The organism is Escherichia sp. WS1368, assembly GCF_046487485.1.
Taxonomy (GTDB): domain Bacteria; phylum Pseudomonadota; class Gammaproteobacteria; order Enterobacterales; family Enterobacteriaceae; genus Escherichia; species Escherichia coli.
The window spans coordinates 346,029-403,068 of the sequence record NZ_JBJQJI010000003.1; the positions used below are offsets into that span (position 1 = coordinate 346,029).

The window sequence follows — 57,040 nt, forward strand, 5'->3', positions numbered from 1 at the left end:
GCAATCACTTCAGCAATAGCTTCTGGGTTACGGTCAGCAACCACCAGCGAGTAACCTGCTTTCAGAAGGTTTTTACTCATTGGTTTACCCATAATCCCCAGGCCAATAAAACCAACTTTCATAGTCATATCAATCATCTCTCTTGTTGCGGTGGTGGTTATTTTTTAAAGGTATCAGCCAGTTTCTGAGTGGCAGAGCGGAAGACGCCGAGATCGCTGCCGACAGCCACAAACGTCGCGCCCCATTCCAGATAACGACGCGCATCGGCTTCGACCGGTGCGAGGATACCGCTGGGTTTGCCGTGCGCACTGGCACGGTTAAAAATATGCTGGATTGCTTTTTGTACATCCGGGTGCGAGGCATTGCCGAGATGGCCTAATGCCGCAGCCAGATCGCTGGGGCCGACGAAGATACCGTCTACGCCTTCGGTAGCGGCAATGGCATCGACGTTATCTACGCCCTGCTGACTTTCTATCTGGACCAGAATGGTGATGTTCTTGTTCGACTGAGCGAAATAATCCGCCACGGTGCCAAACATATTGGCGCGGTGAGAAACGGAGACGCCGCGAATGCCTTCCGGTGGGTAACGGGTTGATGCCACCGCCTGCTCTGCTTCCTCTTTTGTTTCTACAAAAGGAATCAGGAAGTTATAAAAACCGATATCCAGAAGACGCTTAATAATTACCGGCTCGTTGGTCGGCACTCGCACTACTGGCGCGCTGGCGCTGCCTTTCAGGGCCATTAACTGCGGAATAAACGTGGAGATATCGTTTGGCGCATGTTCGCCATCCAGCACCAGCCAGTCAAACCCAGCCAAACCAAGAACTTCAGTGCTAATCGGGTTAGAGAGTGCTGACCAGCAACCAATTTGTACCTGTTTCGCAGCCAGTGCGGCTTTGAATTTATTCGGGAAAACATTGTTATTCATCGCTTATACCTTTGCTTATTTCTGCAATTCCATACGTTTAATGTCGCCAACTACGAAGAGGTAGCAGACCATCGCCATCAGCGCTGAACATCCCACGAAAACCAGTGCTGCATTGAAGGAGTGCAGTTCACTTACCAGATAGCCAATCACCAGTGGAGTGACAATGGAGGCAACATTGCCAAAGACGTTAAAGACGCCGCCGCAGAGACCAACAATCTCTTTCGGCGCGGTGTCAGAAATCACTGGCCAGCCCAGCGCACCAAATCCTTTGCCAAAGAAAGCCAGCGCCATCAGCATGACCACCAGCGTGGTGTTGTTGGTGTAGTTACATAAGATGATGGTGGAAGCCAGCAACATTCCCAGCACAATCGGTAGCTTACGTGCCAGGGTCAGGGACAAACCGCGTTTGATCAGATAATCCGAGAAGACACCTCCCAGCACGCCGCCCGCAAAGCCACACAGTGCCGGAATCGAGGCGACCAGACCCACTTTCAGAATCGACATGCCTTTTTCCTGCACCAGATAAATTGGGAACCAGGTGAGGAAGAACCAGGTGATGGTGTTGATAAAATATTGTCCGAAAAATACGCCCAGCATCATGCGGTTAGAGAGCAATTGCTTGATGTAATGCAGTTTGGGACCGCTTGCTGCCGCACTGCCCGGCTTTTTGTGGTCCATATCGACCACCGCGCCATTTTCTGAGATAAACTTCAGCTCTTCCGCAGACATACGTGGGTGATCTGTCGGGTTATGAATCAACTTGATCCACAGCGCCGTCAGCACAAAACCAATCACCCCCATAACGGTGAAGACGTGCTCCCAGCCCCAGGCGAAAGTCAGCCAGCCAAGCAGCGGCGAAAAGAGCGCCAGCGAGAAATATTGCGCCGAGTTAAAGATGGCGGAGGCAGTACCACGTTCTTTTGTCGGAAACCAGGCGGCGACAATACGGGCGTTCGCCGGGAATGATGGCGCTTCCGAGAAGCCGAGCATAAAGCGCATAAAGAACATGGAGATCCCTGCCCAGGCCAGCGGGAACATATCAACAAAGCCTTGCAGGAAAGTGAACAGCGACCAGAAAAAGAGGCTGTAGGTGTAAACTTTTTTCGAGCCAAACTTATCAAGCAACCAGCCGCCGGGGATTTGCATCAGCAGGTAGGCCCAGCCAAAAGCGGAGAAGATGTAACCCATCGAAACCGCACTTAACTGCAACTCTTTTGCCACTTCGGTACCAGCAATAGACAGCGTTGCACGATCGGCGTAGTTAACGGCGGTAACAATAAAAATAATCAGTAATATTAAATAGCGGGTATGCACGCCTTTCTTTTTTACGTCAACGGTGTCCAGAATCATTTTATTTACCTCGGGTACTTATGCTGATTTTTATTATTATGGGGAAGGTGTTATTTATGAGTTTTATTTATGCCGTTACGGCAATGAACTCGGGAATTAGTATAAGCAGCGCGAGAATAATAATCATTGTGCAAATGCTAATTTAATTAATACTATTTAAATATTATTTTGAGCATATGCACATAAGGTTGCGCGCTAAAGCACAGATTTGCGCTTTACCTTACCGTGCGGCACTGCAATCCCTGAAATGATTGACATTGATCACATTTCTGCGTTTAAACTCCTGACATTCTTATTTCACCCAATGAAGTCATTTATTTTTAAATGAGACCAGGTCCTCATTTTAATAACCCCTGGCTGGAGAATATTGCACAATGGCCAACATCGAAATCAGACAAGAAACGCCAACTGCGTTTTATATAAAAGTTCACGACACAGATAATGTGGCAATTATTGTTAATGATAATGGCCTGAAAGCAGGAACGCGTTTTCCGGATGGGCTGGAATTAATTGAACATATTCCCCAGGGGCATAAAGTCGCATTGCTGGACATTCCGGCTAATGGTGAAATTATTCGTTATGGCGAAGTGATTGGTTACGCCGTGCGCGCAATCCCACGCGGAAGCTGGATCGACGAATCAATGGTTGTACTACCGGAAGCGCCGCCGTTACACACGCTGCCACTGGCAACCAAAGTCCCGGCACCCTTACCGCCACTGGAAGGATACACCTTTGAGGGCTATCGCAATGCCGATGGCAGCGTGGGCACTAAAAACCTGCTCGGCATCACCACCAGCGTCCACTGTGTGGCAGGCGTGGTGGACTATGTAGTAAAAATCATTGAACGCGATCTGCTACCGAAATACCCGAACGTCGATGGCGTGGTGGGGCTGAATCATTTGTACGGTTGTGGCGTGGCGATTAACGCACCGGCGGCAGTTGTGCCTATTCGTACCATTCACAATATTTCGCTGAACCCTAACTTTGGCGGCGAAGTAATGGTGATTGGTCTGGGTTGTGAAAAGTTGCAGCCTGAACGCCTGCTGACTGGAACGGATGATGTGCAAGCTATTCCAGTAGAAAGCGCCAGCATTGTCAGTTTGCAGGATGAAAAGCATGTCGGTTTTCAGTCCATGGTCGAGGATATTTTGCAGGTCGCCGAACGCCATTTGCACAAACTGAATCAACGGCACCGAGAAACCTGTCCGGCTTCAGAACTGGTTGTCGGCATGCAGTGCGGCGGTAGCGATGCGTTTTCTGGCGTAACGGCAAACCCGGCGGTTGGGTATGCGTCTGATCTACTGGTGCGCTGCGGCGCAACGGTGATGTTTTCAGAAGTCACGGAAGTGCGTGACGCGATCCATCTGCTGACACCACGCGCAGTGAACGAAGAGGTCGGTAAACGGCTGCTGGAGGAGATGGAGTGGTACGATAACTATCTCAATATGGGAAAAACCGACCGCAGCGCCAACCCTTCGCCGGGCAACAAGAAAGGCGGTCTGGCAAACGTGGTGGAGAAAGCGCTCGGCTCCATTGCTAAATCGGGTAAAAGTGCAATTGTTGAAGTGCTGTCGCCTGGTCAACGCCCGACTAAACGCGGATTAATTTACGCCGCGACGCCAGCCAGCGATTTTGTCTGTGGCACGCAACAGGTGGCTTCGGGTATCACCGTGCAAGTGTTTACGACCGGTCGCGGTACGCCGTACGGCCTGATGGCGGTACCCGTCATTAAAATGGCGACCCGCACCGAGCTGGCGAACCGCTGGTTTGATTTAATGGATATTAATGCGGGCACCATCGCTACCGGCGAAGAAACTATTGAAGAGGTGGGCTGGAAGTTGTTCCACTTTATTCTCGACGTCGCCAGCGGGAAGAAGAAAACCTTCTCAGATCAATGGGGACTGCATAACCAGCTGGCGGTGTTTAACCCGGCACCGGTGACCTGATTTCTTTTGGAACGTCCCTCGCAAAACATGGCCTTAGTGCCATGTTTTTATTGTTTAAAGCCCCCACGTACATTAATAATGCATTTGCATTACCTTAGTTCAAGCTTATAATTTGAGCAGAAAACAGGCTGTAAAAGGACAGTGAATCATGCCCGCTAATGCTCGCTCTCACGCTGTACTGACCACTGAATCAAAGGTCACGATACGCGGACAAACAACTATCCCCGCGCCAGTGCGTGAGGCCTTAAAACTGAAGCCAGGCCAGGACAGCATTCATTACGAAATTCTGCCTGGTGGGCAAGTATTTATGTGCCGACTGGGAGATGAACAGGAGGATCATACTATGAATGCATTTTTGCGTTTTCTGGATGCAGATATCCAGAACAACCCGCAAAAAACTCGTCCATTCGACACTCAACAAGGAAAGAAACTTGTCGCTGGCATGGACGTCAACATTGATGATGAGATTGGCGACGACGAATAATGGATTTTCCACAAAGGGTTAATGGTTGGGCGCTATATGCTCATCCCTGTTTTCAGGAAACCTACGACGCTTTAGTTGCCGAAGTCGAGACATTAAAGGGAAAAGATCCTGAAAATTATCAGAGAAAAGCCGCCACAAAGTTATTGGCGGTAGTCCATAAAGTGATTGAGGAGCATATCACGGTCAATCCATCATCACCGGCATTCCGTCATGGCAAGTCGTTAGGCTCTGGGAAAAATAAAGACTGGTCACGGGTAAAATTTGGTGCTGGTCGTTATCGTCTCTTCTTTCGTTACAGCGAAAAAGAGAAAGTCATCATTCTGGGATGGATGAACGATGAAAACACGCTGCGCACCTACGGTAAAAAAACAGATGCCTATACCGTATTCAGCAAAATGTTAAAAAGAGGACATCCTCCTGCCGACTGGGAAACCCTCACCCGAGAGACAGAAGAAGCCCATTGATGGTGTTCACAATGCCCGCCGAACGCATTCGTGTTGACCAGCGGGCACCCTTTCTCACTCCCCGACCAGAATCACTTCAACCCCAGCCTTTCGCAGGCCTTCCAGACTATCCGCAGGAATGCCTTCATCAACAATGATCATGTCGATACGTTGAGTATCAATGATCTTATGTAAACTGGAACGGTTGAACTTACTGGAATCGGTGACCACGATGATCCGTTCCGCAACTTCGCACATCCGACGGTTTAAACGGGCTTCATCTTCATTATGCGTGCTGACGCCGCGCTCCAGATCGATCGCATCTACGCCAAGAAACAGCATATCGAAGTGGTAATTTTGCAGCGATTGTTCAGCCTGATCGCCGTAAAAAGATTGCGACTGACGGCGCAAATGCCCGCCGGTCATCAGCAGCTCAACGCCTTCCGCTTCCAGCAACGCATTAGCCACGTTCATACCGTTGGTCATCGCAATTACGTCAGTGTGCTTGCGCATCAGACGAGCAATCTCAAAAGTGGTGGTCCCGGAATCGAGGATCACCCGATGACCTGGCTGAATCAACTCAACGGCAGCTTTCGCAACGCTGCGTTTCATTGCGGTGTTCAGCGCGCTTTTATCTTCCACTGATGGCTCGACTGACGGCGTCGTGCTATCGCAGATCAACGCGCCGCCATAGGCACGCACAGCGATCCCCTGCTTTTCCAGAAACGCCAGATCGTTGCGGATCGTCACAGTAGATACGCCATACAATGCCGACAGATCGTTAACCTGCACACTTCCTTGCTGGCGCAGGCGTTGAATGATCTGCTCTCGTCGCTCACTGGTGCCTGTCACTCGCTTCTCGCCTGAAGCGTCGGTATTACTCATAGTAAGTCCTTTCGTAAAACTTTCGTTTCATTTCGTTTTGCCTATTAACGCCTTTCTATTAAGCAAATGCAAGCCCACCTTACCCATTGGCGCAAGCTACTCTCGTTTCAGTGGCTTTCATTATGTTTCTTTTGTGAATCAGATCAGAAAACCATTATCTTTCGTTTTATTTTTATCTCACCATGGCGCAGTATCAACTGAAACAAAACGAAAGATTAATATCGCAGTAATCTGAACTGGAGAGGAAAGTGAAACATCTGACAGAAATGGTGAGACAGCACAAAGCGGGCAAAACAAATGGAATTTATGCCGTTTGTTCCGCACATCCGCTGGTGCTGGAGGCTGCAATCCGCTACGCCAGTGCAAACCAAACGCCGTTACTGATTGAAGCAACCTCCAATCAGGTAGACCAGTTCGGCGGCTATACCGGAATGACGCCCGCCGATTTTCGCGGCTTTGTTTGTCAGCTCGCCGACTCGTTGAATTTCCCGCAGGATGCGTTGATTCTGGGTGGTGACCATCTGGGTCCAAACCGCTGGCAAAACCTGCCAGCCGCTCAGGCAATGGCCAATGCCGATGATTTGATTAAAAGCTACGTTGCGGCAGGATTCAAAAAAATCCACCTTGATTGCAGCATGTCCTGTCAGGACGATCCAATTCCCTTAACTGATGACATCGTGGCTGAACGCGCCGCCCGTCTGGCGAAAGTGGCGGAAGAAACCTGTCGCGAACACTTTGGCGAAGCCGATCTGGAGTATGTCATTGGTACCGAAGTGCCGGTACCTGGCGGCGCGCATGAAACCTTAAGCGAGCTGGCGGTCACCACGCCGGATGCCGCCCGCGCCACGCTGGAAGCCCATCGTCACGCCTTTGAAAAGCAGGGTCTGAGTGCCATCTGGCCACGCATCATTGCTCTGGTGGTTCAACCCGGCGTCGAATTCGATCACACCAACGTTATTGATTATCAGCCCGTCAAAGCGACCGCCTTAAGCCAGATGGTCGAAAACTACGAAACGCTGATTTTCGAAGCGCACTCTACCGATTATCAAACGCCACAATCGTTGCGCCAGCTGGTGATTGACCACTTTGCCATCCTGAAAGTTGGCCCGGCGCTGACCTTCGCCCTGCGTGAAGCTCTGTTCTCTCTGGCGGCGATTGAAGAAGAACTGGTACCAGCAAAAGCCTGTTCTGGTCTGCGTCAGGTGCTGGAAAACGTGATGCTCGACCGCCCGGAATACTGGCAAAGCCACTACCACGGTGACGGCAACGCACGTCGCCTGGCGCGTGGTTACAGCTACTCAGATCGCGTGCGCTATTACTGGCCGGACAGCCAGATTGATGACGCTTTCGCTCATCTGGTTCGTAATCTGGCGGATTCACCAATTCCGCTACCGCTCATCAGCCAGTATTTGCCGCTGCAATACGTGAAAGTTCGCTCCGGCGAGCTGCAGCCAACACCACGGGAACTCATTATCAACCATATTCAGGACATCCTGGCGCAGTACCACACAGCCTGTGAAGGCCAATAAGCAAAACAAAGAGGAACACGCTATGCCAAATATTGTTTTAAGCCGGATTGATGAGCGTTTGATTCACGGTCAGGTCGGCGTTCAGTGGGTCGGATTTGCGGGGGCAAATCTGGTGCTGGTAGCCAACGATGAGGTTGCCGAAGATCCGGTACAACAAAACCTGATGGAAATGGTACTGGCAGAAGGGATCGCCGTACGTTTCTGGACGCTGCAAAAAGTTATCGACAACATCCACCGCGCCGCCGATCGACAGAAAATCCTGCTGGTTTGTAAAACACCTGCCGATTTCCTGACGCTGGTGAAAGGTGGCGTTCCGGTGAATCGCATTAACGTTGGCAATATGCACTACGCCAATGGCAAGCAACAAATCGCCAAAACGGTTTCTGTGGATGCGGGCGATATCGCAGCATTTAACGACCTGAAAGCCGCTGGGGTGGAATGCTTCGTTCAGGGCGTCCCGACAGAGCCTGCTGTGGACCTCTTTAAATTACTTTGAGGGATTCATCATGGAAATCAGTCTGTTGCAGGCATTCGCGTTGGGCATTATCGCCTTTATCGCTGGCCTGGATATGTTTAACGGCTTAACCCATATGCACCGCCCGGTGGTCCTCGGCCCGTTAGTCGGGCTGGTACTTGGCGATCTGCATACCGGTATTTTAACCGGCGGTACGCTGGAACTGGTGTGGATGGGGCTGGCCCCGCTGGCAGGCGCACAACCGCCTAACGTGATTATCGGTACTATCGTCGGCACGGCGTTTGCCATTACTACTGGCGTGAAACCCGATGTCGCGGTCGGTGTCGCCGTACCTTTCGCTGTCGCAGTACAGATGGGGATTACCTTCCTGTTCTCGGTGATGTCTGGCGTAATGTCCCGCTGCGACCGGATGGCGGAGAACGCCGATACTCGCGGCATTGAACGCGTGAACTATCTGGCACTGCTGGCACTCGGCACTTTCTATTTTCTCTGCGCTTTCCTGCCTATCTACTTCGGCGCGGAACATGCAAAAACCATCATTGATGTCCTGCCGCAACGATTAATCGACGGCCTCGGCGTCGCGGGCGGCATCATGCCAGCAATCGGTTTTGCCGTGCTGCTGAAAATCATGATGAAAAACGTCTACATCCCCTACTTCATCCTGGGCTTTGTTGCCGCAGCCTGGCTCAAGTTACCGGTGCTGGCTATTGCTGCCGCCGCGCTGGCGATGGCGCTGATCGACCTGCTGCGTAAATCTCCTGAACCGACTCAACCTGCGGCACAGAAAGAGGAATTTGAAGATGGCATCTAATCAAACCACCCTGCCGAACGTCAGTGAAAACGAAGAAACACTGCTGACTGGCGTCAATGAAAACGTGTATGAAGATCAGAGCATTGGCGCAGAGCTGACAAAAAAAGATATCAACCGCGTCGCCTGGCGTTCCATGCTGTTACAAGCGTCTTTTAACTACGAACGTATGCAGGCTTCCGGCTGGTTGTACGGTCTGCTGCCTGCTCTGAAAAAGATCCACACTAATAAACGCGACCTGGCGCGCGCCATGAAGGGGCATATGGGTTTCTTCAATACCCATCCGTTTCTGGTGACGTTTGTTATCGGCATTATCCTTGCGATGGAGCGTTCTAAGCAGGACGTTAACAGTATTCAGAGCACCAAAATTGCCGTCGGTGCGCCGCTCGGCGGGATTGGCGATGCAATGTTCTGGCTGACGCTACTGCCGATTTGTGGCGGGATTGGTGCAAGCCTCGCGCTACAAGGCTCTATTCTTGGCGCTGTCGTCTTTATTGTGCTGTTCAACGTGGTACACCTGGGGCTGCGTTTTGGTCTGGCGCATTATGCTTATCGCATGGGCGTGGCGGCGATTCCACTCATTAAAGCGAATACCAAAAAAGTCGGCCATGCTGCGTCAATCGTTGGGATGACGGTAATCGGCGCGCTGGTAGCAACCTATGTTCGTTTAAGCACCACGCTGGAAATCACCGCTGGCGATGCAGTGGTTAAGTTACAGGCTGATGTTATCGACAAACTGATGCCTGCCTTCTTACCGCTGGTCTACACCCTGACCATGTTCTGGCTGGTACGCCGCGGCTGGAGTCCGCTGCGCCTGATTGCAGTTACCGTGGTTCTCGGTATCGTCGGTAAATTCTGTCATTTCCTTTAAATACAATGAGGTATTAGATGTTAAGTATTATTTTGACAGGGCATGGCGGATTTGCCAGCGGCATGGAAAAAGCAATGAAGCAAATCCTCGGCGAGCAATCGCAGTTTATTGCCATCGATTTTCCCGAAACCTCAAGCACCGCGCAGCTTACATCGCAGCTTGAAGAGGCCATCGCCCAACTCGATTGTGAAGACGGCATTGTTTTTCTGACGGATTTGCTGGGCGGCACGCCGTTTCGCGTAGCTTCAACGCTGGCGATGCAAAAACCGGGCTGTGAAGTGATCACCGGCACCAATTTGCAACTGCTACTGGAGATGGTGCTGGAGCGCGAAGGGTTAAGCGGTGAAGAGTTCCGTGTGCAGGCGCTGGAGTGTGGACACCGTGGGCTGACCAGTTTGGTGGACGAGTTAGGCCGCTGCCATGAAGAATGTCCGGTCGAGGAAGGAATATGACACACGTTCTGCGCGCCAGAAGGCTGCTGACTGAAGAGGGATGGCTCGATGACCATCAGTTGCGTATTGCTGACGGTGTAATCGCAGCAATCGAACCGATTCCAGTGGGCGTGACTGAACGCGATGCGGAACTGCTCTGCCCCGCTTACATCGACACCCATGTACACGGTGGTGCGGGCGTTGATGTAATGGATGACGCGCCGGATGTGCTCGACAAGCTGGCAATGCACAAAGCACGCGAAGGTGTCGGCAGTTGGTTACCGACCACCGTAACCGCGCCGCTTAATACCATTCATGCGGCGCTGAAACGTATTGCTCAACGTTGCCAACGCGACGGACCTGGTGCGCAAGTGCTGGGGAGTTATCTCGAAGGACCATACTTCACGCCGCAGAATAAAGGCGCGCATCCGCCGGAGCTGTTTCGCGAGCTGGAAATTGCCGAGCTGGATCAATTGATTGCCGTTTCTCAGCACACCTTGCGCGTGGTAGCGCTGGCACCGGAAAAAGAAGGGGCATTGCAGGCCATCCGCCATCTTAAACAGCAAAACGTACGGGTGATGCTGGGGCATAGCGCGGCGACCTGGCAACAAACCCGTGCCGCGTTTGACGCTGGTGCCGACGGCCTGGTGCATTGCTATAACGGGATGACAGGTTTACATCACCGCGAACCGGGAATGGTTGGCGCGGGATTAACGGACAAGCGCGCCTGGCTGGAACTGATAGCCGATGGTCATCATGTGCATCCGGCGGCGATGTCGCTGTGTTGTTGCTGTGCGAAAGAGAGAATCGTGCTCATCACCGACGCGATGCAGGCAGCCGGGATGCCGGATGGTCGCTATACGTTATGTGGCGAAGAAGTGCAGATGCACGGTGGCGTTGTCCGTACCGCGTCCGGTGGACTGGCGGGCAGTACGCTGTCTGTTGATGCGGCAGTGCGCAATATGGTCGAGTTGACGGACGTAACGCCTGCGGAAGCCATCCATATGGCGTCGCTGCATCCGGCGCGTATGCTGGGTGTTGATGATGTTCTGGGATCGCTTAAACCGGGCAAACGCGCCAGCGTCGTTGCGCTGGATAGCGGGCTGCATGTGCAACAAATCTGGATTCAGGGTCAATTAGCTTCGTTTTGATGGTTTGCTCCTTTATTGGGCCTTCACTTCCCCCGTAAGGCCTTTCTTTTTCTTTCTTTTTGATCTGTACAGCGGTGTCGGATGCGACGCTGACGCGTCTTATGCGACCTACGGTACGCCGCATCCGGCAATCGGTGCACATAGCAACGTCATCATGCAATTCTTTAATCTTCCCTTGTCTTTTCTTTCAACGATCACAAATTTCGTTTTATTTCTTTTTTCTCCATTGAACTTTCAGTTTCTTTTCTATAGATTTTAATCAACGAAAGACATCACCAAGTGAAATGAAACGAAAGGTAAGCGAAAGCGACAACGCCCGACGTCAAGTTCATCAGACTAAGGATTGAGTTATGCCAGAAAATTACACCCCTGCTGCTGCCGCAACCGGTACATGGACTGAAGAAGAGATCCGCCATCAGCCTCGCGCATGGATCCGTTCACTCACCAACATCGACGCGCTACGTTCCGCGCTCAATAACTTCCTTGAACCGTTACTGCGCAAAGAGAATCTGCGGGTAATCCTGACCGGAGCCGGAACCTCGGCATTTATCGGTGACATCATCGCGCCGTGGCTCGCCAGCCATACAGGTAAAAACTTCAGCGCCGTACCGACCACCGATCTGGTCACCAATCCGATGGACTACCTGAATCCAGCTCATCCACTGCTGTTGATCTCCTTCGGTCGATCCGGCAACAGCCCGGAAAGCGTCGCCGCCGTGGAACTGGCAAATCAATTTGTACCCGAGTGCTATCACCTGCCGATCACCTGCAACGAAGCGGGCGCTCTTTACCAAAACGCGATCAACAGCGACAACGCGTTTGCCCTGCTGATGCCCGCAGAAACGCACGACCGCGGCTTTGCGATGACCAGCAGCATTACCACCATGATGGTCAGCTGCCTCGCGGTTTTCGCACCTGAGACGATCAACAGCCAGAGCTTCCGCGACGTGGCGGATCGTTGCCAGGCGATCCTGACCTCACTGGGCGATTTCAGCGAAGGTGTGTTTGGTTACGCACCGTGGAAACGGATCGTTTATCTCGGCAGCGGTGGCTTACAGGGCGCAGCACGCGAGTCGGCGCTGAAAGTACTGGAACTGACGGCGGGTAAACTGGCGGCCTTTTATGATTCCCCGACCGGATTCCGTCATGGCCCGAAATCGCTGGTCGATAACGAAACGCTGGTGGTGGTATTTGTCTCCAGCCACCCTTACACCCGTCAGTATGATCTTGATCTGCTGGCTGAACTTCGCCGCGATAACCAGGCGATGCGCGTAATCGCTATCGCCGCGGAAAGCAACGACGTTATTACCGCCGGTCCACATATCATCCTGCCGCCGTCCCGTCACTTTATCGACGTTGAGCAGGCATTTTGCTTCCTGATGTACGCCCAGACGTTTGCACTGATGCAGTCGCTGCACATGGGCAATACGCCGGATACCCCATCAGCCAGCGGCACCGTTAACCGCGTGGTGCAAGGCGTAATCATTCATCCGTGGCAGGCATAAGAGGATCGCATTATGAGCATTATCTCCACCAAATATCTGTTACAGGACGCCCAGGCCAATGGCTACGCGGTGCCTGCTTTTAACATTCATAACGCCGAGACGATCCAGGCGATCCTCGAAGTGTGCAGTGAAATGCGATCGCCGCTGATCCTCGCCGGGACGCCGGGGACCTTTAAACATATCGCGCTGGAAGAGATCTACGCCCTGTGTAGTGCCTATTCCACAACCTACAACATGCCACTGGCGCTGCATCTCGACCACCACGAATCGCTGGATGATATTCGCCGTAAAGTCCACGCAGGCGTGCGCAGTGCGATGATCGACGGCAGCCACTTCCCGTTTGCCGAGAACGTAAAGCTGGTGAAATCGGTTGTCGACTTCTGCCACTCACAGGATTGCAGCGTGGAAGCAGAACTGGGCCGCCTGGGCGGTGTTGAAGATGACATGAGCGTTGACGCCGAAAGTGCATTCCTGACCGATCCACAAGAAGCTAAACGCTTTGTCGAACTGACTGGCGTCGACAGCCTGGCGGTAGCGATTGGTACGGCGCACGGCTTATACAGCAAAACGCCGAAGATTGATTTCCAGCGGCTGGCGGAAATTCGTGAAGTGGTGGATGTTCCTCTGGTGCTGCATGGTGCCAGCGATGTCCCGGATGAATTTGTCCGTCGCACTATTGAACTTGGCGTCACAAAAGTGAACGTTGCCACAGAATTAAAAATAGCCTTCGCTGGCGCGGTTAAAGCCTGGTTTGCGGAAAATCCGCAGGGTAATGATCCTCGTTATTATATGCGCGTCGGTATGGATGCGATGAAAGAAGTTGTCAGAAATAAAATTAATGTCTGTGGTTCAGCGAATCGAATTTCAGCATAATCATTATTTTTTTATGATTTATCCCAATGTACTTCCCGATTAATATCGGGGAGTGCCTTAATGGTAAAGGAGATAACTAAACCTTAATAAATACATCAGTAAAATATCGCAATAATAATATATTTAAAAAAATTATATTATTCAACTTTATGGTGAGGATTACACAATGAGCAGTCCAAATATTCTCTTAACCCGTATTGATAACCGTCTGGTTCACGGTCAGGTTGGCGTGACCTGGACATCCACCATCGGTGCAAATCTGCTGGTAGTCGTGGATGATGTTGTCGCTAACGATGATATTCAACAGAAATTAATGGGTATTACCGCGGAAACCTACGGCTTTGGCATTCGTTTCTTTACTATCGAAAAAACCATTAACGTCATCGGCAAAGCTGCACCGCATCAGAAGATCTTCCTGATTTGCCGTACGCCACAAACGGTACGTAAATTGGTAGAAGGTGGTATTGACCTGAAAGATGTCAACGTCGGCAATATGCATTTCTCGGAAGGGAAAAAGCAAATCAGCAGTAAAGTTTATGTCGATGACCAGGATCTCACGGACTTACGTTTTATTAAACAACGTGGCGTGAATGTTTTCATTCAGGACGTCCCTGGCGATCAAAAAGAACAAATCCCTGACTAAATCTAAAATCGCCTTAATATTGGTTTGAGGTAATAAAAATGCATGAAATAACCCTACTTCAGGGATTATCCCTGGCGGCGTTAGTTTTCTTTCTGGGGATTGATTTTTGGCTGGAAGCCTTATTTTTATTCCGCCCGATAATCGTTTGTACCCTAACTGGCGCTATTCTCGGTGATATTCAGACTGGCTTAATTACCGGTGGCCTGACAGAGTTGGCTTTCGCCGGATTAACCCCTGCAGGTGGTGTTCAGCCGCCCAACCCGATTATGGCGGGTCTGATGACCACTGTCATTGCATGGTCTACGGGCGTTGATGCCAAAACGGCAATTGGTCTTGGCCTGCCGTTTAGTTTGTTAATGCAGTACGTCATTCTGTTCTTCTATTCCGCTTTCTCATTATTTATGACCAAAGCCGATAAATGCGCAAAAGAGGCGGATACGGCAGCGTTTTCCCGACTTAACTGGACAACGATGCTCATCGTCGCTTCAGCGTATGCGGTGATTGCTTTCCTCTGTACTTACCTGGCACAAGGGGCGATGCAGGCGCTGGTGAAAGCGATGCCCGCCTGGCTGACCCACGGCTTTGAAGTGGCTGGCGGTATTCTGCCTGCCGTTGGTTTTGGCTTGCTGCTGCGCGTGATGTTCAAAGCGCAATATATCCCTTACCTGATCGCCGGTTTCCTGTTTGTTTGCTACATCCAGGTCAGCAACCTGTTGCCGGTTGCCGTACTGGGCGCAGGCTTTGCGGTGTATGAGTTTTTCAATGCGAAATCCCGGCAGCAAGCGCAACCGCAGCCCGTTGCCAGTAAAAATGAAGAAGAGGACTACAGCAATGGGATCTGAAATCAGTAAAAAAGATATCACCCGTCTGGGCTTTCGTTCGTCACTGCTGCAAGCGAGCTTTAATTACGAAAGGATGCAGGCGGGCGGTTTTACCTGGGCGATGTTGCCGATCCTGAAAAAGATTTATAAGGATGACAAACCGGGCCTAAGCGCAGCGATGAAAGATAACCTCGAATTTATTAATACCCACCCGAATCTGGTCGGATTCCTGATGGGGTTATTAATTTCGATGGAAGAAAAAGGAGAAAACCGCGACACCATTAAAGGCCTCAAAGTGGCACTGTTTGGCCCAATCGCCGGGATTGGCGATGCGATTTTCTGGTTCACTTTGTTGCCGATTATGGCGGGGATTTGCTCATCGTTTGCCAGTCAGGGAAACCTGCTGGGGCCGATTCTATTTTTCGCCGTTTACCTGCTTATCTTTTTCCTGCGCGTCGGCTGGACCCACGTCGGTTATTCAGTCGGCGTGAAGGCGATCGATAAAGTGCGAGAGAACTCGCAGATGATTGCCCGTTCGGCAACCATCCTCGGGATCACGGTAATCGGCGGGCTGATCGCTTCGTATGTGCATATTAACGTGGTGACATCGTTTGCCATCGACAGTACCCACAGCGTCGCACTGCAGCAGGATTTCTTCGATAAAGTCTTCCCGAACATTTTACCGATGGCCTACACCCTGTTGATGTATTACTTCCTGCGGGTGAAAAAAGCGCATCCGGTGCTGTTAATCGGCGTGACTTTTGTGCTCTCTATTGTTTGTTCTGCATTCGGCATTTTGTAAATGGAACGAGGCACTGCGTCTGGTGGTGCCTCTTTACTAAAGGAATTTCATCCTGTGCAAACCCTTCAACAAGTTGAAAACTATACGGCGTTAAGTGAACGTGCCAGCGAATATTTATTGGCCGTGATCCGTAGCAAACCGGATGCCGTGATTTGCCTGGCGACCGGAGCCACGCCATTACTGACGTATCATTATCTGGTAGAAAAAATCCACCAGCAGCAGGTTGATGTCAGCCATCTCACCTTCGTGAAGCTCGACGAATGGGTGGATCTGCCATTAACTATGCCTGGCACCTGCGAAACTTTCCTACAACAGCATATCGTGCAGCCGCTGGGGCTACGTGAAGACCAGCTCATCAGCTTTCGCTCCGAAGAGATAAATGAGACAGAGTGCGAACGGGTAACGAACCTGATTGCGCGCAAAGGCGGCCTGGATTTATGCGTTCTCGGATTGGGGAAAAACGGTCATCTTGGGCTGAACGAACCGGGAGAAAACCTGCAACCGGCCTGCCATATCAGTCAACTTGATGCCAGAACACAGCAACATGAGATGTTAAAAACCGCGGGCCGTCCCGTGACTCGTGGGATCACCTTAGGCCTGAAGGATATTCTCAATGCCCGCGAAGTTTTGTTACTGGTGACTGGCGAAGGAAAGCAGGATGCGACAGATCGTTTTCTCACGGCTAAAGTCTCTACCGCTATCCCGGCTTCATTTTTATGGCTGCATAACTATTTCACATGCATGATTGATGAGATGTGTCGTCGTTAACTCGCCTGCTACAGGCGTTGCAACGCTATTCCTGCTGCGACGCCTGTAATCACTCTCCCTGCTGCTCCAGTGCATACTTATACAGCGCATTTTTCTTCACGCCGTGAATTTCTGCTGCCAGCGCCGCCGCTTTTTTCAGTGGCAGTTCTGCCTGTAGCAGCGCCAGCGTGCGCAGGGCATCGGCGGGTAAGTCTTCTTCCTGTGCTTTATGGCCTTCGACAATCAGTACCATTTCGCCTTTGCGACGGTTTTCATCTTCTTTGACCCACGCCAGCAGCTCGCCAACGGGCGCGCCGTGAATGGTTTCCCAGGTTTTGGTCAGCTCACGCGCCAGAACGACGTAGCGGGATTCGCCTAATACCGCAACGATATCTTCCAGGCTATCTAACAGACGGTGGGTAGATTCATAAAAAATCAGCGTGCGCGGCTCCGCTTCAATGGCTTTTAGCGCATCACGGCGGCCTTTTGATTTGGCAGGTAAAAAGCCTTCATAACAAAAACGATCGGATGGTAAACCCGCGGCGCTTAACGCAGTGATAGCAGCACACGGCCCGGGTAGCGGCACCACGCGAATCCCCGCTTCACGGCAGGTACGCACCAGATGGTAGCCAGGATCGTTAATTAGCGGCGTTCCGGCATCGGAAACCAGCGCAATGTTTTGCCCCTCTTGCAGCTTCGCCAGCAGCGTTTCGGCTTTTTGTTGTTCGTTATGGTCGTGCAGCGCAAACAACCGAGCATTAATCCCAAAATGTTGCAGCAATAAACCGGTGTGACGCGTATCCTCGGCGGCAATCAGATCAACGGCCTGTAATACCTCCAACGCACGCTGGGTGATATCCGCCAGATTGCCGATTGGCGTCGGTACAATGTAAAGCTGGCCCTGAGAATTATCCGCCGATTGGTGTTGTTTCATTGTGTCGTCCGTATTGCCGATTTAATATTGAGCATTGCGTAAAAAAAATATCACTGGATACATTATGGTACCCTCAACATTTTCTCGTTTGAAAGCCGCGCGTTGTCTGCCTGTTGTTCTGGCAGCCCTGATTTTCGCCGGTTGTGGCACCCATACTCCCGATCAGTCCACTGCTTATATGCAGGGCACGGCGCAGGCTGATTCTGCCTTTTACCTGCAACAGATGCAGCAAAGTTCTGATGATACCAGGATCAACTGGCAATTACTCGCCATTCGTGCACTGGTGAAAGAAGGTAAAACCGGACAGGCGGTGGAGTTGTTTAACCAACTACCGCAAGAACTGAACGATTCTCAGCGTCGCGAGAAAACACTGCTGGCGGCAGAGATTAAACTGGCGCAGAAAGATTTTGCTGGCGCGCAAAACTTGCTGGCGAAAATCACACCTGCAGATTTAGAACAAAACCAGCAAGCGCGTTACTGGCAGGCAAAAATCGATGCCAGCCAGGGGCGTCCTTCCATTGATTTACTGCGCGCGTTAATTGCTCAGGAACCGCTGCTCGGCGCGAAAGAAAAGCAGCAGAATATTGACGCCACCTGGCAGGCGCTCTCCTCCATGACTCAGGAACAGGCGAATACGCTGGTGATCAATGCCGACGAAAATATTCTGCAAGGCTGGTTGGATCTGCAGCGCATCTGGTTTGATAACCGTAACGATCCCGACATGATGAAAGCCGGGATCGCCGACTGGCAGAAACGTTATCCGAACAACCCGGGCGCGAAAATGCTGCCAACGCAGTTGGTTAACGTAAAAGCGTTTAAACCCGCATCGACCAACAAAATCGCCCTGCTGTTGCCACTGAATGGCCAGGCAGCGGTATTTGGTCGCACTATTCAGCAAGGCTTTGAAGCGGCGAAAAATATCGGCACTCAGCCAGTGGCGGCTCAGGTAGCTGCCGCACCTGCCGCAGACGTAGCAGAACAACCTCAGCCGCAAACCGTGGATGGCGTTGCCAGCCCGGCACAAGCCTCGGTTAGCGATCTGACCGGTGAACAACCTGCGGCCCAGCCGGTGCCTGTAAGCGCCCCGGCGGCAACCACCGCAGCGGTAAGCGCACCCGCGAATCCATCCGCAGAGCTGAAAATCTACGATACATCATCACAACCACTTAGCCAGATCCTCAACCAGGTTCAACAGGATGGCGCGAGTATTGTGGTCGGTCCGTTGCTGAAAAATAACGTTGAAGAGTTGCTGAAGAGCAACACCCCGCTGAACGTGCTGGCACTGAACCAGCCGGAGAATATCGAAAACCGCGTCAATATTTGTTACTTCGCGCTTTCACCGGAAGACGAAGCGCGCGATGCAGCGCGTCATATTCGTGACCAGGGTAAACAAGCGCCGCTGGTGCTGATCCCACGCAGTTCATTGGGCGATCGCGTAGCCAATGCGTTTGCGCAAGAGTGGCAGAAACTGGGTGGCGGCACCGTTCTGCAACAAAAATTTGGTTCCACCAGCGAATTACGCGCGGGTGTTAACGGCGGTTCTGGTATTGCTTTAACGGGTAGCCCGATTACTCCCAGAGCGACAACCGACTCCGGCATGACGACCAACAATCCAACGCTGCAAACCACGCCAACCGATGACCAGTTCACCAATAATGGCGGTCGTGTCGATGCGGTGTACATTGTGGCAACGCCGGGTGAAATCGCTTTTATCAAACCGATGATCGCCATGCGTAACGGTAGCCAGAGCGGTGCAACGCTGTACGCCAGTTCCCGCAGCGCACAAGGCATCGCAGGCCCGGATTTCCGTCTGGAGATGGAAGGCTTGCAGTACAGCGAAATCCCGATGCTGGCAGGCGGTAATCTGCCGTTAATGCAGCAGGCGCTCAGTGCGGTGAACAACGATTATTCGCTGGCTCGCATGTATGCAATGGGCGTCGATGCCTGGTCGTTGGCAAATCATTTCTCACAAATGCGCCAGGTTCAGGGTTTTGAAATCAACGGTAATACCGGAAGTCTGACGGCTAACCCGGATTGCGTGATTAACAGGAAGTTATCATGGCTACAGTACCAACAAGGTCAGGTAGTCCCCGCCAGTTAACCACCAAACAGACCGGCGATGCGTGGGAAGCACAAGCGCGTCGCTGGCTGGAAGGCAAAGGACTGCGGTTTATCGCCGCTAACGTGAACGAGCGTGGCGGCGAGATCGATCTGATAATGCGTGAAGGCCGGATCACCGTTTTTGTCGAGGTGCGTTACCGCCGCTCTGCGCTTTATGGCGGCGCGGCAGCCAGTGTGACCCGCAGCAAACAACACAAATTATTACAGACTGCCCGCTTGTGGCTCGCGCGTCATAATGGGAGTTTTGATACTGTGGATTGCCGGTTCGATGTGGTAGCCTTCACCGGGAATGAGGTTGAGTGGATTAAGGATGCCTTTAATGACCACTCATAATTAAGGTTTAAGGATTAGCGTGCAAGAAAGAATTAAAGCTTGCTTCACTGAAAGCATTCAAACTCAAATTGCGGCGGCAGAGGCGCTTCCGGATGCCATCTCCCGTGCAGCCATGACGCTGGTTCAGTCTCTGCTCAATGGCAACAAAATCCTCTGTTGTGGTAATGGAACTTCCGCTGCCAATGCACAGCATTTTGCTGCCAGCATGATCAACCGTTTCGAAACGGAGCGGCCCAGCTTACCTGCCATTGCACTAAATACTGATAATGTTGTCTTAACGGCGATTGCCAACGATCGCTTACATGATGAAGTGTATGCAAAACAGGTGCGGGCGCTGGGTCATGCGGGAGATGTATTGTTAGCCATTTCCACCCGTGGCAACAGCCGCGATATTGTAAAAGCGGTAGAAGCTGCCGTTACGCGTGATATGACCATTGTGGCATTAACCGGCTATGACGGCGGTGAACTTGCAGGTTTGTTAGGGCCACAGGATGTGGAGATCCGCATTCCTTCGCATCGTAGTGCTCGCATTCAGGAAATGCATATGCTGACGGTAAATTGCCTGTGCGATCTGATCGATAACACGCTTTTCCCTCACCAGGATGTTTAAGGAGAATACATGAAGGCATTATCGCCAATCGCAGTCCTTCTTTCCGCGCTGCTGTTGCAAGGTTGTGTTGCCGCTGCCGTAGTGGGTACCGCTGCTGTAGGTACCAAAGCCGCAACTGACCCACGCAGTGTCGGCACCCAGGTGGACGATGGTACCCTGGAAGTGCGCGTAAACAGCGCATTGTCGAAAGACGAACAGATTAAGAAAGAAACCCGTATTAATGTCACGGCGTATCAGGGCAAAGTGCTGCTGGTTGGGCAGTCACCAAACGCTGAACTTTCGGCTCGCGCTAAACAAATTGCGATGGGCGTAGACGGTGCCAACGAAGTGTATAACGAGATTCGTCAGGGCCAGCCGATTGGTCTGGGCGAAGCGTCTAACGATACGTGGATCACCACCAAAGTGCGTTCGCAGCTCTTAACCAGCGACCTGGTGAAATCGTCCAACGTGAAAGTGACCACCGAAAACGGTGAAGTGTTCCTGATGGGGCTAGTGACTGAACGTGAAGCGAAAGCGGCGGCAGATATTGCCAGCCGGGTAAGCGGCGTGAAGCGGGTAACCACGGCGTTTACGTTTATTAAATAAGCCATTGATCGGTCGTTGAAGTAAATATTCACACCTTAGCCGACCTGTTCCCCTCACCCTAACCCTCTCCCCAAAGGGGAGAGGGGACCGTCCAGTGCTGTATTCAGGAGCATCCAACATCTTAGGCCAACAGCGCCAGCCCGCCGACAATCACACCTGACACTGCCACCATCGCCCCCGTCAGCCATAAGGCTTTCGCCGGGAACGCTTTACGCAACATAATCAGTGACGGCAAACTCACCGCCGGGAGCGTCATCAACAATGCCAGCGCCGGAGCGATTCCCATGCCTGCCAGCATCATCGTTTGTACAATTGGAATTTCTGCTGCCGTTGGAATGACAAACAAGCATCCCGCTACCGCCATCGCAATCACCCACATCAGGCTGTTATCGACAGCACCATCAGCATGGGGGAATAACCAGACGCGAGCGGCACCCAACACGAGTACGGCAAGGATATAAACCGGGATCGTACTCCAGAAAAGCGTCCATAGCGCCCTGCCCCAGCGGCTAAAAAATCCGCCCTGCGCTTCCGGTATGTCAATTTCGACCGGTGCCTGCGTTAGCGGTGTTTCACGTACCCATTTTTGCACCAGCGTCGCAATCAGCAACACCATCACCAGCCCCGCGACCAGACGAATCGCCGCAAACCCCCAGCCGAGGACAAACCCCATAAACACCAGCGTCGCCGGGTTTAACAACGGATTCCCCATCCAGAATGCCAGCGCCCCGCCCATCGATACCTGTTGGCGACGCATTCCCGCCGCGACCGGAGCCGCACAGCAGGTACACATCATGCCCGGCAGCGAAAACAGCGTTCCCAGCAGCGTGCCGCGAAAGCGCGATTGCCCAAGCGTACGCAGCAACCAGTCACGCGGGATCAGCACCTGAATCAACGACCCGAGCAGTACGCCCAGCACCGCCGCTTTCCATACCGCGAGGAAATAGATCATCGCGTAATCCAACGCCGCCTGCCACGGATTAGCATCCGCCTGCGCAAGGATAGATTTACCGATACTGTGGGTTTCGGCAGCCGTAAACGCTTTGCCGTAGTAAGGTTGCCATTTCACATACCAGAGACCAGCAATGACAACGAGAAAGAAAAGCGCGGGTTTCCACCACTGAATGGGCGTTGCCGCCTGAGATGAAGACTGACCAGTCATAGCATTCCCCAGGAATAAGTTATGATAATTGAGCGCGTGAATATTACGCTCACTATCAATTCTTGGGAATAATTATTCAGCTCTTTTGCGTAATTCTGAAGAGCTTAAAATCGTCACACCTTCATGCTCAGGCCGCATCGCCTCTGCCAGCATGACCCGCGCCACGTCTCTTGCATCAATGGATTTCCAGTTACCCGGTAACAAACGGAACAGCGGCGCAAAAAGCGTTTCGTTCATCCGCTGTTTGCTACGATCGCCCAGCAACATCGAAGGGCGAGCAATGGTCAATTTCGGCCAGTTCTGGGCGATTAATGCTTCTTCCATCTCCCCCTTGACGCGGTTATAGAAAAACGGCGAGTGGGCATTGGCACCCATAGCACTGACTACCAGCATATGCTGCGCGCCCAGTCGCCGCCCGGTTAATGCGGTATCCACTACCAGCGTGTAATCGGCATGAATAAACGCCTCTTTGCTCCCCGCTTCTCGCCGCGTGGTGCCGAGACAACAAAACACAATGTCGATGGGATCGGTGACCTGCGCCAGCGCGTCGGTCAGTTGCGGATCATGGGGATTAAACACCCCGGGCATATCGCCCAACGGACGTCGCGTCGGCGCGGCTATGGCGTTAACTTTCGGTTCGTTAATCAACATCCGCAGCAGGTGACCGCCCACCAGCCCCGTTGCGCCTGTAATCAGTACCTGACTCATCTTCGCTCCTTTACAGAATTGTCTGCCTTGCGCTCCCCGGCTCATGCACCAGGCTTAATAGACCATGAGGTAATTATCCCCGATTGTGGGAAATTCGCCTCATCCAATGCAACAACGCGGAGGAAGCATGAGTAAGAAAATTGCCGTTTTAATCACTGATGAATTTGAGGATTCAGAATTTACTTCACCCGCAGACGAGTTCCGTAAAGCCGGACACGAAGTGATTACCATTGAAAAGCAAGCGGGTAAAACGGTGAAAGGCAAAAAAGGAGAAGCCAGTGTGACCATCGATAAATCCATCGATGAAGTGACGCCAGCGGAGTTTGATGCCCTGCTGCTACCAGGCGGTCATTCACCGGATTATCTGCGTGGCGACAACCGTTTTGTCACTTTCACCCGTGATTTTGTGAATAGCGGCAAACCTGTTTTCGCCATCTGTCACGGTCCGCAGTTGCTGATCAGCGCCGATGTGATTCGGGGGCGCAAACTGACCGCAGTTAAACCGATCATTATTGATGTTAAAAACGCGGGCGCGGAATTTTACGATCAGGAAGTCGTCGTCGATAAAGATCAGCTGGTTACCAGCCGCACACCGGACGATCTGCCAGCGTTTAACCGCGAGGCATTACGCCTGCTCGGTGCCTGAGTTACGTAGCCAGATCATTTTTTTACCAAAGCCCAGCGTGTTGTCGGTGAATTTGATTTCATCGAGCCGGATTTCCCACACCGGGGCCGACAGCATTCTGGCAACCGGAAAGCGTCGATTGTACGCCTGGCGTGCGAGGTCGCTTTCCTCACCTTCCAGTCTGCGGATCTCACCTTTAAACTGCACGCCGCGAATTAACGCTACCGTTTTCGGCTGACCGTTTACCGTTCCAGCAACTGCCGCCTGCGGCCCACTCATCTGCGCGTGGCGCGTTTTTTCTTCCGTCAAAATGTAGAAGGCAACTTTCTGCGCATCAAAAAGATAAAAGGCATTGGCGCACCACAATTCCCCTTCCTGCTGCACACACCAGGTGACAACATGTTGTTTTGCCAACCAACGGCTGATGGTGATGAGTGTTTCCATTGCTGTTCTCTTTTATACTGTGGGCCTGACCTTAACATGCGACGCAGACGATGACACCCTGGTTTCTTTACTTGATCCGTACCGCCGACAATAAGCTTTATACCGGGATCACCACAGATGTCGAACGCCGCTATCAGCAGCACCAAAGCGGCAAAGGGGCGAAAGCACTGCGCGGGAAAGGAGAACTAACGCTGGCGTTTTCCGCGCCAGTGGGCGATCGTTCGCTGGCACTACGGGCGGAATATCGCGTTAAGCAACTGACCAAACGGCAAAAAGAGCGTCTGGTAGCGGAAGGCGCAGGGTTTGCAGAACTGTTGAGCAGCCTGCAAACCCCAAAGATTAAAAGCGATTGAAGTGCTCGTGATACTCAACCAGACCGGTTACGCCGTTCAGCGCGTCATCCGCTAAACGATGTACCTGGAAGGCGCTTTCAGTGCCCGGCCAGCGGCAACGCAGATCGTGATGCGCCGCCAGCTCAAAGCCGAAACGACTGTACAGCGCCGGATCGCCCAGCGTCACCACTGCGGCATAGCCGAACTCATTAAGCGAATCGAGTCCTTCATAGACCAGTTGGCGTGCCAGCCCCTGTCCACGGTATTTTTCATCAACCGCCAACGGTGCCATGCCGACCCACTGCAGGTCTTCGCCCTGCACATCAACCGGACTAAATGCCACATAGCCAATGACCTGACCTTCGTCATCTGTCGCCACCAGCCCCAGCGTCAGAAAGCCATCTTCACGCAGATCGTGAACCAGCTTCGCTTCCGCATCACTTTCGAATGAACGACGCAGCAGGGCATCAATACCCGGCGCATCAATGGGAATTTCTACTCGAATTAGCATGGTTCACCTACCGATGTCTGTTTGGTTTCAGGCGCGGTTTTCATTCCCGCCTCAACAAAATCCGCCAGTTGCAGCAGCATCATGCGTAAGGCTTTCGGCATTTGCTCCAGTTCAATGGCGTCCATCAGGTTTTTCACATACAGCCCCAGCTCCGTATCGCCTTCAATCACCAGCCGACGCTGGAAGAAGAGCGTATCCGGATCTTGTTTACGCGCCGCAATCATCAGCAGATCGCTGGCGTCGGCACTAAAACTCACATCAGCTTGCGCGTTCTGGCTAACGACCAGTTTGCCATTCACCACCGAGGTAAACCATTGCAGGTCAATATCACGCACATGAATACTTAACCAGCGGCCTTCAAGAAACTCCAGCTCGCCATCATCCAGCGCCTGACGGAATTGCCAGCTTAAGACCTGCTCAAGAACCTGGCGTTTTAGCGCAAATGGCGTCAGTTTTACCGGTACACTCAACAGAGATGGCCCCAAATGCACAATACGGGAACGCAGTTTATCCAACACGAGTTTTACTCCCTGTTTCAACAATCATCCTATTTTGCCATATTAGAAAAATAACATAGCGGTATAAATCAACAATTCCATATGAAATTGCTGCTACCACCAATACAACTTTAACTGCCTTAAATCAAAAATTGTCGCAGCAAGGTTAACTAAAATCCCAGTTCGTTAACATTTTTGCGTTTTGATAGCGCAACCTTCAGGAAAAATTATGGAGCTGCTCTGCCCTGCCGGAAATCTCCCGGCGCTTAAGGCGGCCATCGAAAACGGCGCAGATGCTGTTTATATCGGGCTAAAAGATGATACTAATGCCCGTCACTTCGCCGGCCTTAACTTTACCGAGAAAAAATTGCAGGAAGCGGTGAGTTTTGTCCATCAACATCGCCGCAAACTTCACATCGCGATTAACACTTTTGCGCACCCGGACGGTTACGCCCGTTGGCAGCGCGCCGTGGATATGGCGGCGCAGCTGGGTGCCGACGCGCTGATCCTCGCCGACCTCGCCATGCTGGAGTACGCCGCCGAGCGTTACCCGCATATTGAGCGTCATGTGTCAGTGCAGGCTTCGGCGACCAATGAAGAGGCGATTAACTTTTATCATCGCCATTTTGACGTTGCACGCGTGGTGCTGCCGCGCGTGTTGTCGATTCATCAGGTGAAACAACTGGCGCGGGTCACGCCTGTACCACTGGAAGTCTTTGCTTTCGGCAGCCTGTGCATTATGTCGGAAGGCCGTTGCTATCTGTCGTCATATCTGACGGGTGAATCGCCCAACACCGTCGGTGCATGTTCTCCGGCTCGCTTCGTGCGCTGGCAGCAAACGCCGCAGGGGCTGGAATCCCGCCTGAACGAAGTGCTGATCGACCGTTATCAGGACGGCGAAAACGCAGGTTATCCGACGCTGTGTAAAGGGCGTTATCTGGTGGACGGCGAGCGCTATCACGCGCTGGAAGAACCCACCAGTCTCAATACCCTGGAACTGCTGCCGGAGTTAATGGCAGCGAATATTGCTTCGGTGAAAATTGAAGGCCGCCAGCGTAGCCCGGCGTATGTCAGCCAGGTGGCGAAAGTCTGGCGTCAGGCTATCGACCGTTGTAAGGCCGATCCGCAAAACTTCGTACCGCAAAGCGCGTGGATGGAGACGCTCGGGTCGATGTCCGAAGGCACGCAGACCACCCTTGGCGCGTATCACCGTAAATGGCAGTGAGAAAAGCAATGAAATATTCCTTAGGGCCAGTGCTGTGGTACTGGCCAAAAGAGACGCTGGAAGAATTTTATCAGCAGGCCGCCGCCAGCAGCGCCGACGTGATTTATCTTGGTGAAGCGGTATGCAGCAAGCGTCGGGCAACCAAAGTTGGCGACTGGCTGGAGATGGCAAAATCACTCGCCGGAAGTGGTAAGCAGATTGTGCTCTCCACGCTGGCGCTGGTGCAGGCATCCTCTGAACTGGGCGAACTGAAACGCTATGTTGAGAACGGTGAGTTTCTGATTGAAGCCAGCGATCTCGGCGTGGTGAATATGTGCGCTGAACGCAAACTGCCGTTCGTCGCCGGGCACGCGCTGAACTGCTACAACGCGGTGACACTGAAAATATTGCTCAAACAGGGCATGATGCGCTGGTGTATGCCGGTGGAGCTTTCCCGCGACTGGTTGGTGAATCTGCTTAATCAGTGCGATGAGCTGGGCATTCGCAACCAGTTTGAAGTGGAAGTCCTGAGCTACGGTCATCTGCCGCTGGCCTACTCCGCCCGCTGCTTTACCGCGCGTTCGGAAGACCGCCCGAAAGATGAGTGTGAAACCTGCTGCATTAAGTATCCGAACGGGCGCAACGTGCTATCGCAGGAAAACCAACAAGTGTTTGTACTCAATGGCATTCAGACCATGAGCGGCTACGTTTACAACCTCGGTAACGAGCTGACATCCATGCAGGGGCTGGTCGATGTGGTCCGCCTGTCACCGCAGGGTACTGACACTTTCGCAATGCTCGACGCCTTCCGCGCCAATGAAAATGGCGCTGCACCACTGCCGTTGACGGCAAACAGCGATTGTAACGGCTACTGGCGGCGGCTGGCCGGGCTGGAGCTGCAAGCGTAAGTATATAGCTCACTTTGTTAACAACTTTAACTACTCTTTAATGCAGTATTAAAGATTAATCGGTAACAAAGTGAGCTGTTATGACTGATAAAACCATTCCGTTTTCGCTACTCGATCTGGCCCCCATCCCCGAAGGTTCTTCAGCGCGAGAAGCATTCTCCCACTCTCTCGATCTCGCCCGTCTGGCTGAAAAGCGCGGCTATCATCGCTACTGGCTGGCAGAACACCACAATATGACTGGCATTGCCAGTGCTGCCACGTCGGTATTGATTGGCTATCTGGCGGCGAATACCACCACGCTGCATCTGGGGTCTGGCGGCGTGATGTTGCCTAACCACTCACCGTTGGTCATTGCCGAACAGTTCGGCACGCTCAATACGCTCTATCCGGGGCGAATCGATTTGGGGCTGGGTCGTGCTCCGGGTAGTGACCAGCGAACCATGATGGCTCTACGTCGTCATATGAGCGGGGATATTGATAATTTCCCCCGCGATGTCGCGGAGCTGGTGGACTGGTTTGACGCCCGCGATCCCAATCCGCATGTGCGCCCGGTACCAGGCTATGGCGAGAAAATCCCCGTGTGGTTGTTAGGCTCCAGCCTTTACAGCGCGCAACTGGCGGCGCAGCTTGGTCTGCCGTTTGCGTTTGCCTCACACTTCGCGCCGGATATGTTGTTCCAGGCGCTGCATCTTTATCGCAGTAACTTCAAACCGTCGGCTCGGCTGGAAAAACCATACGCGATGGTGTGCATCAATATTATCGCTGCCGACAGCAACCGCGACGCTGAATTTCTGTTTACCTCAATGCAGCAAGCCTTTGTGAAACTACGCCGTGGCGAAACCGGACAACTACCGCCACCGATTCAAAATATGGATCAGTTCTGGTCACCGTCTGAGCAGTATGGCGTGCAGCAGGCGCTGAGTATGTCGTTGGTAGGCGATAAAGCGAAAGTGCGTCATGGCTTGCAGTCGATCCTGCGCGAAACCGACGCCGATGAGATTATGGTTAACGGGCAGATTTTCGATCACCAGGCACGCCTGCATTCGTTTGAACTGGCGATGGATGTTAAGGAAGAGTTGTTGGGATAGTGTGTCTTAACGCGGGAAGCCTTATCCGAGATGGCAACGCTGTCCTACGTAGACCTGATAAGCGAAGCGCATCAGGCATTGTGTAGGCAGCAGAAATGTCGGATAAGGCACCGCTGATTACTGATACACCGGCAGCAAATTAAAGCTCGATAAGATATGGACCAGTGCGTTGCCAACGCCAAATACCAGAATCAGCATAATCATCGGCTTGCCGCCCCAGACGCGGAATTTCGGGCTACCAAAGCGTTTACGCGATGCGCGGGCCAACAGCGCCGGAACAATTGCCGCCCAGATGGTAGCCGCTAAGCCAGCATAACCAATGGCGTACAGGAATCCGTTAGGAAACAGCAGGCCACCCACAACAGGCGGGGCAAAGGTCAGCAACGCTGTTTTCAAACGGCCCATAGCCGAGTCGTCGAAACCAAACAGATCTGCCAGATAGTCAAACAAACCCAGCGTTACGCCAAGGAACGAACTCGCTACCGCAAAGTTTGAGAACACGACCAGCAGAAGATCCAGGCTACGGCTGTTCAGCACGCCGCTTAATGCCTGTACCAGCACATCAATATTACCACCCTTCTCGGCAATGCCAATAAACTCAGGACGAGGGATGTTGCCCATCGTCGCCAGCAACCAGATGGTATACAGCGCCAGTGCCATCAGCGTACCGTACACCAGGCATTTCACGATGGTTTTCGGATCTTTGCCGTAATACTTCATCAGGCTTGGCACGTTACCGTGATAACCAAACGACGCCAGACAGAACGGCAGGGTCATCAACAGATACGGTGCATAAGACGCATTGCTTTCGGCGACGTTGAACAATGTCGCAGGCTGCACATGCCCCAGTAGGCTACCGAAGGTGAGGAAGAAGGTAATGACTTTCGCCCCCAGCACAATCGCCGTCATGCGGCTGACGGCTTTAGTGCTCAACCACACCACAAACGCCACCAGCAGTGCAAAACCAAAACCCGCTGCCCGTGCCGGGACGTTCAATGACATCTCTGCGAAGGTATGATGCAGAATCGAACCGCTGGCAGAAATATAGGCATAGGTCAGGATATAAAGCACAAAGGCAATGGAAATGCCGTTGACCACGTTCCAGCCTTTGCCCAGCAAATCTTTGGTGATGGTGTCAAAGCTCGAACCGATTCGGTAATTCAGGTTAGCTTCCAGAATCATCAAGCCGGAATGCAGCATACAGAACCAGGTAAAGATCAGCGCCGCCATTGACCAGAAGAACCACGCCCCGGACATGACCACAGGCAGAGAAAACATCCCTGCGCCAATAATGGTGCCGCCGATGATCACCACGCCGCCAAGCAGCGACGGTGACGTTTGGGTGGTGGTTAGTGTTGCCATGAGGGCTTCTCTCCAGTGAAAAATAGTGCGACTGCGTTGTTATGCATTGCACTGTACCAGTACACGAGTACAAAAGACAGAAAAAAAGCCCCGATGGTAAAAATCGGGGCTGTATATATTATTTTACAGATTGTGTTCGCTGTTTAGCGATGATTACGCATCACCACCGAAACGACGACGACCGGTAGAGTCATCACGACGCGGAGCGCGGCCTTCACGACGTTCGCCGCTAAAACGACGACCATCACCACGACCACCTTCACGGCGTTCACCGCTGAAGTTACGACCGCCTTCACGACGTTCGCCACCGAAACCACGACCACCGCCACGACGCTCACCGCCAGTATGCGGCTGTGCATCGCCCAGTAACTGCATGTTCATCGGCTTGTTGAGAATGCGAGTGCGCGTAAAGTGTTGCAGCACTTCACCCGGCATACCTTTCGGCAGTTCGATGGTGGAGTGAGAAGCAAACAGCTTGATGTTACCGATGTAACGGCTGCTGATGTCGCCTTCGTTAGCAATCGCGCCAACGATATGACGAACTTCAACACCATCATCGCGGCCCACTTCAATGCGGTACAGCTGCATGTCACCAACATCACGACGTTCACGACGCGGACGATCTTCACGGTCGCCACGCGGGCCACGGTCGTTACGATCGCGCGGACCACGGTCATCACGGTCACGGAATTCACGTTTCGGACGCATCGGCGCATCTGGCGGAACAATCAGAGTACGTTCACCCTGTGCCATTTTCAGCAGTGCGGCGGCCAGAGTTTCGAGATCCAGCTCTTCACCTTCTGCAGTCGGCTGAATTTTGCTCAGCAGTGCACGGTATTGATCCAGATCGCTGCTTTCCAGCTGCTGCTGTACTTTAGCGGCGAATTTTTCCAGACGACGTTTGCCCAGCAGTTCTGCGTTCGGCAGTTCAACTTCCGGAATGGTCAGCTTCATGGTGCGTTCAATGTTACGCAGCAGACGACGCTCACGGTTCTCAACGAACAGCAGCGCACGGCCAGCACGGCCCGCACGACCAGTACGACCGATACGGTGAACGTAAGACTCAGAATCCATCGGGATATCGTAGTTAACTACCAGGCTGATACGCTCAACGTCCAGGCCACGGGCCGCAACGTCGGTCGCAATCAGGATGTCCAGACGACCATCTTTCAGTCGTTCCAGTGTCTGCTCACGCAGCGCCTGGTTCATGTCACCGTTCAGCGCGGCGCTATTGTAGCCGTTACGCTCAAGAGCTTCTGCCACTTCCAGAGTCGCGTTTTTGGTACGAACGAAGATAATCGCCGCATCAAAATCTTCCGCTTCCAGGAAACGTACCAGTGCTTCGTTTTTACGCATACCCCAAACAGTCCAGTAGCTCTGGCTGATGTCAGGACGGGTAGTCACGCTGGACTGAATGCGCACTTCCTGCGGCTCTTTCATAAAGCGGCGGGTAATGCGACGAATCGCTTCCGGCATGGTTGCAGAGAACAGAGCGGTCTGATGACCTTCCGGGATCTGCGCCATAATAGTTTCAACGTCTTCGATGAAGCCCATGCGCAGCATTTCGTCAGCTTCATCCAGAACCAGACCGCTCAGTTTAGAAAGGTCCAGAGTGCCACGTTTCAGGTGATCCAGCAGACGGCCCGGAGTACCGACAACGATCTGCGGCCCCTGACGCAGGGCGCGTAATTGCACGTCATAACGCTGGCCGCCGTACAGGGCAACCACGTTTACGCCGCGCATGTGTTTAGAGAAATCCGTCATTGCCTCAGCAACCTGTACCGCCAGTTCGCGGGTCGGTGCCAGCACCAGAATCTGTGGTGCTTTCAGCTCAGGATCAAGATTCTGCAGCAGAGGTAAAGAGAATGCTGCAGTTTTTCCGCTCCCCGTCTGGGCCATACCCAGAACGTCGCGGCCATTCAGCAGATGTGGAATACACTCTGCCTGAATTGGAGATGGTTTTTCGTAACCCAGATCGTTAAGGGCTTCAAGGATAGGAGCCTTCAGGCCCAGATCTGCAAAAGTGGTTTCGAATTCAGCCATGTAGTACGTGTGCCTCAAAATTAATGGCGGCCAGTCTACATAACTCATCATGAAATTGATCAGCAATTTTCATTGAAAAGTGTGAACCGGCTCAAAGTAGGTGTATTAACGAACAACAACGCCCTCACCCGTTAAGGTGATGGCAATCAAAAAAGATTACGGGCTGATGTGTACGTCAGCTATTGCTGGTCCGATTCTGCCAGGTCATCTTGGTCCTGGCCCAGGAGCGATAATTCCAACAATGCGTATCGGTGCTCAACAAAGTTATGAACGTTGTTGGCAACCGCCAGTTTGAACAGTGCCGTGGCGCTGTCCAAATCCCCCAGACTTAGGTAGTACTTACCTAAATAGAAGTTGGTTTCACTGAGATGCTCAGCGAGCGAGGTGTTATCCGTTGCGTCCGCCTTGAGCCTTTCCATTAACGTTTGTTCGCTAATGTTGCCCAGGTAGAACTCGACAATGTTCCATCCCCACTGTTCCTTATCCGATTTTTCGAAGTGCTGTTTCAACACTTCTTTAGCCTGCTTCTCATCGAGCTTCTGCTCGGCGAGATAAAGCCACAGACTACGGAAAGGATCATTGGGATCGTCTTGATAAAACGCCAGCAGATCATCTTGCGCTAACTTGTCACGACCGCCGTAATATAATGCGATCCCGCGATTCAAGTGCGCGTAGTTGTAAGTTGGATCAAGCTCAAGTACAGAATCAAACGCTTCATAGGCAGCATCAAAATTGCCTGCCTGCGTTAAATATATGCCTAAGTAATTGAATACTTCAGGCATATCCGGTCGGATTGCCAGCGCTTGCGAAAAATCGTTACGCGCTAATGCCCTCAGACCGAGACTATCATACAACACTCCGCGCTCATATAAAAGCTGTGCGCGTTCGTCATCGGTTAAAGCCCGACTGGCAAGGATTTGTTCCATACGTGCCAGAATCACTTCCTGCTGTAAAGTCGGTTGCAATGGTACCGCGAGGACTTCACTTTTACGCCAGGAAGTATTACTGCATCCTGCAAGCGTAAGTGCTGTCGCAACGAAACACCAGCGCAAAAAAGGCTTCATTTCCCACTCCCGAAGACCACGGTTGAATGAACGTCCTGTTCCCGGTTGCTAACAAGGCGTCCTGCCCGGTTAAAAGCCCCCCGCCGCAGCGGAGGGCAAATGGCAACCTTACTCGCCCTGTTCAGCAGCCGGAGCTTCCGGTGCTGCAGCAGGTTGAGACTGCTCAGTCGCTTCTTTAATGCTCAGACGGATACGGCCCTGGCGATCAACTTCCAGAACTTTCACCGGTACTTCCTGACCCATCTGCAGGTAATCGGTCACTTTCTCAACGCGTTTGTCAGCGATCTGAGAGATGTGTACCAGACCTTCTTTACCGCCGCCGATGGCAACAAATGCGCCAAAGTCAACGATACGGGTCACTTTACCATTGTAGACGCGGCCCACTTCGATTTCTGCAGTGATCTCTTCGATACGACGAATAGCATGTTTCGCTTTCTCGCCGTCGGTCGCTGCGATCTTCACAGTACCGTCATCTTCGATTTCGATGGTGGTGCCAGTTTCTTCGGTCAGGGCACGGATAACAGAGCCGCCTTTACCGATAACGTCTTTGATCTTGTCCGGGTTGATCTTGATGGTATGGATACGCGGAGCGAACTCAGAGATATCGCCACGTGGCGCGTTGATCGCCTGTTCCATTACGCCCAGGATATGCAGACGCGCACCTTTAGCCTGGTTCAGTGCAACCTGCATGATCTCTTTGGTGATACCTTCAATTTTGATATCCATCTGCAATGCAGAAATACCGTCGCGGGAACCCGCAACTTTGAAGTCCATATCGCCCAGGTGATCTTCGTCGCCCAAAATGTCAGACAGTACAACGTAGTTGTCGCCTTCTTTCACCAGACCCATTGCGATACCCGCAACAGCAGCTTTGATCGGCACACCTGCGTCCATCAGCGCCAGAGACGCGCCGCACACGGAAGCCATAGAAGAAGAACCGTTGGATTCGGTGATTTCAGACACCACACGTACGGTGTACGGGAATTTGTCCATATCCGGCATGACTGCCAGCACGCCGCGCTTCGCCAGACGACCGTGACCAATTTCACGACGCTTCGGAGAACCGACCATGCCGGTTTCGCCTACGGAGTACGGAGGGAAGTTGTAGTGGAACAGGAAGGTGTCAGTACGTTCGCCCATCAGTTCATCAAGAACCTGCGCGTCACGTGCAGTACCCAGCGTTGCGGTAACCAGCGCCTGAGTTTCACCACGGGTAAACAGCGCAGAACCGTGAGTACGCGGCAGCACGCCAGTACGCACATCCAGACCACGAATCATATCTTTTTCACGACCGTCGATACGCGGTTCGCCTGCCAGTACGCGGCTACGAACAACGTTTTTCTCGATAGCGTGCAGAATTTCACCCAGTTCGTTTTCGTCCAGGGTTTCATCTTCAGCAAGCAGCGTCGCGATGGTTTCAGATTTGATGACATCAACCTGCGCATAACGCTCTTGTTTGTCGGTGATGCGGTAAGCATCGCTCAGACGAGCTTCAGCCAGTGCAGCAACGCGCGCGTTCAGCGCTTCGTTTACCGGCTCCGGCTGCCAGTCCCAACGCGGTTTGCCGGCTTCTTTCACCAGTTCATTGATGTTCTGAATAACAACCTGCTGTTGTTCATGACCGAACACTACTGCGCCCAGCATCTGGTCTTCGCTCAGCAGTTCAGCTTCAGATTCAACCATCAGTACAGCGGCTTCAGTACCCGCAACAACCAGATCCAGTTTGCTCTCTTTCAGCTCGTCCTGAGTCGGGTTCAGTACGTACTGGTCATTGATGTAACCTACGCGGGCAGCACCAATCGGACCATTGAACGGAATACCAGACAGAGACAGTGCTGCGGAAGCACCAATCATCGCGACGATATCCGGGTTAACCTGCGGGTTAACAGAAACCACGGTGGCGATAACCTGAACTTCGTTGACGAAGCCTTCCGGGAACAGCGGGCGAATCGGGCGGTCAATCAGACGCGCGATCAGGGTTTCGCCTTCGCTTGGGCGGCCTTCACGACGGAAGAAGCTACCCGGGATACGACCAGCAGCGTAGGTACGCTCCTGATAGTTAACGGTCAGTGGGAAGAAGTCCTGACCTGGTTTGGCTTTTTTCTGGCCAACAACGGTAACAAATACCGCGGTGTCATCCATGCTAACCATAACAGCAGCAGTAGCCTGACGAGCCATCATGCCGGTTTCCAGAGTCACGGTGTGTTGACCGTACTGGAATTTACGAACGATCGGATTAAGCAATGTAATATCCTTTCTCTTTCTTAGACAGTACCTTACGGCACTGGTGTTAATACCCGATCTTCTGCGCATCCTCGCGACTAATGACAACCCTAACCCAGCCCAATGTGGGTAAAGCCTCTCATTAGCCGCGCGAACCTCTGCAACGGAAGATCATTCATAGCAACAATACATTAGTTTCCAGTGAATTGCTGCCGTCAGCTTGAAAAAAGGGGCCACTCAGGCCCCCTTTTCTGAAACTCGCAAGAATTAGCGACGCAGACCCAGGCGCTCGATGAGCTGGGTGTAACGTGCTACGTCTTTACGTTTCAGGTAGTCGAGCAGTTTACGACGCTGAGAAACCATGCGCAGCAGACCACGACGGCTGTGGTGATCTTTTTTGTGCTCTGCAAAGTGGCCCTGCAGGTGGTTGATCTGTGCAGTCAGCAGTGCTACCTGAACTTCGGTAGAACCGGTGTCGTTTGCGTCACGACCAAACTCAGAAACGATTTTAGCTGTTGCTTCAGTACTTAGAGACATTTTAAAACTCCAAAGTATATAGAATGAAAGGACGCCGATCTCTAATTCAGCGATCCCAGTGTACGTTACGCAAAGTGTTAAACAATTTACGCGACGTTAAGCGGCAGTATTCTACTCGTAGCGACCTGTTATCGCAAGACGGTTAACATTACGCCGGGTATTCAACCACCAGGCGACGAGGCGCGACGCGGCCTTCATCGTCAATTTCGCCCATACCGATAAACTTGCCGTTCTCACCTTCTGTAACGCGAACCAGTCCTTCCAGCGGCGCACCGGATGTACGAACCGGGTTACCATTTTTGAAGTAAACAGAAGACGTTAACGGAAGATTCACCACCGGGTAGTCCGAAGCTGGACTGTCCATTGGCATCAGTAATGGATCAAGTAACTCCGCGGCTGGAATATCCTGCTGTTCGGCTTGTTCAACCAGTTCACGCAGATGTTCCAGGGTCACCATCCGTTCAACCGGATATTTACTTACCGCCAGACGACGCAGGTAAATAACATGCGCGCCACAACCGAGTTTTTCACCCAGGTCATCAATGATGGTGCGGATATAAGTGCCTTTTGAGCAGTGAATTTCCAGCTCCAGCTCATTGCCTTCGTGGCGAATAAACAGCAATTCATAAACGGTAATCGGGCGCGCTTCACGCGGTACTTCAATGCCCTGACGCGCATATTCGTACAGTTTTTTGCCCTGGTATTTCAGTGCTGAATACATCGATGGGATCTGTTCGATATCGCCACGGAAAGTATCCAGTGCCGCCGCCAGTTGCTCTGCGCTAAAGGTTACCGGACGTTCTTCAACGATTTGTCCATCGGCGTCAGACGTATCGGTACGCTGTCCAAGACGCGCAATCACCCGATAGCGTTTGTCGGAGTCCAGCAGATACTGGGAAAACTTCGTCGCTTCCCCGAGGCAAATCGGCAACATGCCGGTCGCCAGCGGGTCCAGCGCACCGGTATGCCCGGCACGGTTGGCGTTATAAATCCGTTTCACTTTTTGCAGCGCATCGTTGCTGGACATACCCTGAGGTTTATCCAGCAACAAAACGCCGTTAATGTCGCGACCGCGACGACGAGGACGACTCATTAGTCCTCCTTGCTGTCGTCCGGGTTAACACGACGTTCTTCGTCATGTTTGACCACGCTGGTCACCAGGTTTGACATACGCATCCCTTCAACCAGCGAGTTGTCGTAGAAGAAGGTCAGTTCCGGCACGATACGCAGGCGCATCGCTTTCCCCAGCAGGCTGCGGATGAAACCAGAAGCTTCCTGCAACGCTTTGATGCCCGCTTTAACCGCGTCTTCATCTTTGTCGTTGAGGAACGTTACATATACTTTGGCATACGCCAGGTCGCGAGACATTTCGACACCGGAAACGGTGGTCATCATGCCCAGACGAGGATCTTTAATTTCACGCTGCAGGATGAGAGCGATCTCTTTTTGCATTTCCTGCGCTACGCGCTGCGGGCGACCAAATTCTTTCGCCATAATAAATTCTCCTGACAAAAAAGGGGCCATAGCCCCTTTTTAAAAATTAATTTCAGGTGGAAGGGCTGTTCACGTTGGCCTGATAAGACGCGCGAGCGTCATATCAGGCCACGGCTGCCGGATGCGGCGTAAAAGCCTTATCCGGCCTACAACCCAGACAACCTTAAGCGATGGTACGTTGGATTTCGATGATCTCGAATACTTCGATCACATCGCCAGTGCGGACATCGTTGTAGTTCTTAACGCCGATACCACATTCCATACCGTTACGGACTTCGTTAACGTCATCTTTGAAGCGGCGCAGGGACTCCAGCTCGCCTTCGTAGATAACCACGTTGTCGCGCAGAACGCGGATCGGGTTGTGACGTTTAACCACACCTTCGGTAACCATACAGCCTGCGATGGCACCAAATTTCGGTGATTTGAACACGTCACGAACTTCCGCCAGACCGATAATCTGTTGTTTCAGTTCCGGAGACAGCATACCGCTCATTGCCGCTTTCACTTCGTCGATCAGGTTATAGATGACGGAGTAGTAACGCAGATCCAGGCTTTCCGCTTCAATTACTTTACGTGCAGAGGCATCAGCACGTACGTTGAAGCCAACCAGGATGGCGTTGGACGCCGCAGCCAGGGTAGCGTCGGTTTCGGTGATACCACCTACGCCAGAACCGATGATCTTCACTTTAACTTCGTCAGTAGACAGTTTCAGCAAGGAGTCGGAGATAGCTTCCACAGAACCCTGTACGTCTGCCTTCAGGACGATATTCACTTCGTGAACTTCGCCTTCGGTCATGTTGGCGAACATGTTCTCGAGTTTAGATTTCTGCTGACGCGCCAGTTTAACTTCGCGGAATTTACCCTGACGATAGAGTGCAACTTCACGCGCTTTCTTCTCGTCACGTACAACGGTAACTTCATCACCCGCAGCCGGAACGCCGGACAGGCCGAGGATTTCCACCGGAATGGACGGACCCGCTTCCAGCACTTCCTGACCCAGTTCGTTACGCATCGCACGAACACGACCGTATTCGAAGCCACACAGAACGATATCGCCCTTGTGCAGAGTACCTTCACGTACCAGAACGGTAGCAACCGGACCACGACCTTTATCGAGGAAGGATTCGATAACCGCACCGCTCGCCATGCCTTTACGTACCGCTTTCAGTTCCAGAACTTCCGCCTGCAGCAGGATAGCGTCCAGCAGCTCATCGATACCAGTACCCGCTTTCGCAGACACATGTACGAACTGGCTTTCACCGCCCCACTCTTCCGGCAGGATGCCGTACTGGGAGAGTTCGTTCTTAACGCGATCCGGATCGGCTTCTGGTTTATCGATCTTGTTCACTGCAACGACCACCGGAACCTGCGCCGCTTTCGCGTGCTGGATTGCTTCGATGGTCTGCGGCATTACGCCGTCGTCGGCAGCAACAACCAGGACTACGATGTCCGTTGCCTGCGCACCACGAGCACGCATTGAAGTAAACGCGGCGTGCCCCGGGGTGTCCAGGAAGGTGATCATGCCGTTTTCAGTTTCAACGTGGTATGCACCAATGTGCTGGGTAATGCCGCCCGCTTCGCCAGAGGCCACTTTCGTTGAACGAATGTAGTCCAGCAGAGAGGTTTTACCGTGGTCAACGTGACCCATGATGGTCACAACCGGCGCGCGCGGTTCAGCCGCTGCACCCGTGTCACGGTCGCTCATTACCGCTTCTTCCAGCTCGTTTTCACGACGCAGGATAACTTTGTGGCCCATCTCTTCGGCAACCAGCTGTGCGGTTTCCTGGTCGATGACCTGGTTGATGGTCGCCATTGCGCCCAGCTTCATCATCGCTTTGATGACCTGAGAGCCTTTAACCGCCATCTTGTTCGCCAGTTCGCCAACGGTGATGGTTTCGCCGATCACAACGTCACGGTTAACGGCCTGAGCAGGCTTCTGGAAGCCTTGCTGCAGCGAAGAACCTTTACGTTTTCCGCCCTTACCGCCACGTACTGCTGCGCGTGCTTCTTCACGATCAGCTTTTGATTCAGCGTGTTTGTTGCCTTTCTTCGGACGCGCAGCTTTCGCGTTACGACCACGGCCACGGCCGCCTTCGACTTCACGATCGCTTTCGTCTTCTGCCTGGCGAGCATGTTGAGAAGTAGTGACGTGATAATCGCTGGAATCTTCAGTCGGTTCCGCGTTATCAGTCCATTTGTTTTCTTCCGCCATACGACGTGCTTCTTCAGCAACGCGACGTGCTTCTTCTTCGAGTTTACGACGCGCTTCTTCTTCGGCTTTACGCTTGAGCTCTGCAGCTTCCTGCTCACGGCGGGCTTTTTCAGCCTGGGCGTTTTTAGTCATATCGTCTTGTTGATTACTCACTTTGTCTTTTTCCGCAGCTTCACGTTTCGCTTGTTCAGCAGCTTCACGCTTAGCTTGTTCTGCGGCCTCACGTTCAGCTTTTTGTTGCGCCTCGCGTTTAGCCGATTCTTCTGCCTCACGACGGGCTTGCTCTTCCGCTTCACGCTGCGCTTGCTCTTCCGCAGCAAGGCGTTCAGCCTCTTGCGGATCGCGTTTCACAAAGGTGCGTTTCTTGCGGACTTCGATTTGTACCGATTTGCTTTTTCCACCGGTACCAGGAATGTTAAGGGTGCTGCGTGTTTTACGTTGCAGCGTCAATTTGTCCGGGCCTGAATTTTTCTGATTCAGGTGGTCAATCAAAGTCTGTTTCTCTTGTGCGGACACAGAGTCGTCAGCAGACTTCCGGATACCTGCATCAGCAAATTGCTGTACCAGGCGTTCCACGGAGGTCTGTCGCTCTGCGGCCAGCGTTTTAATCGTTACATCTGTCATGCTGTTCCTTCCTGCTACAGTTTATTACGCTTCGTCACCGAACCAGCAAATATTACGGGCAGCCATAATCAGTGCTCCGGCTTTTTCGTCGGTCAACCCTTCGATATCAGCCAGATCATCAATGCCCTGTTCGGCGAGATCTTCCAGCGTACAAACGCCACGGGCGGCCAGTTTGAATGCCAAATCACGATCTATCCCTTCAAGGTTCAGCAGATCGTCAGCCGGTTTGTTATCACCGAGGCTTTCTTCCTGGGCCTGTGCAATGGTGGCCAGTGCATTTTTAGCACGCTCGCGCAGTGCTTCAACGGTCGGCTCATCAAGGCCTTCGATTTCCAACAGCTCTTTCATCGGCACATAGGCCAGTTCTTCCAGCGTCGAGAAGCCTTCTTCTACCAGAACAGTCGCGAAGTCTTCGTCGATGTCGAGATATTTGGTGAAAGTGTCGATCGCTGCGTGCGCTTCCGCCTGATGCTTAGCCTGCAGGTCGTCAACGGTCATCACGTTGAGTTCCCAACCGCTCAGCTGCGAAGCCAGACGCACGTTCTGACCATTACGGCCAATCGCCTGCGCCAGGTTACCGGCTTCAACGGCGATATCCATGGTGTGTTTATCTTCATCCACCACGATAGAAGCAACGTCTGCCGGTGCCATTGCGTTAATCACGAACTGCGCCGGGTTATCATCCCACAGGACGATATCGATACGCTCGCCGCCCAGTTCAGTAGAAACCGCCTGAACACGCGCGCCACGCATACCTACGCAAGCACCTACCGGATCGATACGTTTATCGTTGGTTTTCACCGCGATTTTCGCACGAGAACCCGGATCGCGAGCCGCTGCTTTAATTTCAATCACTTCTTCGCCGATTTCCGGCACTTCAATGCGGAACAGTTCGATCAGCATTTCCGGCTTGGAACGGGTGACGAACAGTTGCGCGCCACGCGCTTCCGGGCGAACGGAATAGAGCACGCCACGAACGCGGTCGCCAGGACGGAAGTTTTCACGCGGCAGCATATCTTCGCGCAGGATCACGGCTTCAGCGTTGTTGCCCAGATCCAGAGAGATGTTGTCGCGGTTTACTTTTTTCACCACGCCGGTGATGATTTCACCTTCGTGTTCACGGAACTGATCAACCACCATCGCACGTTCGGCTTCACGCACTTTCTGCACGATAACCTGTTTTGCCGTCTGGGTGGTGATACGGTCAAAGGTAACAGACTCAATCTGATCTTCAACGTAATCGCCCAGGTTCAGGCTTTCATCTTCATAACGTGCGGCTTCAAGGGTGATTTCCTTGGTCGGCTGGGTGACTTCATCAACAACTAACCAGCGACGGAAGGTGTCAAAATCACCGCTTTTGCGATCGATCTGTACGCGAACGTCGATTTCTTGTTCATATTTTTTCTTTGTTGCTGTCGCCAGCGCGCTTTCCAATGCTTCGAAAATCTTCTCGCGAGGTAGCGCCTTTTCATTGGATACGGCTTCAACTACAGCCAAAATTTCTTTGTTCATCGCGGGCTTTTCACCTCATCCAGACTATTAAAAGTGGGGAACCAGGTTCGCCTTCTGGATATTACTCAGCGCGAACACTTCATCTTTACCTTCGACGGTAACTGTGATCATTTCACCGTCTACCGCTTTGATAACGCCCTGCCATTTACGACGGTTTTGTACCGCCATGCGGAGAACCAGAGTCACCTCTTCTCCGACGAAACGGGCGTAGTGTTCAGCCGTGAACAGTGGGCGATCGAGACCCGGTGAGGAGACTTCCAGGTTATAAGCAACGGTGATGGGATCTTCAACATCCAGCACAGCACTTACCTGGTGGCTCACATCAGCACAATCATCAACATTGATGCCATCTTCACTATCAATATAGATGCGCAGTGTGGATGTGCGACCGCGAATAAATTCGATGCCAACCAGTTCAAAACCCAGGGCCTCAACTGGCGCAGTAATCATCTCTGTTAATTTTTGCTCTAATGTGGACAAGCCCACCCCCAAGACATAAAAAAAGGGCCTAAAGCCCAGTTATTCTGTAGTCAGATAACAAAAAACCCCGATAAATCGGGGCTTTATATAACTGAACCCTATAACCGCAACTGCGGTCTGGAGCACTTTCCAGAAGGATTTTTTCAAATCCCACTACGAAGGCCGAAGTCTTCACAGTATATTTGAAAAAGGACTCTAAGGGAAAGTGGTTGCGGGGGCCGGATTTGAACCGACGACCTTCGGGTTATGAGCCCGACGAGCTACCAGGCTGCTCCACCCCGCGCCTGAAACGTGGCAAATTCTACTCGTTTTGGGTAAAAAATGCAAATACTGCTGGGATTTGGTGTACCGAGACGGGACGTAAAATCTGCAGGCATTATAGTGATCCATGCCACATTTTGTCAACGTTTATTGCTAATCACGTGAATGAATATCCGGTTCACTTTCATTTGTTGAATACTTTTGCCTTCTCCTGCTCTCCCTTAAGCGCATTATTTTACAAAAAACACACTAAACTCTTCCTGTCTCCGATAAAAGATGATTAAATGAAAACTCATTTATTTTGCATAAAAATTCAGTGAGAGCGGAAATCCAGGCTCATCATCAGTTAATTAAGCAGGGTGTTATTTTATGACGACGATTCTCAAGCATCTCCCGGTAGGTCAACGTATTGGTATCGCTTTTTCCGGCGGTCTGGACACCAGTGCCGCACTGCTGTGGATGCGACAAAAGGGAGCGGTTCCTTATGCATATACTGCAAACCTGGGCCAGCCAGACGAAGAGGATTATGATGCGATCCCTCGTCGTGCCATGGAATACGGCGCGGAGAACGCACGTCTGATCGACTGCCGCAAACAACTGGTGGCCGAAGGTATTGCCGCTATTCAGTGTGGCGCATTTCATAACACCACCGGCGGCCTGACCTATTTCAACACGACGCCGCTGGGCCGCGCCGTGACTGGTACCATGCTGGTTGCTGCCATGAAAGAAGATGGCGTGAATATCTGGGGTGACGGTAGCACCTATAAAGGAAACGATATCGAACGTTTCTATCGTTACGGTCTGCTGACCAATGCTGAACTGCAGATTTACAAACCGTGGCTTGATACTGACTTTATTGATGAACTGGGCGGCCGTCATGAGATGTCTGAATTTATGATTGCCTGCGGTTTCGACTACAAAATGTCTGTCGAAAAAGCCTACTCCACGGACTCCAACATGCTTGGTGCAACGCATGAAGCGAAGGATCTGGAATACCTCAACTCCAGCGTCAAAATCGTCAATCCAATTATGGGCGTGAAGTTTTGGGATGAGAGCGTGAAAATCCCGGCAGAAGAAGTCACAGTACGCTTTGAGCAAGGTCATCCGGTGGCGCTGAACGGTAAAACCTTTAGCGACGACGTAGAAATGATGCTGGAAGCTAACCGCATCGGCGGTCGTCACGGCCTGGGCATGAGCGACCAGATTGAAAACCGTATCATCGAAGCAAAAAGCCGCGGCATTTATGAAGCCCCTGGGATGGCACTGCTGCACATTGCGTATGAACGTTTGTTGACCGGTATTCACAACGAAGACACCATTGAGCAGTATCACGCGCATGGTCGTCAGTTGGGCCGTCTGCTGTACCAGGGACGTTGGTTTGACTCCCAGGCGCTGATGCTGCGGGACTCTCTGCAACGCTGGGTTGCCAGCCAGATCACTGGTGAAGTTACTCTGGAGCTGCGCCGCGGGAACGATTATTCAATCCTGAATACCGTCTCAGAGAACCTGACCTACAAGCCAGAGCGTCTGACGATGGAAAAAGGCGACTCGGTGTTCTCGCCAGATGATCGTATCGGTCAATTGACCATGCGTAACCTGGATATCACCGATACCCGCGAGAAACTTTTCGGTTATGCCAAAACTGGCCTCCTCTCCTCCTCTGCCGCTTCAGGCGTGCCGCAGGTGGAGAATCTGGAAAATAAAGGCCAGTAATTCGACATCAACCCTGCCCTTCAGGGGTGGGGTTACCTTGCTTATCCTCTGTAAACTCCTTTCTGAGCATCACATAATCGAAAACATCATGGTTTGCATCCACAACCCGTGAGTCTCCTTTATAGTGTGCAATCACTTCCTCCAGCGTTTTCGGCTGTTCCGGCTTTGTTACCCCCATCCACGCATTAATAAGGTAATTATTGTACGCAGTGGAAAAGATATCGTTTTCCGTTGTACGATCAACGCCATCCCCAAGAACGGGGCTATACCAGATAAACATCGGGACATGATATGCCTGCTGGCTGGCCTCCCTGCCTCCATGAAAATAGACGTTCTTCTTCGTAGGGTCGCGTTCCAGGCCGTGGTCGGCAAAATACATGACCGAGGCGCGGCGATCTTTTAATAATTCAAAAATCTGACCTAGCAAACTATCTGTGTAATGAATGGAGTTGTCATAGCAGGCATCCTGATCGTCCTGCGGTTGAAACACGGCGCTGGATTGCGGATAGGCGCTACAAGCCGGTTCATGGCTTCCATTTAAATGAAGAACAATCAGTTTCTTTTGCTGCGTCTTTTGCTGTAACGCTTGCGATAAATGCGGCAACAACAATTCATCAAATCCTCTGACATAGACTGTTTCCATGGCGCGCATGGCGATACTGGTAACTGCTGTACCATTCTGCCGAAAAGCGGATTGCGAGCTTAGCCAGAAAGTCTGAAATCCTGCTTGATTAGCCATATTAATAATGTTGTCCGGGTAATTATGAATGTCATGACTCAAAACAGAATCAGCAGTTAAAGAAAGGGGAACCGACAGCGCAGTGTAAGGTGCACCGCTTATTGCTTGATTAAACAGTTTGATCTGTTTTCTTTGTGCTTCGACTTGCGGTGTCGTAGAGCGTGTGTATCCATACAAAGACATATTGTCGACACGTACAGACTCCCCCACAATCAACACGTAGGTATCAATACCTGTATCCCTGACTGATAATTGAAAATATGGCACCGTGTTTGCAATTGAGAGTAATCTTTGATGCTCTTTCGCTGCTAAAGCAAAATAATTGAGATTGAAAAACGGCGTATAGGTAGCAAATCGCGACGCTAGTATATATGGACTGAACGCTTTTTTATTTTTTGCATCTTTATAAGCAAATTGACAAGCGGAAAATAAACTGCCCGAAATGACAATCAGCAATAATATTCCTGTCACTTTTTTCGTCGGCAAGGAAACATCATATTTTATTATTACTGCCAAAAAAAGAAGGGATAAAAAGGCAAAAGCACATAGATAAGGGATATACATCCCCAGCATTTTGACAACTTCATCCGGATCACTCTGCAGCACACTAATCGCAAATCCATCATTGAAAGTTGTACCAAAGGTACACCATGAATAGAGGCTAATACTCATGTCTGCCGCTGTCAGTAACACAAATGGTGCGGCAACAAGCAGGCGAAGCGGAAGGGATGATATACGTTTAACAACCAAGATGGTCAGAACGAAGAACAGCAATCGCTGAACCATATGCGCTCCGGAAGAGGCGACTAAGTTCGTAATACCAAAAACAATAACACAAAGATACAACAACCAATGAGATTTAAAACTTCTAACAAATTTGTTGAATACTGTCATCCAGAAATCCAAGTTCACAACCAATATAAACAATTATCAACAATGTTCAATTTTATATCAGACATGTTTTTCAACTCTGATCCATATCAGACCGAAACACTGTTAGTTTTTTCTTTTTAAATGATGCGGCCATTGTTCTCAGTAATTAAATAACATTATCAATGCGTCTCTAAACATTACGCAGAACGTAGCCATCAGTAGTTATACTGACAGGAGCAGGATGGTTTATCGAGAAGTAAACATATCCGTACCGGAACTGGAGTTGACACAATAAAGTGCCAATTATGTCAGCAGAAGGGAAAAGTTTATAACTAAGGCGTACCGGCACCATCGTTTCAAAGTACCAGCTACGAGTAAAGCAACTGGACGAGATACAGATACCTGACAACCATTCCTCAGACCAGGACCAAAACGAAAAAAGACGCTTTTCAGCGTCTCTTTTCTGAAATTTGGTACCGAGGACGGGACTTGAACCCGTAAGCCCTATTGGGCACTACCACCTCAAGGTAGCGTGTCTACCAATTCCACCACCTCGGCACGGATACTACTTTTTAGTTCGGGATATCGCTGGTCGGCTTAGCCGGAGCAGCTGGCTGAGTTTGTTCGGTTTTCGCCGGCGCACTCAGGTTTTCCCATTCGCTACCTTTATTGGTTTTATTGCTATTGATGTTACCCAGCACCAGACTGATGATGAAGAATAACGTTGCCAGCAGCGCCGTCATGCGGGTCATGAAGTTACCAGAACCACTTGAACCAAACAGCGTAGCGGAAGCGCCTGCTCCGAAGGAGGCTCCCATATCAGCGCCTTTACCTTGCTGCAGCATGATCAGACCAACAAGGCCAATTGCCACAATAAGGAAAACTACTAAAAGAGCTTCGTACATAATCAACCTGTTCCTTGCGGAGTTGCCGCGTACCAATGCTTCAACCAATAAAGCGGGAGTTTTTAATCTTTCCCACTGAAGCGGGTGTGAATACTAACCAAAGCGAATGACCTTCGCAAGGGCAATTTTATCGCATTGTATCAACTGCGGAAAAAAACAGCAAAACCGATGTGTTCGCCGAGAAAAAAGGCGACAATCGCCGCCTTTTTAGCCAGTTATCTAACGCTTTAAACGGCTTTTACTGCATCGGCGATACGGTGTGCAAATTCAGTTACCTGCGCTTCGTCTTCACCTTCTACCATCACGCGAATTAACGGCTCGGTGCCAGATTTACGCAGCAAAACGCGTCCACGGTTGCCCAGCGCAGCTTCAACCTCTGCGGTCACGGCTTTAACTGACTCATGCTCAAGCGGATCGCCGCTACCTGCGGTGTAACGCACGTTAACCAGAATCTGCGGGAACATTTTCATGCCGCTGCAAAGGTCGTGCAGGCTCATATGGTTACGCGCCATCGCCGCCAGCACCTGCAAGCCAGCAACGATACCGTCACCGGTAGTGGTTTTATCCAGCAGGATCACATGACCGGAGTTCTCTGCACCGATACGCCAGCCTTTCTCCTGCATTTTTTCCAGTACGTAGCGGTCCCCCACTTTCGCGCGCGCAAATGGAATACCTAACTGTTTCAGCGCCAGTTCAAGCCCCATGTTGCTCATCAATGTACCCACCGCGCCACCACGCAGCTGGCCCTGACGAAGACCTTCACGCGCGATGATATACATGATCTGATCGCCATCGACTTTATTGCCTTCATGGTCAACCATAATCACGCGATCGCCGTCGCCGTCGAAGGCAATACCGAGATCCGCTTTTTCAGCCAGCACTCGCGCCTGAAGCGCGCGAACGTCGGTAGCCCCCACTTCGGCATTGATGTTCACACCGTTCGGCTCACAACCGATAGCGATAACATTCGCCCCCAGTTCGCGCAGCACGTTCGGCGCGATGTGATAAGTCGCACCATTTGCACAATCCACCACAATCTTCAGTTCACTGAGGCTAAGTTCGTTCGGGAACGTGGCTTTGCAAAACTCGATATAGCGACCCGCAGCATCAACGATACGGCTGGCTTTACCCAGTTCTGCCGAATCAACACAGCTGATCTCTTTTTCCATTTCCGCTTCGATGGCCTCTTCTACTGCATCCGGTAGTTTGGTGCCGTCGATAGAGAAAAATTTAATGCCGTTATCGTAGAACGGGTTATGCGATGCAGATATCACAATTCCGGCCTCTGCGCGGAAGGTACGCGTCAGATAAGCCACGGCCGGTGTTGGCATCGGGCCAGTGAAGAGCGCGGAAAGGCCCGCTGCCGCCAGACCCGCTTCCAGTGCTGACTCCAGCATATAGCCAGAAATACGCGTGTCTTTACCAATAATGATCTTACGAGAGCCGTGGCGCGCCAGCACTTTACCCGCGGCCCAACCCAGCTTAAGCACAAAATCAGGGGTGATCGGCGCATCCCCTACACGACCACGAATCCCATCGGTACCGAAATATTTACGATTACTCATAGCGTTTGTTTTCCTTTGCAGACAGAGTGGCTTCCACCACCCGCATCGCTTCTACGGTTTCTTTGACGTCATGAACACGAATGATATGCGCGCCTTGCATAGCGGCAATGACCGCACAAGCCAGACTACCGCTCAGACGCTCGGACGGCCCCACGTTCAGCAGCTGCCCAATCATCGATTTTCGTGACATACCCACCAACAGCGGCAGGTTGAAATGGTGAAATTCAGCCAGGCGCGCCAGTAATGAATAGTTATGGGAGAGATTTTTACCGAAACCGAATCCGGGGTCGAGCAACAATTTCTCTTTTGCGATACCCGCCTGCTCGCAACGTGCTATTTGCTCAATAAAATAGCGATTCACTTCCGCAAAGACATCGTCATACTTCGGGGCTTCCTGCATGGTCTTTGGATTTCCCTGCATATGCATCAGGCAAACCGGCAAACCGGTTTCTGCAGCAGCCTCCAGAGCGCCTGGTTCGGAAAGGGAGCGAATATCGTTAATAATGTGAGCGCCAACTTTCGCTGACTCACGGATGACTTCTGGTTTGGATGTATCGACCGAGATCCAGACTTCGAAGCGTTGAGCAATTGCCTCAACCACAGGAATAACACGTTGCAACTCTTCTTCAACGCTAACTTCCGCCGCCCCCGGGCGTGTGGACTCGCCACCAACGTCAATGATCGTCGCGCCAGCGTTGATCATCAGATTCGCATGTTTCACCGCATCTATCAGCGAGTTATGCGTGCCGCCATCCGAAAAGGAATCAGGCGTGACGTTGAGGATCCCCATTACGTGAGGATGGCTAAGGTCCAGTGAAGTGCCCTGGGCAAAGAGTTTCATGGTGTTATCCCTGGTATAAATTGATAAGAAAAAACCCCGGAGCACGCCCCGGGGTTTTCGGTACAAATACAGTCATCTGATGCGGGAACTTACTTGTCGCCTAACTGCTCTGACATGGTGTTACCCGGGTTCGGCGTACGCGGTTCATCAACCGGACGAGGAGCCTTTGGACTGCCATTGTCGCCAGAATTGTTAGAAGCGCCTGGTTCTTCCCAGCCCGCTGGCGGACGTACATCGCGACGTGCCATCAGGTCATCAATCTGCGGTGCGTCGATAGTCTCATATTTCATGAGAGCATCTTTCATCGCATGCAGAATATCCATATTGTCGGTCAGAAGCTGACGCGCACGATTATAGTTACGCTCAATCAGTGCTTTCACTTCCTGGTCGATGATACGTGCAGTTTCATCAGACATATGTTTCGCTTTCGCTACGCTACGGCCGAGGAACACTTCACCTTCTTCTTCCGCGTACAGCAGTGGACCCAATTTCTCAGAGAAGCCCCACTGAGTCACCATGTTACGTGCCAGGTTGGTCGCAACTTTAATATCGTTGGACGCACCGGTAGAAACATGTTCCGGCCCGTAGATGATCTCTTCTGCCAGACGACCACCGTACAGCGTAGAAATCTGGCTTTCCAGTTTCTGACGGCTGGCGCTGATTGCGTCGCCCTCAGGCAAGAAGAAAGTCACACCCAGCGCACGACCGCGTGGGATAATCGTCACTTTGTGCACCGGATCGTGTTCCGGCACCAGGCGACCGATAATCGCATGACCCGCTTCGTGGTAAGCCGTCGATTCTTTCTGCGCTTCCGTCATCACCATGGAGCGACGTTCCGCACCCATCATGATTTTGTCTTTCGCTTTCTCGAACTCAACCATCGACACAACGCGTTTGTTGCCACGAGCAGCGAACAGTGCCGCTTCGTTCACCAGGTTCGCCAGGTCAGCACCGGAGAAACCAGGAGTACCACGGGCAATGATTGCCGCGTCGATATCGGGTGCCAATGGTACGCGACGCATGTGAACTTTCAGGATCTGCTCACGACCACGAACATCTGGCAAGCCAACCACAACCTGACGGTCGAAACGGCCAGGACGCAGCAGGGCCGGGTCAAGAACGTCCGGACGGTTAGTCGCGGCGATAACGATGATACCTTCGTTACCTTCGAAGCCATCCATCTCAACCAGCATCTGGTTCAGAGTCTGTTCACGTTCATCGTGACCACCGCCCAGACCAGCGCCACGCTGGCGGCCTACGGCGTCGATTTCATCGATAAAGATGATGCACGGTGCCGCTTTCTTCGCCTGTTCGAACATGTCACGAACACGGGATGCACCCACACCGACGAACATTTCGACGAAGTCAGAACCGGAGATAGTAAAGAACGGAACTTTCGCTTCGCCTGCAATCGCTTTCGCCAGCAGCGTTTTACCGGTACCCGGAGGACCGACCATCAGGACGCCTTTCGGGATCTTACCGCCGAGTTTCTGGAAGCGGCTCGGCTCGCGCAGATACTCAACCAGTTCAGCAACTTCTTCTTTTGCTTCGTCGCAGCCCGCAACGTCAGCAAAGGTCGTTTTGATCTGATCTTCCGTCAGCATGCGCGCTTTGCTCTTACCAAACGACATGGCACCTTTGCCACCGCCGCCCTGCATTTGACGCATGAAGAAGATCCAGACACCAATCAGCAACAGCATCGGGAACCAGGAGATGAAGATAGAAGCCAGCAGGCTTGGTTCTTCAGGCGGTTCACCGACAACCTTGACGTTCTTGGTCAACAGGTTATCCAGTAATTTCGGATCCTGAACCGGAATGTAAGTGGTATAACGGTTACTATCTTTCTTGGTAACGTTGATTTCACGTCCGTTGATACGCGCTTCACGAACCTGGTCGTTATTGACCTCTTGTAGGAAGGTAGAGTAATCCACCTTACGGCCATTAGACTCGCTGGGCCCAAAGCTCTGGAATACTGACATCAGCACAACGGCAATGACCAGCCAGAGTATTAGGTTTTTCGCCATGTCACTCAAGGGATTAACCTCTTATTACAACTGTGTTAAAAACAGCGTCAGGATACTCTATATCCAGCATCTTTCAAACTTTCGTCTGAAATCTCCCGGTTAGGGTTTACGCCCGGTCGCTACAATATACACTTCCCGCGAACGTGCGCGAGAAGAGTCCGGCTTACGAACTTTGACCTTCGTAAACAGGGAGCGAATTTCCCTTAGATACTCATCGAAACCTTCGCCCTGGAACACCTTCACTACAAAACTGCCACCTGGCGCTAATACATCACGACACATTTCTAGCGCCAGTTCCACCAGATACATGGCACGGGGGATATCCACCGCCGGTGTTCCGCTCATGTTTGGTGCCATATCGGACATGACAACCTGGACTTTGCTGTCGCCAACGCGCTCCAGCAGTGCTTTCATCACCAGTTCATCACGAAAATCGCCCTGAAGAAAGTCCACACCAACGATAGGATCCATAGGTAAAAGATCGCAAGCGATGATGCGGCCTTTGCCGCCAATTTGGGTGACCACATATTGTGACCAACCACCCGGCGCAGCACCAAGGTCGACAACCGTCATTCCCGGTTTAAAGAGTTTGTCACTTTGCTGTATTTCATCAAGTTTAAACCAGGCACGGGAACGTAACCCCTTTTTCTGTGCCTGTTGAACATATTTATCGCTAAAGTGTTCCTGAAGCCAGCGGCTGGAGCTGGCAGAACGCTTCTTACCTGTCATTTAACTTTCCCATGGGGATAACTCATCGTAACCAATTGCGTAAATTTTTACGCGCCTATTTGGTGATATATGGGAGATGGCGGTAGAATGACCCGTTTTCAATCCCAACGTAAGCAAAAAATACGATGAATCTGAGTACTAAACAAAAACAGCACCTGAAAGGTCTGGCACATCCGCTCAAGCCAGTTGTTCTGCTTGGCAGTAATGGTTTGACCGAAGGGGTGCTGGCCGAGATTGAACAAGCGTTAGAGCACCATGAACTCATCAAGGTGAAAATCGCCACCGAAGATCGCGAAACTAAAACCTTGATCGTGGAAGCTATCGTGCGCGAAACCGGCGCCTGTAATGTACAGGTCATCGGTAAAACGCTGGTGCTTTATCGCCCAACTAAAGAACGTAAAATCTCGCTGCCACGCTAAGATTATCCTAAAGTTACACACATTTGCTGTGTAAAACGAGGGGTTTTCCGCAGGCAGGAGAGCAAAATGCCACGCTCTGTTCGTTGATAAAAGGCCGCATAGCGGCCTTTTTCCTTTCTTTACAATACATCAACATCTTGAGTATTGGGTAATTCTTACAGGTATTCCACCTTAATTACTTCAAATTCTACTTCGCCGCCCGGCGTTTTGATGACCACAACATCATCTTCTTCTTTGCCGATCAGGCCACGAGCAATAGGCGAGTTTACAGAAATCAGGTTTTGTTTAAAGTCAGCTTCGTCATCGCCAACGATGCGATAAGTCTGTTCTTCGTCAGAATCGAGATTCAGCACCGTTACGGTAGCACCAAAAATAACGCGCCCATTGTTGGGCATTTTGGTGACATCAATCACCTGCGCGTTCGACAGCTTGGCTTCGATGTCTTTGATACGGCCTTCGCAGAAGCCCTGCTGTTCACGAGCTGCGTGGTATTCGGCGTTTTCTTTCAGGTCGCCATGCTCACGCGCTTCCGCGATAGCAGCAATGATTTCAGGACGGCGCACAGATTTCAGAAAATCCAGCTCTTCGCGTAATTTTTCAGCGCCGCGTAAGGTCATCGGAATAGCTTGCATTTGTTATACCTCTTGAATATTCCTGATGGGGCAAGTCTTCACCCACCCCGGCTGTTCGGCCTGCCCGGCATAACTCCTCACCGGGACCAGAAGCAAAAAAATACCGACCCGGGTACAAGTCCCAGGTCAGCTACAATTCACATTTTGATAGTCATTTTACCCTGAAGTTCCCGAAGGGTCATCGTTTACTTTATAGGGCGTTGCGCCGTAGTATGACGGCTCGATTCCAGGTTGTTAGCGCGAGATTATGCGATTTTCCAGATTTATCATCGGATTGACCAGCTGTATAGCGTTCAGTGTTCAGGCCGCAAATGTTGATGAGTACATTACTCAACTCCCCGCTGGTGCCAACCTTGCCCTGATGGTGCAAAAAGTCGGCGCGTCGGCCCCCGCTATTGATTACCACAGTCAGCAGATGGCGCTGCCCGCCAGTACGCAGAAAGTTATTACTGCGCTGGCGGCGTTGATTCAACTCGGCCCCGATTTTCGTTTTACCACGACGCTTGAAACCAAAGGTAATGTGGAAAACGGCGTACTTAAGGGTGACTTAGTGGCGCGATTTGGTGCCGATCCGACGTTAAAACGTCAGGATATTCGCAATATGGTCGCGACTTTGAAAAAATCTGGCGTCAACCAAATCGATGGCAATGTGTTGATAGATACCTCCATTTTCGCCAGCCACGATAAAGCCCCCGGCTGGCCATGGAATGACATGACACAATGCTTTAGCGCTCCGCCTGCCGCCGCCATAGTTGACCGCAACTGTTTCTCCGTCTCGCTCTACAGTGCCCCAAAACCTGGTGATATGGCTTTTATACGCGTGGCATCTTATTACCCCGTTACGATGTTCAGCCAGGTACGCACCCTCCCCCGTGGTTCTGCCGAAGCGCAATATTGCGAGCTGGATGTGGTGCCAGGCGACCTGAACCGCTTTACGCTGACCGGATGCCTGCCACAACGTTCTGAGCCGCTCCCGTTGGCTTTTGCCGTGCAGGATGGAGCCAGCTATGCCGGTGCAATTCTGAAAGATGAGTTAAAACAGGCAGGTATCACCTGGAGCGGAACACTGCTGCGTCAGACGCAGGTTAACGACCCCGGAACGGTAGTTGCCAGTAAACAGTCGGCCCCGCTGCACGATCTGCTTAAGATTATGCTGAAAAAGTCGGACAACATGATTGCCGATACGGTTTTCCGCATGATCGGCCATGCGCGCTTCAATGTGCCTGGAACATGGCGGGCCGGGTCGGACGCCGTGCGTCAGATCCTGCGCCAGCAAGCCGGTGTCGATATTGGTAACACCATTATTGCCGATGGTTCAGGGCTTTCGCGGCATAACCTGATTGCCCCCGCCACCATGATGCAGGTGCTGCAATACATAGCCCAACACGACAATGAACTTAACTTTATCTCTATGCTGCCGCTGGCGGGCTATGACGGCTCTTTGCAGTACCGTGCAGGTCTGCATCAGGCGGGCGTGGATGGAAAAGTCTCAGCGAAAACCGGTTCGTTGCAGGGGGTATATAACCTGGCGGGATTCATTACCACAGCGAGCGGGCAACGAATGGCGTTTGTGCAATATCTTTCTGGCTATGCAGTAGAACCGGCGGATCAGCGTAATCGCCGTATTCCGTTAGTGCGTTTTGAAAGCCGTTTGTATAAAGATATTTATCAGAACAATTAGTCAATAAGAAACCCCGGCGCATGGCCGGGGTTTTGCTGATTAACGCTTGTAAATGAACTCAACGCCTTCTTCGTCGTCTTCGTCCCAGTCGTCATCCCAGTCTTCATCATCCTCTTCAGCAATCTCTTCAAGCTGCTGGCGATGATAATCATCCCACATGAATTCGACTTTCTCTGGCTGTTTCGCTTCTTCAGCCTGCACGACCGGGTTTTCAATGATAAAGGTCATCACATCCCAGCAGAGATCTTTCACGCCCAGTCCACTCGCCGCAGAGATCAGATAATATTTATCTTCCCAGCCCAGCGCCTCAGCGATCGCTTTCGCTTTCTCTTCGGCTTCTACCTTATCCAGCAGATCGATCTTGTTGAAGACTAACCAACGCGGTTTCGCCGCCAGATCCTGGCTGTATTTTTCCAGCTCGCTGATAATAATACGCGCGTTTTCAACCGGATCGGTGCCGTCAATCGGATCGATATCGATGAGGTGCAACAGGACGCGGCAACGTTCCAGGTGCTTCAGGAAGCGAATGCCCAGACCTGCGCCTTCCGCAGCGCCTTCAATCAGTCCTGGAATATCGGCAACAACGAAGCTCTTTTCGTTGTCCATTCGTACCACACCCAGACTTGGCACCAGAGTGGTAAACGGATAATCCGCCACTTTCGGTTTAGCCGCCGATACCGCACGAATAAAGGTCGATTTACCCGCGTTTGGCATCCCCAACATACCGACGTCAGCCAGCAGCATCAGCTCCAGCAGCAGCTCACGCTTATCGCCCGGCGTACCGTTAGTTTTCTGCCGTGGTGTACGGTTAACTGACGATTTGAAACGGGTATTGCCCAGACCGTGCCAGCCGCCCTTAGCAACCAGCAGACGCTGACCGTGTTTGGTCATATCGCCCATGGTTTCACCAGTACCCTGGTCGATTACACGCGTACCTACCGGCACTTTAATTGTGACGTCTTTACCGCGCTTACCGGTACAGTCGCGGCTTGCGCCATTCTGACCGCGCTCTGCACGGAAAGATTTTTCAAAACGATAATCGATAAGCGTGTTCAGGTTCTCGTCGGCTTCCATCCATACGTCACCACCATCACCGCCGTCGCCGCCATCCGGGCCGCCTTTCGGAATATACTTTTCGCGGCGGAAGCTCACGCAACCATTACCGCCATCACCTGCAACGACCAGAATCGATGCTTCATCAACAAACTTCATTTTATTCTCCGTAAATCATTCGCCTGCGCGGGGTTGCGATACCACCGTTGTATGCTTACGTAATCCGCCCCAAATACGATGACCAATGGCGGAATACATCGCGCCCGCAACCACGACAAACGCACCGAGATAACCTAAAAGGTTTAACATCGGTCTGGCGAAGAAATCGGGCCAGGCCAGTGATAAAAGATCTGAAAAAAACAGCGTAAACAGTGGGGTGAGCGTGATGATCGCGCTCACCTGCGCTGCCTGCCAGCGAGCCATCGCTTCCGCCAGGGCGCCATATCCTACCAAGGTATTCAGTCCGCAAAAAATTAAACATGCGAGCTGCCAGTGGCTAAGCTGCGCTATCACTCCAGGCTTTGCCAGAGGGAAGAGCGCAATTGTACATAAAGTGTACAGTAAAAACAGGATCTGCGGTGAGGCCAGCCGACGCAATAAAACCTTTTGCGCCACGCCATAACTCACCCAAACCGTCGCCGCACCGACCCCAAAGATAACTCCCCAGGTGTAATCGGTGAGCTTTGTAAATATCTCAACCAGACTGGTGTTAAAAAACATCACCAGACCGCTCAGGAGCATCAATGCCCCTACAACCTGAGTGCTGCGCATTTTCTCTTTCAGGATAAATACGCTGGCAACCATCATGCCAACTGGCGAGAGTTGCCCAATCACCTGCGAAGCGGTCGGACTCAGGTATTGCAAGGATGAGCTGAACAGGATGAAGTTACCAAACAGCCCGGCGGTCGCCACTGCCAACAAAATCAACCAGCGTGGCTTACGAAACACGCGTAATGGCGGCAACCTCTTCTTCACCGCAAGAATGGCACCAAGGCCAATACTCGCCATCAAGAAACGGTAAAACACGATTGTCGGAGGTTCCATCACCTCCAGCACCTGCTTCATTGCGATTGGCAACGCCCCCCAGCAAATTGCTGTGGTGAGCGCCAAAAGAATGCCAATGCCTGCCTGCTGCTTCATACCGTATTCCCTGCAAAGCGCATTTGCGAATTAACGTCGCACCATGCGCATTTTTACCGGTTATCGAATGTAAAAAGCCCCGCAACGTGTTGCGGGGCTTTCATCCGTTACCGGGACGCGAAAAACTTATTCAGCTTCGATGCTGATAAATTTACGGTTT

The 57,040-nt window shown here is 51.8% G+C and carries 58 protein-coding genes and 2 tRNA genes (2 of these 60 only partly in view); 27 read left to right on the forward strand and 33 right to left on the reverse strand.

Annotated elements, in window-relative coordinates; genetic code table 11:
* The 3 genes in view from garR to garP are tightly spaced (at most 29 nt apart) and all read right to left on the reverse strand, a layout consistent with a single transcriptional unit that may run on beyond the window.
* Positions 1-128, reverse strand: the start of a protein-coding gene (garR, locus tag ACJHYD_RS10380; RefSeq protein WP_001306012.1) for a 2-hydroxy-3-oxopropionate reductase. It extends 763 nt beyond the left edge of the window; the window shows 128 of its 891 coding nt (coding positions 1-128); its start codon is at positions 126-128; the stop codon falls past the left edge of the window.
* A gap of 29 nt (positions 129-157) precedes the next feature.
* Positions 158-928, reverse strand: coding sequence for a 2-dehydro-3-deoxyglucarate aldolase (gene garL, locus ACJHYD_RS10385; protein WP_001551692.1), 771 nt, complete (start codon positions 926-928; stop codon positions 158-160).
* Positions 929-943: 15 nt separating this feature from the next.
* Positions 944-2,278, reverse strand: coding sequence for a galactarate/glucarate/glycerate transporter GarP (garP, locus tag ACJHYD_RS10390; protein WP_000599651.1), 1,335 nt, complete (start codon positions 2,276-2,278; stop codon positions 944-946).
* Positions 2,279-2,652: 374 nt separating this feature from the next.
* Here garP and garD point away from each other — a divergent pair, with 374 nt between their 5' ends.
* From garD to yhaV, 3 genes are all read left to right on the forward strand, one after another.
* The gene (garD, locus tag ACJHYD_RS10395) at positions 2,653-4,224 is read left to right on the forward strand and encodes a galactarate dehydratase (protein WP_069903725.1); all 1,572 of its coding nucleotides are present in this window, start codon (positions 2,653-2,655) and stop codon (positions 4,222-4,224) included.
* Between the two features lie 148 nt (positions 4,225-4,372).
* A complete protein-coding gene (prlF, locus tag ACJHYD_RS10400; RefSeq protein WP_001551693.1) occupies positions 4,373-4,708 on the forward strand; it encodes a type II toxin-antitoxin system antitoxin PrlF in 336 nt (111 codons plus the stop codon).
* Complete coding sequence (gene yhaV, locus ACJHYD_RS10405) at positions 4,708-5,172, forward strand: type II toxin-antitoxin system ribonuclease toxin YhaV (RefSeq protein ID WP_000347270.1); 465 nt, start codon at positions 4,708-4,710, stop codon at positions 5,170-5,172. The genes prlF and yhaV overlap by 1 nt, the downstream gene beginning before the upstream one ends.
* A gap of 54 nt (positions 5,173-5,226) precedes the next feature.
* On the opposite strand, the gene agaR is transcribed toward yhaV, so the two are convergent.
* The gene (agaR, locus tag ACJHYD_RS10410) at positions 5,227-6,036 is read right to left on the reverse strand and encodes an aga operon transcriptional regulator AgaR (RefSeq protein WP_000072187.1); all 810 of its coding nucleotides are present in this window, start codon (positions 6,034-6,036) and stop codon (positions 5,227-5,229) included.
* Between the two features lie 248 nt (positions 6,037-6,284).
* Here agaR and kbaZ point away from each other — a divergent pair, with 248 nt between their 5' ends.
* The 12 genes from kbaZ (at position 6,285) to ACJHYD_RS10470 (ending at position 16,713) form a co-directional block, all read left to right on the forward strand.
* Positions 6,285-7,565: a tagatose-bisphosphate aldolase subunit KbaZ gene (gene kbaZ / locus ACJHYD_RS10415; RefSeq protein WP_001551694.1), complete on the forward strand. Its 1,281-nt coding sequence runs from the start codon at positions 6,285-6,287 to the stop codon at positions 7,563-7,565.
* 22 nt (positions 7,566-7,587) lie between these two features.
* A complete protein-coding gene (gene agaV, locus ACJHYD_RS10420) occupies positions 7,588-8,061 on the forward strand; it encodes a PTS N-acetylgalactosamine transporter subunit IIB (RefSeq protein ID WP_001295547.1) in 474 nt (157 codons plus the stop codon).
* 10 nt (positions 8,062-8,071) lie between these two features.
* Positions 8,072-8,851, forward strand: a complete 780-nt coding sequence (gene agaW / locus ACJHYD_RS10425) for a PTS N-acetylgalactosamine transporter subunit IIC (protein ID WP_000406214.1) — start codon at positions 8,072-8,074, stop codon at positions 8,849-8,851.
* A complete protein-coding gene (gene agaE / locus ACJHYD_RS10430) occupies positions 8,841-9,719 on the forward strand; it encodes a PTS N-acetylgalactosamine transporter subunit IID (protein ID WP_001295548.1) in 879 nt (292 codons plus the stop codon). The genes agaW and agaE overlap by 11 nt, the downstream gene beginning before the upstream one ends.
* A 17-nt stretch (positions 9,720-9,736) precedes the next feature.
* Positions 9,737-10,171, forward strand: coding sequence for a PTS galactosamine/N-acetylgalactosamine transporter subunit IIA (agaF, locus tag ACJHYD_RS10435; RefSeq protein WP_000948837.1), 435 nt, complete (start codon positions 9,737-9,739; stop codon positions 10,169-10,171).
* Positions 10,168-11,301, forward strand: a complete 1,134-nt coding sequence (gene nagA / locus ACJHYD_RS10440) for an N-acetylglucosamine-6-phosphate deacetylase (RefSeq protein ID WP_001551696.1) — start codon at positions 10,168-10,170, stop codon at positions 11,299-11,301. Before agaF ends, nagA begins: the two co-directional genes overlap by 4 nt.
* Before the next feature lie 350 nt (positions 11,302-11,651).
* Positions 11,652-12,806, forward strand: coding sequence for an AgaS family sugar isomerase (locus tag ACJHYD_RS10445; protein ID WP_001551697.1), 1,155 nt, complete (start codon positions 11,652-11,654; stop codon positions 12,804-12,806).
* 12 nt (positions 12,807-12,818) lie between these two features.
* Positions 12,819-13,679: a tagatose-bisphosphate aldolase subunit KbaY gene (kbaY, locus tag ACJHYD_RS10450; protein WP_069903724.1), complete on the forward strand. Its 861-nt coding sequence runs from the start codon at positions 12,819-12,821 to the stop codon at positions 13,677-13,679.
* Between the two features lie 166 nt (positions 13,680-13,845).
* Positions 13,846-14,322 (forward strand): PTS galactosamine transporter subunit IIB, encoded by a 477-nt coding sequence (agaB, locus tag ACJHYD_RS10455; RefSeq protein WP_000098025.1) that lies wholly within the window; start codon positions 13,846-13,848, stop codon positions 14,320-14,322.
* Positions 14,323-14,360: 38 nt separating this feature from the next.
* A complete protein-coding gene (gene agaC, locus ACJHYD_RS10460; protein ID WP_000544474.1) occupies positions 14,361-15,164 on the forward strand; it encodes a PTS galactosamine transporter subunit IIC in 804 nt (267 codons plus the stop codon).
* Positions 15,154-15,945, forward strand: a complete 792-nt coding sequence (agaD, locus tag ACJHYD_RS10465; RefSeq protein WP_000534351.1) for a PTS galactosamine transporter subunit IID — start codon at positions 15,154-15,156, stop codon at positions 15,943-15,945. The genes agaC and agaD overlap by 11 nt, the downstream gene beginning before the upstream one ends.
* Positions 15,946-16,713, forward strand: coding sequence for a galactosamine-6-phosphate isomerase (locus ACJHYD_RS10470; protein ID WP_019842332.1), 768 nt, complete (start codon positions 15,946-15,948; stop codon positions 16,711-16,713).
* 49 nt (positions 16,714-16,762) lie between these two features.
* Here the strand turns inward: ACJHYD_RS10470 and rsmI are convergent, their stop codons facing one another.
* Positions 16,763-17,626, reverse strand: a complete 864-nt coding sequence (rsmI, locus tag ACJHYD_RS10475; RefSeq protein ID WP_000809263.1) for a 16S rRNA (cytidine(1402)-2'-O)-methyltransferase — start codon at positions 17,624-17,626, stop codon at positions 16,763-16,765.
* Positions 17,627-17,690: 64 nt separating this feature from the next.
* Between rsmI and lpoA the strand changes: the two genes are divergently transcribed.
* From lpoA to dolP, 4 genes are read left to right on the forward strand one after another with little or no spacing between them, the layout of a single operon-like run.
* The gene (lpoA, locus tag ACJHYD_RS10480; protein WP_001551699.1) at positions 17,691-19,727 is read left to right on the forward strand and encodes a penicillin-binding protein activator LpoA; all 2,037 of its coding nucleotides are present in this window, start codon (positions 17,691-17,693) and stop codon (positions 19,725-19,727) included.
* The gene (locus ACJHYD_RS10485; protein ID WP_000246828.1) at positions 19,685-20,080 is read left to right on the forward strand and encodes a YraN family protein; all 396 of its coding nucleotides are present in this window, start codon (positions 19,685-19,687) and stop codon (positions 20,078-20,080) included. Before lpoA ends, ACJHYD_RS10485 begins: the two co-directional genes overlap by 43 nt.
* A gap of 19 nt (positions 20,081-20,099) precedes the next feature.
* Entirely contained in the window at positions 20,100-20,690 is a 591-nt protein-coding gene (gene diaA, locus ACJHYD_RS10490; protein ID WP_001158035.1) for a DnaA initiator-associating protein DiaA, read from the forward strand.
* 9 nt (positions 20,691-20,699) lie between these two features.
* The gene (gene dolP, locus ACJHYD_RS10495; RefSeq protein WP_000646049.1) at positions 20,700-21,275 is read left to right on the forward strand and encodes a division/outer membrane stress-associated lipid-binding lipoprotein; all 576 of its coding nucleotides are present in this window, start codon (positions 20,700-20,702) and stop codon (positions 21,273-21,275) included.
* Positions 21,276-21,396: 121 nt separating this feature from the next.
* Here the strand turns inward: dolP and ACJHYD_RS10500 are convergent, their stop codons facing one another.
* Together ACJHYD_RS10500 and ACJHYD_RS10505 are read right to left on the reverse strand one after the other, a co-directional pair.
* Entirely contained in the window at positions 21,397-22,437 is a 1,041-nt protein-coding gene (locus ACJHYD_RS10500; protein ID WP_001551701.1) for a permease, read from the reverse strand.
* A gap of 72 nt (positions 22,438-22,509) precedes the next feature.
* Positions 22,510-23,145, reverse strand: a complete 636-nt coding sequence (locus ACJHYD_RS10505) for an NAD(P)H-binding protein (RefSeq protein WP_000084526.1) — start codon at positions 23,143-23,145, stop codon at positions 22,510-22,512.
* Positions 23,146-23,272: 127 nt separating this feature from the next.
* Between ACJHYD_RS10505 and yhbO the strand changes: the two genes are divergently transcribed.
* Positions 23,273-23,791 carry a protein/nucleic acid deglycase gene (gene yhbO, locus ACJHYD_RS10510; RefSeq protein ID WP_000037608.1) on the forward strand — a complete coding sequence of 173 codons (519 nt, stop codon included), beginning with the start codon at positions 23,273-23,275 and terminating at the stop codon, positions 23,789-23,791.
* On the opposite strand, the gene ACJHYD_RS10515 is transcribed toward yhbO, so the two are convergent.
* Positions 23,771-24,214: a YhbP family protein gene (locus ACJHYD_RS10515; RefSeq protein WP_001551702.1), complete on the reverse strand. Its 444-nt coding sequence runs from the start codon at positions 24,212-24,214 to the stop codon at positions 23,771-23,773. The two genes, yhbO and ACJHYD_RS10515, sit on opposite strands and share 21 nt — an antisense overlap.
* A 50-nt stretch (positions 24,215-24,264) precedes the next feature.
* Here ACJHYD_RS10515 and yhbQ point away from each other — a divergent pair, with 50 nt between their 5' ends.
* Entirely contained in the window at positions 24,265-24,567 is a 303-nt protein-coding gene (yhbQ, locus tag ACJHYD_RS10520; RefSeq protein ID WP_000189315.1) for a DNA damage response exodeoxyribonuclease YhbQ, read from the forward strand.
* On the opposite strand, the gene ACJHYD_RS10525 is transcribed toward yhbQ, so the two are convergent.
* Positions 24,554-25,057: a GNAT family N-acetyltransferase gene (locus ACJHYD_RS10525; RefSeq protein ID WP_000908554.1), complete on the reverse strand. Its 504-nt coding sequence runs from the start codon at positions 25,055-25,057 to the stop codon at positions 24,554-24,556. The genes yhbQ and ACJHYD_RS10525 overlap by 14 nt on opposite strands.
* Complete coding sequence (locus tag ACJHYD_RS10530; protein ID WP_001295552.1) at positions 25,051-25,575, reverse strand: SCP2 domain-containing protein; 525 nt, start codon at positions 25,573-25,575, stop codon at positions 25,051-25,053. The genes ACJHYD_RS10525 and ACJHYD_RS10530 overlap by 7 nt, the downstream gene beginning before the upstream one ends.
* Positions 25,576-25,783: 208 nt before the next feature.
* Between ACJHYD_RS10530 and ACJHYD_RS10535 the strand changes: the two genes are divergently transcribed.
* The 3 genes from ACJHYD_RS10535 (at position 25,784) to ACJHYD_RS10545 (ending at position 28,754) form a co-directional block, all read left to right on the forward strand.
* Entirely contained in the window at positions 25,784-26,779 is a 996-nt protein-coding gene (locus ACJHYD_RS10535) for a peptidase U32 family protein (protein ID WP_000421305.1), read from the forward strand.
* 8 nt (positions 26,780-26,787) lie between these two features.
* A complete protein-coding gene (locus ACJHYD_RS10540; RefSeq protein ID WP_001361201.1) occupies positions 26,788-27,666 on the forward strand; it encodes a U32 family peptidase in 879 nt (292 codons plus the stop codon).
* Between the two features lie 80 nt (positions 27,667-27,746).
* Complete coding sequence (locus tag ACJHYD_RS10545; RefSeq protein WP_000130415.1) at positions 27,747-28,754, forward strand: luciferase-like monooxygenase; 1,008 nt, start codon at positions 27,747-27,749, stop codon at positions 28,752-28,754.
* A gap of 117 nt (positions 28,755-28,871) precedes the next feature.
* On the opposite strand, the gene mtr is transcribed toward ACJHYD_RS10545, so the two are convergent.
* The 12 genes from mtr to ACJHYD_RS10605 all read right to left on the reverse strand — a co-directional run bounded on the left by mtr (position 28,872) and on the right by ACJHYD_RS10605 (position 42,588).
* A complete protein-coding gene (mtr, locus tag ACJHYD_RS10550) occupies positions 28,872-30,116 on the reverse strand; it encodes a tryptophan permease (RefSeq protein ID WP_000224346.1) in 1,245 nt (414 codons plus the stop codon).
* A 153-nt stretch (positions 30,117-30,269) separates the two neighbouring features.
* Positions 30,270-32,159, reverse strand: coding sequence for an ATP-dependent RNA helicase DeaD (deaD, locus tag ACJHYD_RS10555; RefSeq protein ID WP_001295553.1), 1,890 nt, complete (start codon positions 32,157-32,159; stop codon positions 30,270-30,272).
* Positions 32,152-32,232, reverse strand: a complete 81-nt coding sequence (gene yrbN, locus ACJHYD_RS10560) for a protein YrbN (RefSeq protein WP_010723222.1) — start codon at positions 32,230-32,232, stop codon at positions 32,152-32,154. Before yrbN ends, deaD begins: the two co-directional genes overlap by 8 nt.
* 106 nt (positions 32,233-32,338) lie before the next feature.
* Positions 32,339-33,223, reverse strand: a complete 885-nt coding sequence (gene nlpI, locus ACJHYD_RS10565; protein WP_000802080.1) for a lipoprotein NlpI — start codon at positions 33,221-33,223, stop codon at positions 32,339-32,341.
* Positions 33,224-33,331: 108 nt separating this feature from the next.
* Positions 33,332-35,467, reverse strand: coding sequence for a polyribonucleotide nucleotidyltransferase (gene pnp / locus ACJHYD_RS10570; protein WP_001298330.1), 2,136 nt, complete (start codon positions 35,465-35,467; stop codon positions 33,332-33,334).
* Positions 35,468-35,713: 246 nt separating this feature from the next.
* Complete coding sequence (gene rpsO, locus ACJHYD_RS10575) at positions 35,714-35,983, reverse strand: 30S ribosomal protein S15 (RefSeq protein WP_000059466.1); 270 nt, start codon at positions 35,981-35,983, stop codon at positions 35,714-35,716.
* 148 nt (positions 35,984-36,131) lie between these two features.
* The gene (gene truB / locus ACJHYD_RS10580) at positions 36,132-37,076 is read right to left on the reverse strand and encodes a tRNA pseudouridine(55) synthase TruB (RefSeq protein WP_000089698.1); all 945 of its coding nucleotides are present in this window, start codon (positions 37,074-37,076) and stop codon (positions 36,132-36,134) included.
* Positions 37,076-37,477, reverse strand: a complete 402-nt coding sequence (rbfA, locus tag ACJHYD_RS10585; RefSeq protein WP_001040205.1) for a 30S ribosome-binding factor RbfA — start codon at positions 37,475-37,477, stop codon at positions 37,076-37,078. The genes truB and rbfA overlap by 1 nt, the downstream gene beginning before the upstream one ends.
* 163 nt (positions 37,478-37,640) lie before the next feature.
* Positions 37,641-40,313 carry a translation initiation factor IF-2 gene (infB, locus tag ACJHYD_RS10590; RefSeq protein WP_000133044.1) on the reverse strand — a complete coding sequence of 891 codons (2,673 nt, stop codon included), beginning with the start codon at positions 40,311-40,313 and terminating at the stop codon, positions 37,641-37,643.
* Positions 40,314-40,337: 24 nt separating this feature from the next.
* The gene (gene nusA / locus ACJHYD_RS10595) at positions 40,338-41,825 is read right to left on the reverse strand and encodes a transcription termination factor NusA (RefSeq protein WP_001031055.1); all 1,488 of its coding nucleotides are present in this window, start codon (positions 41,823-41,825) and stop codon (positions 40,338-40,340) included.
* A gap of 27 nt (positions 41,826-41,852) precedes the next feature.
* The gene (gene rimP / locus ACJHYD_RS10600) at positions 41,853-42,305 is read right to left on the reverse strand and encodes a ribosome maturation factor RimP (RefSeq protein WP_001300397.1); all 453 of its coding nucleotides are present in this window, start codon (positions 42,303-42,305) and stop codon (positions 41,853-41,855) included.
* A gap of 206 nt (positions 42,306-42,511) precedes the next feature.
* Positions 42,512-42,588, reverse strand: a tRNA-Met gene (locus tag ACJHYD_RS10605).
* Between the two features lie 347 nt (positions 42,589-42,935).
* On the opposite strand from ACJHYD_RS10605, the gene argG reads away from it, so the two are divergent.
* Positions 42,936-44,279, forward strand: a complete 1,344-nt coding sequence (gene argG, locus ACJHYD_RS10610) for an argininosuccinate synthase (RefSeq protein WP_000207680.1) — start codon at positions 42,936-42,938, stop codon at positions 44,277-44,279.
* Between the two features lie 7 nt (positions 44,280-44,286).
* Here argG and ACJHYD_RS10615 read toward each other — a convergent pair whose 3' ends face one another.
* The 7 genes from ACJHYD_RS10615 to rlmE form a co-directional block, all read right to left on the reverse strand.
* Positions 44,287-45,912 carry a phosphoethanolamine transferase gene (locus ACJHYD_RS10615; protein WP_001445829.1) on the reverse strand — a complete coding sequence of 542 codons (1,626 nt, stop codon included), beginning with the start codon at positions 45,910-45,912 and terminating at the stop codon, positions 44,287-44,289.
* 450 nt (positions 45,913-46,362) lie between these two features.
* Positions 46,363-46,449 (reverse strand) — tRNA-Leu (locus tag ACJHYD_RS10620).
* A 14-nt stretch (positions 46,450-46,463) separates the two neighbouring features.
* Complete coding sequence (gene secG, locus ACJHYD_RS10625) at positions 46,464-46,796, reverse strand: preprotein translocase subunit SecG (protein WP_001295556.1); 333 nt, start codon at positions 46,794-46,796, stop codon at positions 46,464-46,466.
* 227 nt (positions 46,797-47,023) lie between these two features.
* Positions 47,024-48,361, reverse strand: coding sequence for a phosphoglucosamine mutase (gene glmM / locus ACJHYD_RS10630; RefSeq protein ID WP_000071134.1), 1,338 nt, complete (start codon positions 48,359-48,361; stop codon positions 47,024-47,026).
* Complete coding sequence (gene folP, locus ACJHYD_RS10635) at positions 48,354-49,202, reverse strand: dihydropteroate synthase (RefSeq protein WP_000764731.1); 849 nt, start codon at positions 49,200-49,202, stop codon at positions 48,354-48,356. The genes glmM and folP overlap by 8 nt, the downstream gene beginning before the upstream one ends.
* A gap of 89 nt (positions 49,203-49,291) precedes the next feature.
* Positions 49,292-51,226 carry an ATP-dependent zinc metalloprotease FtsH gene (ftsH, locus tag ACJHYD_RS10640; RefSeq protein WP_001107467.1) on the reverse strand — a complete coding sequence of 645 codons (1,935 nt, stop codon included), beginning with the start codon at positions 51,224-51,226 and terminating at the stop codon, positions 49,292-49,294.
* A gap of 99 nt (positions 51,227-51,325) precedes the next feature.
* Positions 51,326-51,955 (reverse strand): 23S rRNA (uridine(2552)-2'-O)-methyltransferase RlmE, encoded by a 630-nt coding sequence (rlmE, locus tag ACJHYD_RS10645; RefSeq protein ID WP_000145975.1) that lies wholly within the window; start codon positions 51,953-51,955, stop codon positions 51,326-51,328.
* A 125-nt stretch (positions 51,956-52,080) separates the two neighbouring features.
* Between rlmE and yhbY the strand changes: the two genes are divergently transcribed.
* On the forward strand, positions 52,081-52,374 hold the full coding sequence (gene yhbY / locus ACJHYD_RS10650; protein ID WP_001054420.1) for a ribosome assembly RNA-binding protein YhbY: 294 nt from the start codon (positions 52,081-52,083) through the stop codon (positions 52,372-52,374).
* 155 nt (positions 52,375-52,529) lie between these two features.
* On the opposite strand, the gene greA is transcribed toward yhbY, so the two are convergent.
* Positions 52,530-53,006, reverse strand: coding sequence for a transcription elongation factor GreA (gene greA / locus ACJHYD_RS10655; RefSeq protein ID WP_001148001.1), 477 nt, complete (start codon positions 53,004-53,006; stop codon positions 52,530-52,532).
* A 247-nt stretch (positions 53,007-53,253) separates the two neighbouring features.
* Here greA and dacB point away from each other — a divergent pair, with 247 nt between their 5' ends.
* The gene (gene dacB, locus ACJHYD_RS10660) at positions 53,254-54,687 is read left to right on the forward strand and encodes a serine-type D-Ala-D-Ala carboxypeptidase (RefSeq protein ID WP_001551706.1); all 1,434 of its coding nucleotides are present in this window, start codon (positions 53,254-53,256) and stop codon (positions 54,685-54,687) included.
* A 39-nt stretch (positions 54,688-54,726) separates the two neighbouring features.
* Here the strand turns inward: dacB and cgtA are convergent, their stop codons facing one another.
* From cgtA to rpmA, 3 genes are all read right to left on the reverse strand, one after another.
* Positions 54,727-55,899: an Obg family GTPase CgtA gene (gene cgtA / locus ACJHYD_RS10665; protein WP_000673572.1), complete on the reverse strand. Its 1,173-nt coding sequence runs from the start codon at positions 55,897-55,899 to the stop codon at positions 54,727-54,729.
* 15 nt (positions 55,900-55,914) lie between these two features.
* Entirely contained in the window at positions 55,915-56,880 is a 966-nt protein-coding gene (locus tag ACJHYD_RS10670) for a DMT family transporter (protein ID WP_000813037.1), read from the reverse strand.
* A gap of 126 nt (positions 56,881-57,006) precedes the next feature.
* Positions 57,007-57,040, reverse strand: partial view of a 50S ribosomal protein L27 gene (gene rpmA, locus ACJHYD_RS10675; RefSeq protein WP_000940595.1) — the 3' portion only. 224 nt of this gene lie beyond the right edge of the window; 34 of the gene's 258 nt are visible here — the last part of the coding sequence; its start codon lies off the right edge, out of view — the gene reads right to left on this strand; its stop codon occupies positions 57,007-57,009.

Bases quoted from the DNA above. Each gene is read 5' to 3' on its own strand.
- ACJHYD_RS10540 (WP_001361201.1), top strand. From the start codon at position 26,788: ATGAAATATTCCTTAGGGCCAGTGCTGTGGTACTGGCCAAAAGAGACG.
- agaD (WP_000534351.1), top strand. From the start codon at position 15,154: ATGGGATCTGAAATCAGTAAAAAAGATATCACCCGTCTGGGCTTTCGT.
- rpsO (WP_000059466.1), bottom strand. From the start codon at position 35,983: ATGTCTCTAAGTACTGAAGCAACAGCTAAAATCGTTTCTGAGTTTGGT.
- yhaV (WP_000347270.1), top strand. From the start codon at position 4,708: ATGGATTTTCCACAAAGGGTTAATGGTTGGGCGCTATATGCTCATCCC.
- mtr (WP_000224346.1), bottom strand. From the start codon at position 30,116: ATGGCAACACTAACCACCACCCAAACGTCACCGTCGCTGCTTGGCGGC.
- kbaY (WP_069903724.1), top strand. From the start codon at position 12,819: ATGAGCATTATCTCCACCAAATATCTGTTACAGGACGCCCAGGCCAAT.
- infB (WP_000133044.1), bottom strand. From the start codon at position 40,313: ATGACAGATGTAACGATTAAAACGCTGGCCGCAGAGCGACAGACCTCC.
- ACJHYD_RS10470 (WP_019842332.1), top strand. From the start codon at position 15,946: ATGGAACGAGGCACTGCGTCTGGTGGTGCCTCTTTACTAAAGGAATTT.
- ACJHYD_RS10485 (WP_000246828.1), top strand. From the start codon at position 19,685: ATGGCTACAGTACCAACAAGGTCAGGTAGTCCCCGCCAGTTAACCACC.
- ACJHYD_RS10615 (WP_001445829.1), bottom strand. From the start codon at position 45,912: ATGACAGTATTCAACAAATTTGTTAGAAGTTTTAAATCTCATTGGTTG.
- agaW (WP_000406214.1), top strand. From the start codon at position 8,072: ATGGAAATCAGTCTGTTGCAGGCATTCGCGTTGGGCATTATCGCCTTT.
- agaV (WP_001295547.1), top strand. From the start codon at position 7,588: ATGCCAAATATTGTTTTAAGCCGGATTGATGAGCGTTTGATTCACGGT.
- dolP (WP_000646049.1), top strand. From the start codon at position 20,700: ATGAAGGCATTATCGCCAATCGCAGTCCTTCTTTCCGCGCTGCTGTTG.
- ACJHYD_RS10535 (WP_000421305.1), top strand. From the start codon at position 25,784: ATGGAGCTGCTCTGCCCTGCCGGAAATCTCCCGGCGCTTAAGGCGGCC.
- garP (WP_000599651.1), bottom strand. From the start codon at position 2,278: ATGATTCTGGACACCGTTGACGTAAAAAAGAAAGGCGTGCATACCCGC.
- folP (WP_000764731.1), bottom strand. From the start codon at position 49,202: ATGAAACTCTTTGCCCAGGGCACTTCACTGGACCTTAGCCATCCTCAC.
- ACJHYD_RS10515 (WP_001551702.1), bottom strand. From the start codon at position 24,214: ATGGAAACACTCATCACCATCAGCCGTTGGTTGGCAAAACAACATGTT.
- truB (WP_000089698.1), bottom strand. From the start codon at position 37,076: ATGAGTCGTCCTCGTCGTCGCGGTCGCGACATTAACGGCGTTTTGTTG.
- nlpI (WP_000802080.1), bottom strand. From the start codon at position 33,223: ATGAAGCCTTTTTTGCGCTGGTGTTTCGTTGCGACAGCACTTACGCTT.
- agaC (WP_000544474.1), top strand. From the start codon at position 14,361: ATGCATGAAATAACCCTACTTCAGGGATTATCCCTGGCGGCGTTAGTT.
- yrbN (WP_010723222.1), bottom strand. From the start codon at position 32,232: ATGAAAATTGCTGATCAATTTCATGATGAGTTATGTAGACTGGCCGCC.
- prlF (WP_001551693.1), top strand. From the start codon at position 4,373: ATGCCCGCTAATGCTCGCTCTCACGCTGTACTGACCACTGAATCAAAG.
- yhbQ (WP_000189315.1), top strand. From the start codon at position 24,265: ATGACACCCTGGTTTCTTTACTTGATCCGTACCGCCGACAATAAGCTT.
- dacB (WP_001551706.1), top strand. From the start codon at position 53,254: ATGCGATTTTCCAGATTTATCATCGGATTGACCAGCTGTATAGCGTTC.
- lpoA (WP_001551699.1), top strand. From the start codon at position 17,691: ATGGTACCCTCAACATTTTCTCGTTTGAAAGCCGCGCGTTGTCTGCCT.
- nagA (WP_001551696.1), top strand. From the start codon at position 10,168: ATGACACACGTTCTGCGCGCCAGAAGGCTGCTGACTGAAGAGGGATGG.
- rbfA (WP_001040205.1), bottom strand. From the start codon at position 37,477: ATGGCGAAAGAATTTGGTCGCCCGCAGCGCGTAGCGCAGGAAATGCAA.
- yhbY (WP_001054420.1), top strand. From the start codon at position 52,081: ATGAATCTGAGTACTAAACAAAAACAGCACCTGAAAGGTCTGGCACAT.
- garD (WP_069903725.1), top strand. From the start codon at position 2,653: ATGGCCAACATCGAAATCAGACAAGAAACGCCAACTGCGTTTTATATA.
- ACJHYD_RS10445 (WP_001551697.1), top strand. From the start codon at position 11,652: ATGCCAGAAAATTACACCCCTGCTGCTGCCGCAACCGGTACATGGACT.
- agaE (WP_001295548.1), top strand. From the start codon at position 8,841: ATGGCATCTAATCAAACCACCCTGCCGAACGTCAGTGAAAACGAAGAA.
- yhbO (WP_000037608.1), top strand. From the start codon at position 23,273: ATGAGTAAGAAAATTGCCGTTTTAATCACTGATGAATTTGAGGATTCA.
- agaB (WP_000098025.1), top strand. From the start codon at position 13,846: ATGAGCAGTCCAAATATTCTCTTAACCCGTATTGATAACCGTCTGGTT.
- ACJHYD_RS10545 (WP_000130415.1), top strand. From the start codon at position 27,747: ATGACTGATAAAACCATTCCGTTTTCGCTACTCGATCTGGCCCCCATC.
- rlmE (WP_000145975.1), bottom strand. From the start codon at position 51,955: ATGACAGGTAAGAAGCGTTCTGCCAGCTCCAGCCGCTGGCTTCAGGAA.
- greA (WP_001148001.1), bottom strand. From the start codon at position 53,006: ATGCAAGCTATTCCGATGACCTTACGCGGCGCTGAAAAATTACGCGAA.
- ACJHYD_RS10505 (WP_000084526.1), bottom strand. From the start codon at position 23,145: ATGAGTCAGGTACTGATTACAGGCGCAACGGGGCTGGTGGGCGGTCAC.
- deaD (WP_001295553.1), bottom strand. From the start codon at position 32,159: ATGGCTGAATTCGAAACCACTTTTGCAGATCTGGGCCTGAAGGCTCCT.
- ACJHYD_RS10670 (WP_000813037.1), bottom strand. From the start codon at position 56,880: ATGAAGCAGCAGGCAGGCATTGGCATTCTTTTGGCGCTCACCACAGCA.
- argG (WP_000207680.1), top strand. From the start codon at position 42,936: ATGACGACGATTCTCAAGCATCTCCCGGTAGGTCAACGTATTGGTATC.
- ACJHYD_RS10525 (WP_000908554.1), bottom strand. From the start codon at position 25,057: ATGCTAATTCGAGTAGAAATTCCCATTGATGCGCCGGGTATTGATGCC.
- cgtA (WP_000673572.1), bottom strand. From the start codon at position 55,899: ATGAAGTTTGTTGATGAAGCATCGATTCTGGTCGTTGCAGGTGATGGC.
- rsmI (WP_000809263.1), bottom strand. From the start codon at position 17,626: ATGAAACAACACCAATCGGCGGATAATTCTCAGGGCCAGCTTTACATT.
- ACJHYD_RS10500 (WP_001551701.1), bottom strand. From the start codon at position 22,437: ATGACTGGTCAGTCTTCATCTCAGGCGGCAACGCCCATTCAGTGGTGG.
- secG (WP_001295556.1), bottom strand. From the start codon at position 46,796: ATGTACGAAGCTCTTTTAGTAGTTTTCCTTATTGTGGCAATTGGCCTT.
- glmM (WP_000071134.1), bottom strand. From the start codon at position 48,361: ATGAGTAATCGTAAATATTTCGGTACCGATGGGATTCGTGGTCGTGTA.
- garL (WP_001551692.1), bottom strand. From the start codon at position 928: ATGAATAACAATGTTTTCCCGAATAAATTCAAAGCCGCACTGGCTGCG.
- agaF (WP_000948837.1), top strand. From the start codon at position 9,737: ATGTTAAGTATTATTTTGACAGGGCATGGCGGATTTGCCAGCGGCATG.
- nusA (WP_001031055.1), bottom strand. From the start codon at position 41,825: ATGAACAAAGAAATTTTGGCTGTAGTTGAAGCCGTATCCAATGAAAAG.
- agaR (WP_000072187.1), bottom strand. From the start codon at position 6,036: ATGAGTAATACCGACGCTTCAGGCGAGAAGCGAGTGACAGGCACCAGT.
- ftsH (WP_001107467.1), bottom strand. From the start codon at position 51,226: ATGGCGAAAAACCTAATACTCTGGCTGGTCATTGCCGTTGTGCTGATG.